This window comes from Arthrobacter nitrophenolicus (assembly GCF_000332815.1).
Taxonomy (GTDB): Bacteria; Actinomycetota; Actinomycetes; order Actinomycetales; family Micrococcaceae; genus Arthrobacter; species Arthrobacter nitrophenolicus.
Genome location: NZ_AOFD01000011.1, coordinates 1 through 57,671, shown reverse-complemented (window position 1 = coordinate 57,671; position 57,671 = coordinate 1). Strand labels below are relative to the sequence as shown.

46 protein-coding genes, 2 tRNA genes and 12 pseudogenes (1 of these 60 running past the window's edge) are annotated in these 57,671 nt (G+C 66.7%); 34 read left to right on the top strand and 26 right to left on the bottom strand.

The annotated features are described in order from the left end of the window. Nucleotides 1-1,948 carry the 3' portion of an Ig-like domain-containing protein gene (locus G205_RS21675; RefSeq protein WP_083875016.1) on the top strand. 503 nt of this gene lie to the left of the window's left edge, so 1,948 of the gene's 2,451 nt are visible here — the last part of the coding sequence; the start codon falls outside the window, past its left edge; the stop codon is at nt 1,946-1,948. A gap of 228 nt (nt 1,949-2,176) precedes the next feature. Then, nucleotides 2,177-2,602, top strand: coding sequence for a CBS domain-containing protein (locus G205_RS05850; RefSeq protein WP_009357167.1), 426 nt, complete (start codon nt 2,177-2,179; stop codon nt 2,600-2,602). A gap of 81 nt (nt 2,603-2,683) precedes the next feature. On the opposite strand, the gene G205_RS05845 is transcribed toward G205_RS05850, so the two are convergent. Together G205_RS05845 and G205_RS05840 are read right to left on the bottom strand one after the other, a co-directional pair. After that, a complete protein-coding gene (locus tag G205_RS05845) occupies nt 2,684-3,664 on the bottom strand; it encodes a LysM peptidoglycan-binding domain-containing protein (protein WP_009357166.1) in 981 nt (326 codons plus the stop codon). A gap of 351 nt (nt 3,665-4,015) precedes the next feature. Continuing rightward, nucleotides 4,016-4,748, bottom strand: a pseudogene (locus G205_RS05840) (potassium channel family protein). A 70-nt stretch (nt 4,749-4,818) separates the two neighbouring features. Here G205_RS05840 and G205_RS05835 point away from each other — a divergent pair. Next, a complete protein-coding gene (locus tag G205_RS05835) occupies nt 4,819-5,370 on the top strand; it encodes an acyl-CoA thioesterase (RefSeq protein WP_009357164.1) in 552 nt (183 codons plus the stop codon). A 31-nt stretch (nt 5,371-5,401) separates the two neighbouring features. Here the strand turns inward: G205_RS05835 and G205_RS05830 are convergent, their stop codons facing one another. Next, nucleotides 5,402-6,202 (bottom strand): ABC transporter permease subunit, encoded by an 801-nt coding sequence (locus tag G205_RS05830; protein WP_009357163.1) that lies wholly within the window; start codon nt 6,200-6,202, stop codon nt 5,402-5,404. Further along, nucleotides 6,199-7,122 carry an ABC transporter ATP-binding protein gene (locus G205_RS05825; RefSeq protein ID WP_009357162.1) on the bottom strand — a complete coding sequence of 308 codons (924 nt, stop codon included), beginning with the start codon at nt 7,120-7,122 and terminating at the stop codon, nt 6,199-6,201. Before G205_RS05825 ends, G205_RS05830 begins: the two co-directional genes overlap by 4 nt. 157 nt (nt 7,123-7,279) lie before the next feature. Between G205_RS05825 and G205_RS05820 the strand changes: the two genes are divergently transcribed. Next, the gene (locus tag G205_RS05820) at nt 7,280-7,705 is read left to right on the top strand and encodes a thioredoxin family protein (protein ID WP_009357161.1); all 426 of its coding nucleotides are present in this window, start codon (nt 7,280-7,282) and stop codon (nt 7,703-7,705) included. Nucleotides 7,706-7,766: 61 nt separating this feature from the next. Here the strand turns inward: G205_RS05820 and G205_RS05815 are convergent, their stop codons facing one another. Next, a complete protein-coding gene (locus G205_RS05815; RefSeq protein WP_009357160.1) occupies nt 7,767-8,045 on the bottom strand; it encodes a putative quinol monooxygenase in 279 nt (92 codons plus the stop codon). Nucleotides 8,046-8,138: 93 nt separating this feature from the next. Here G205_RS05815 and G205_RS05810 point away from each other — a divergent pair, with 93 nt between their 5' ends. Further along, nucleotides 8,139-9,818, top strand: coding sequence for an AMP-binding protein (locus tag G205_RS05810; RefSeq protein ID WP_009357159.1), 1,680 nt, complete (start codon nt 8,139-8,141; stop codon nt 9,816-9,818). Nucleotides 9,819-10,051: 233 nt separating this feature from the next. Here G205_RS05810 and G205_RS05805 read toward each other — a convergent pair. The 3 genes and pseudogenes from G205_RS05805 to G205_RS05795 form a co-directional block, all read right to left on the bottom strand. Further along, nucleotides 10,052-10,830, bottom strand: a pseudogene (locus G205_RS05805) (ABC transporter permease). 41 nt (nt 10,831-10,871) lie between these two features. Continuing rightward, nucleotides 10,872-11,840 (bottom strand): ATP-binding cassette domain-containing protein, encoded by a 969-nt coding sequence (locus tag G205_RS05800; RefSeq protein WP_009357157.1) that lies wholly within the window; start codon nt 11,838-11,840, stop codon nt 10,872-10,874. Nucleotides 11,841-11,955: 115 nt separating this feature from the next. Further along, a pseudogene (locus tag G205_RS05795) lies at nt 11,956-12,962 on the bottom strand (DNA-3-methyladenine glycosylase family protein). Nucleotides 12,963-13,128: 166 nt separating this feature from the next. On the opposite strand from G205_RS05795, the gene G205_RS05790 reads away from it, so the two are divergent. The 7 genes and pseudogenes from G205_RS05790 (at nt 13,129) to G205_RS05760 (ending at nt 19,268) form a co-directional block, all read left to right on the top strand. Further along, a complete protein-coding gene (locus G205_RS05790; RefSeq protein WP_035752183.1) occupies nt 13,129-13,560 on the top strand; it encodes a VOC family protein in 432 nt (143 codons plus the stop codon). A 31-nt stretch (nt 13,561-13,591) separates the two neighbouring features. Continuing rightward, nucleotides 13,592-13,969, top strand: a complete 378-nt coding sequence (locus G205_RS05785) for a DUF1304 family protein (protein WP_009357154.1) — start codon at nt 13,592-13,594, stop codon at nt 13,967-13,969. A gap of 34 nt (nt 13,970-14,003) precedes the next feature. After that, nucleotides 14,004-15,388 (top strand): annotated as a pseudogene (locus tag G205_RS23415) (cystathionine beta-synthase). 9 nt (nt 15,389-15,397) lie between these two features. Then, the gene (locus G205_RS05775; protein ID WP_009357153.1) at nt 15,398-16,561 is read left to right on the top strand and encodes a cystathionine gamma-synthase; all 1,164 of its coding nucleotides are present in this window, start codon (nt 15,398-15,400) and stop codon (nt 16,559-16,561) included. 58 nt (nt 16,562-16,619) lie between these two features. After that, entirely contained in the window at nt 16,620-17,129 is a 510-nt protein-coding gene (locus tag G205_RS05770; protein WP_009357152.1) for a winged helix-turn-helix transcriptional regulator, read from the top strand. Further along, entirely contained in the window at nt 17,126-18,472 is a 1,347-nt protein-coding gene (locus tag G205_RS05765; RefSeq protein WP_009357151.1) for an MFS transporter, read from the top strand. Before G205_RS05770 ends, G205_RS05765 begins: the two co-directional genes overlap by 4 nt. Before the next feature lie 25 nt (nt 18,473-18,497). Next, nucleotides 18,498-19,268 carry an SDR family oxidoreductase gene (locus G205_RS05760; RefSeq protein ID WP_009357150.1) on the top strand — a complete coding sequence of 257 codons (771 nt, stop codon included), beginning with the start codon at nt 18,498-18,500 and terminating at the stop codon, nt 19,266-19,268. Nucleotides 19,269-19,344: 76 nt separating this feature from the next. Here the strand turns inward: G205_RS05760 and G205_RS05755 are convergent, their stop codons facing one another. The 4 genes and pseudogenes from G205_RS05755 to G205_RS05740 form a co-directional block, all read right to left on the bottom strand. Continuing rightward, a complete protein-coding gene (locus G205_RS05755; protein WP_009357149.1) occupies nt 19,345-20,541 on the bottom strand; it encodes an acyl-CoA dehydrogenase family protein in 1,197 nt (398 codons plus the stop codon). 8 nt (nt 20,542-20,549) lie between these two features. Then, nucleotides 20,550-22,070, bottom strand: a pseudogene (locus G205_RS05750) (APC family permease). Nucleotides 22,071-22,083: 13 nt separating this feature from the next. Then, the gene (locus G205_RS05745) at nt 22,084-23,295 is read right to left on the bottom strand and encodes a glutathionylspermidine synthase family protein (RefSeq protein WP_009357148.1); all 1,212 of its coding nucleotides are present in this window, start codon (nt 23,293-23,295) and stop codon (nt 22,084-22,086) included. After that, a pseudogene (locus G205_RS05740) lies at nt 23,296-23,903 on the bottom strand (Tat pathway signal protein). Nucleotides 23,904-24,063: 160 nt separating this feature from the next. On the opposite strand from G205_RS05740, the gene G205_RS05735 reads away from it, so the two are divergent. The 4 genes and pseudogenes from G205_RS05735 to G205_RS05720 all read left to right on the top strand — a co-directional run bounded on the left by G205_RS05735 (nt 24,064) and on the right by G205_RS05720 (nt 27,711). Continuing rightward, nucleotides 24,064-24,720, top strand: a complete 657-nt coding sequence (locus tag G205_RS05735) for an MOSC domain-containing protein (RefSeq protein WP_009357146.1) — start codon at nt 24,064-24,066, stop codon at nt 24,718-24,720. Between the two features lie 406 nt (nt 24,721-25,126). Further along, nucleotides 25,127-27,156, top strand: a pseudogene (locus G205_RS05730) (DEAD/DEAH box helicase). A 348-nt stretch (nt 27,157-27,504) separates the two neighbouring features. Then, nucleotides 27,505-27,576 (top strand) — tRNA-Thr (locus tag G205_RS05725). A 61-nt stretch (nt 27,577-27,637) separates the two neighbouring features. Further along, a tRNA-Met gene (locus G205_RS05720) sits at nt 27,638-27,711 on the top strand. A 63-nt stretch (nt 27,712-27,774) separates the two neighbouring features. On the opposite strand, the gene G205_RS23410 is transcribed toward G205_RS05720, so the two are convergent. Continuing rightward, the gene (locus G205_RS23410; RefSeq protein WP_160166597.1) at nt 27,775-28,650 is read right to left on the bottom strand and encodes an IclR family transcriptional regulator; all 876 of its coding nucleotides are present in this window, start codon (nt 28,648-28,650) and stop codon (nt 27,775-27,777) included. A gap of 69 nt (nt 28,651-28,719) precedes the next feature. On the opposite strand from G205_RS23410, the gene G205_RS05710 reads away from it, so the two are divergent. From G205_RS05710 to G205_RS05700, 4 genes and pseudogenes are all read left to right on the top strand, one after another. After that, the gene (locus G205_RS05710; RefSeq protein WP_009357144.1) at nt 28,720-30,042 is read left to right on the top strand and encodes a YjiH family protein; all 1,323 of its coding nucleotides are present in this window, start codon (nt 28,720-28,722) and stop codon (nt 30,040-30,042) included. Between the two features lie 80 nt (nt 30,043-30,122). After that, nucleotides 30,123-30,914: a membrane protein insertase YidC gene (gene yidC, locus G205_RS05705; protein ID WP_035752198.1), complete on the top strand. Its 792-nt coding sequence runs from the start codon at nt 30,123-30,125 to the stop codon at nt 30,912-30,914. A gap of 52 nt (nt 30,915-30,966) precedes the next feature. Then, a pseudogene (locus G205_RS23710) lies at nt 30,967-31,311 on the top strand (dihydrofolate reductase family protein); the annotation flags it as partial. 228 nt (nt 31,312-31,539) lie between these two features. Further along, entirely contained in the window at nt 31,540-32,193 is a 654-nt protein-coding gene (locus G205_RS05700; RefSeq protein WP_035752195.1) for an SDR family oxidoreductase, read from the top strand. Here G205_RS05700 and G205_RS05695 read toward each other — a convergent pair. After that, nucleotides 32,190-33,392, bottom strand: coding sequence for an ROK family transcriptional regulator (locus G205_RS05695; RefSeq protein ID WP_009357141.1), 1,203 nt, complete (start codon nt 33,390-33,392; stop codon nt 32,190-32,192). The genes G205_RS05700 and G205_RS05695 overlap by 4 nt on opposite strands. Nucleotides 33,393-33,621: 229 nt before the next feature. Between G205_RS05695 and G205_RS05690 the strand changes: the two genes are divergently transcribed. The 11 genes and pseudogenes from G205_RS05690 (at nt 33,622) to G205_RS05640 (ending at nt 44,670) form a co-directional block, all read left to right on the top strand. After that, complete coding sequence (locus G205_RS05690) at nt 33,622-35,334, top strand: glycoside hydrolase family 13 protein (RefSeq protein WP_009357140.1); 1,713 nt, start codon at nt 33,622-33,624, stop codon at nt 35,332-35,334. A 31-nt stretch (nt 35,335-35,365) separates the two neighbouring features. Beyond that, nucleotides 35,366-36,307, top strand: a complete 942-nt coding sequence (locus G205_RS05685; protein ID WP_009357139.1) for an aldo/keto reductase — start codon at nt 35,366-35,368, stop codon at nt 36,305-36,307. Nucleotides 36,308-36,471: 164 nt separating this feature from the next. Beyond that, nucleotides 36,472-37,335, top strand: coding sequence for an HpcH/HpaI aldolase/citrate lyase family protein (locus G205_RS05680; RefSeq protein WP_009357138.1), 864 nt, complete (start codon nt 36,472-36,474; stop codon nt 37,333-37,335). Beyond that, nucleotides 37,335-38,306, top strand: coding sequence for a DUF2797 domain-containing protein (locus G205_RS05675; RefSeq protein WP_009357137.1), 972 nt, complete (start codon nt 37,335-37,337; stop codon nt 38,304-38,306). The genes G205_RS05680 and G205_RS05675 overlap by 1 nt, the downstream gene beginning before the upstream one ends. Nucleotides 38,307-38,338: 32 nt before the next feature. Beyond that, nucleotides 38,339-38,563, top strand: a complete 225-nt coding sequence (locus tag G205_RS05670; protein WP_009357136.1) for a DUF3188 domain-containing protein — start codon at nt 38,339-38,341, stop codon at nt 38,561-38,563. Between the two features lie 63 nt (nt 38,564-38,626). After that, nucleotides 38,627-39,088: an FAS1-like dehydratase domain-containing protein gene (locus tag G205_RS05665; protein ID WP_009357135.1), complete on the top strand. Its 462-nt coding sequence runs from the start codon at nt 38,627-38,629 to the stop codon at nt 39,086-39,088. Nucleotides 39,089-39,090: 2 nt separating this feature from the next. Next, nucleotides 39,091-39,528, top strand: coding sequence for a MaoC family dehydratase (locus tag G205_RS05660; protein ID WP_009357134.1), 438 nt, complete (start codon nt 39,091-39,093; stop codon nt 39,526-39,528). Nucleotides 39,529-39,537: 9 nt separating this feature from the next. After that, a complete protein-coding gene (locus G205_RS05655) occupies nt 39,538-40,821 on the top strand; it encodes an MFS transporter (protein WP_009357133.1) in 1,284 nt (427 codons plus the stop codon). A gap of 22 nt (nt 40,822-40,843) precedes the next feature. Next, nucleotides 40,844-41,910 (top strand): annotated as a pseudogene (locus G205_RS05650) (UDP-N-acetylmuramate dehydrogenase). A gap of 519 nt (nt 41,911-42,429) precedes the next feature. Further along, a complete protein-coding gene (locus tag G205_RS05645) occupies nt 42,430-43,542 on the top strand; it encodes a winged helix DNA-binding domain-containing protein (RefSeq protein WP_009357130.1) in 1,113 nt (370 codons plus the stop codon). 459 nt (nt 43,543-44,001) lie between these two features. Beyond that, nucleotides 44,002-44,670, top strand: a complete 669-nt coding sequence (locus G205_RS05640) for a hypothetical protein (RefSeq protein WP_152419534.1) — start codon at nt 44,002-44,004, stop codon at nt 44,668-44,670. A 59-nt stretch (nt 44,671-44,729) separates the two neighbouring features. Here G205_RS05640 and asd read toward each other — a convergent pair whose 3' ends face one another. The 12 genes and pseudogenes from asd to G205_RS05580 form a co-directional block, all read right to left on the bottom strand. Beyond that, a complete protein-coding gene (asd, locus tag G205_RS05635; protein WP_035752173.1) occupies nt 44,730-45,860 on the bottom strand; it encodes an aspartate-semialdehyde dehydrogenase in 1,131 nt (376 codons plus the stop codon). 98 nt (nt 45,861-45,958) lie between these two features. Continuing rightward, the gene (locus G205_RS05630; RefSeq protein ID WP_009357127.1) at nt 45,959-46,393 is read right to left on the bottom strand and encodes a hypothetical protein; all 435 of its coding nucleotides are present in this window, start codon (nt 46,391-46,393) and stop codon (nt 45,959-45,961) included. A gap of 1 nt (nt 46,394) precedes the next feature. Then, entirely contained in the window at nt 46,395-46,817 is a 423-nt protein-coding gene (locus G205_RS05625; RefSeq protein WP_152419533.1) for a hypothetical protein, read from the bottom strand. Nucleotides 46,818-46,837: 20 nt separating this feature from the next. After that, nucleotides 46,838-47,056, bottom strand: a complete 219-nt coding sequence (locus G205_RS05620; RefSeq protein WP_009357125.1) for a hypothetical protein — start codon at nt 47,054-47,056, stop codon at nt 46,838-46,840. A gap of 19 nt (nt 47,057-47,075) precedes the next feature. Continuing rightward, nucleotides 47,076-48,023, bottom strand: a complete 948-nt coding sequence (locus tag G205_RS05615; protein WP_152419532.1) for a hypothetical protein — start codon at nt 48,021-48,023, stop codon at nt 47,076-47,078. A gap of 116 nt (nt 48,024-48,139) precedes the next feature. Continuing rightward, entirely contained in the window at nt 48,140-48,358 is a 219-nt protein-coding gene (locus G205_RS05610) for an NF038396 family protein (protein ID WP_009357123.1), read from the bottom strand. A 4-nt stretch (nt 48,359-48,362) separates the two neighbouring features. Then, nucleotides 48,363-48,947, bottom strand: coding sequence for a dihydrofolate reductase (locus tag G205_RS05605; RefSeq protein ID WP_009357122.1), 585 nt, complete (start codon nt 48,945-48,947; stop codon nt 48,363-48,365). Further along, the gene (locus G205_RS05600; protein ID WP_009357121.1) at nt 48,944-49,747 is read right to left on the bottom strand and encodes a thymidylate synthase; all 804 of its coding nucleotides are present in this window, start codon (nt 49,745-49,747) and stop codon (nt 48,944-48,946) included. Before G205_RS05600 ends, G205_RS05605 begins: the two co-directional genes overlap by 4 nt. 49 nt (nt 49,748-49,796) lie before the next feature. Further along, nucleotides 49,797-50,764: pseudogene (locus tag G205_RS05595) on the bottom strand (NUDIX hydrolase). A gap of 11 nt (nt 50,765-50,775) precedes the next feature. Beyond that, complete coding sequence (locus G205_RS05590) at nt 50,776-53,025, bottom strand: RNA degradosome polyphosphate kinase (RefSeq protein ID WP_009357119.1); 2,250 nt, start codon at nt 53,023-53,025, stop codon at nt 50,776-50,778. Between the two features lie 130 nt (nt 53,026-53,155). After that, nucleotides 53,156-54,126: pseudogene (gene mshD, locus G205_RS05585) on the bottom strand (mycothiol synthase). Between the two features lie 33 nt (nt 54,127-54,159). Beyond that, nucleotides 54,160-54,856 (bottom strand): annotated as a pseudogene (locus tag G205_RS05580) (winged helix-turn-helix transcriptional regulator). Nucleotides 54,857-55,190: 334 nt separating this feature from the next. On the opposite strand from G205_RS05580, the gene G205_RS05575 reads away from it, so the two are divergent. The 3 genes from G205_RS05575 to G205_RS05565 all read left to right on the top strand — a co-directional run bounded on the left by G205_RS05575 (nt 55,191) and on the right by G205_RS05565 (nt 57,478). After that, nucleotides 55,191-55,958 (top strand): hypothetical protein, encoded by a 768-nt coding sequence (locus G205_RS05575; protein ID WP_009357118.1) that lies wholly within the window; start codon nt 55,191-55,193, stop codon nt 55,956-55,958. 172 nt (nt 55,959-56,130) lie between these two features. Beyond that, nucleotides 56,131-56,739: a nitrobindin family protein gene (locus G205_RS05570; RefSeq protein ID WP_009357116.1), complete on the top strand. Its 609-nt coding sequence runs from the start codon at nt 56,131-56,133 to the stop codon at nt 56,737-56,739. Between the two features lie 16 nt (nt 56,740-56,755). Next, complete coding sequence (locus G205_RS05565) at nt 56,756-57,478, top strand: flavodoxin family protein (protein WP_009357115.1); 723 nt, start codon at nt 56,756-56,758, stop codon at nt 57,476-57,478. Nucleotides 57,479-57,671: the final 193 nt, after the last annotated feature.

The window sequence follows — 57,671 nt, the reverse complement described above, 5'->3', positions numbered from 1 at the left end:
GACCATCGACAAGGAGCAATCGTCTGGCAGGCTCTGGGCCACCTGGCAGCAGGGCAACCGGATCTACATGAACGTCACTGGCACGGATGGAAAGACGTGGGGCACGCCTTTCCCTCATCCTGCGTCACTGAGCAACGTGTCCATCGACGACACCTCGTCGGTCATTGCCTTCGGCGGAAACAAGGTCGGCGTGATGTGGAGCCGCCAGGTTGGTGACGCTACCGACGGTATGTACTGGAGTGTCCACGCCGATGGGGCGGCTAACACGACCTGGTCCAATCCGGTGGCGGCCGTTGACGGGGTACGCAGCGGTGACGACCATATGAACCTTAAATGGCTGGACTCTTCGTCCGATAAAGTCTTCGCCGCCATTAAGACCTCGTTTACATCGTCGTCCCAGCCGCTCATCCAACTCCTGGCCCTGGATCCTGCAACATCAGCCTGGAGCAAGCACACGATCGCGACGGTGGCGGAATGCCCGAACCGGGTGATCGTTCTGATCGACGAGGCCTCGGAGAGAATCCGGACATTTGCCACTTATCCAAAGCCAAGCGGAACCACAAACGCCGGAGTCTGCACGAGTTCCGGTGGCGCGATATATGAGAAGTCCACGCCGTTGAGCGATATCAGCAGCATTGGAACCGCGCAGAAGATTCCCCGCATCGTGGACGCGGACCAGTACGTTCACAACGTAACCTCGACCAAGCAGAACCTCAACAGTTCGGCACGCGGCACGGCCAACAGTGGGGTATTGCTGCTCGCCGATGTGAGTTCCACCAGCCGGTACTGGCACTACTACGACCCTACGGGCGGAAGCGGCGGCAGTGATACCACGGCTCCGACCCTGACGAGTACTTCTCCGGCTGACGGCGCGACCGGTGTAGCAGCGACGGCGAACGTCACGGGAACGTTTTCGGAAGCGATGGATTCATCAACGTTGACGTCCTCCACGTTCACATTGAAAAATGGCACGACCGTGGTGCCGGGCGCTGTATCTTTGGACGGCACAAGCAAAGTTGCCACCCTCGATCCGGCCGGGAACCTGACGGCCGGGACAATCTACACTGCGACAATTTCCACCGGAGCGAAGGATCTTGCCGGCAATGCTTTAGCATCAGCCAAGACCTGGACGTTTACTGCTGATGCGACTCCTCCGACCGTCACGGCTACTACTCCGGGCGATGGTGCGACCGGCGTGGCAGTGGCGACGAACGTGACCGCGACGTTCTCGGAAGCGATGAATGGATCGACGGTTACGCCCTCATTCACGTTGAAGAATGGCACCAATGCGGTGTCGGCCAGTGTGGTTTTGGATAGCACGGGCAACGTTGCAACCCTGAATCCGGCCGCCGATCTGGCAGCCGCCACGACTTACACCGCGACGATCTCCACTGGAGCGAAGGACCTTGCCGGCAACGCGCTGGCATCGGCCAAGACCTGGACCTTCACCACGGCTCCGGCGGGTGGCAGCACATCCCAGACCACCACCCTCACGGCCACGGCTGACACCTACGTTTCCAGCGGGGCGCCGACAACGAACTTCGGCGCGGGCGCGATGCTGGGCTCCGACAACAGCCCCGTGGAGGTTGCGTACTTCAAGTTTGACCTGACAGGGCTTGCCGGGAAGACGTTGGAGAGCGCCACGCTTCAGCTGCGCAGCGCCGGCAGTGGGTCCACGGGTACGCAGAACGTCAAGCTCATCGCTGACGACAGCTGGACGGAAACGGGGATCACGTATAGCGCCCGTCCGACTCTCGGTTCCGGCATTGGCACGCTCGGCCCCACAACAACCAACACGAACTACAGCATTGCCCTGACGGCCAGCGCTATAGCCAGCGAGCTCGGCCAACAGCTTTCGCTAGGGATGGACGCCAACAGCAGTGACGGCCTTGACCTCAACTCGAGGGAAACCGCATATGCACCCAAGCTGGTGCTCACGTACCACTAGCCTAAGTCGCTGTTCCGGAGGCTTCTCCGTGCCCGCGAAATCCCCCGAATGACGGTCAACTCCCCCTGAAACGATGAGGGGAGTGGCCCGTCCGAGGGGGACAACCAAGTGGCTGTCAAGAGACAAAATCCGCCATCGACACCTGCACCGGCCCGGCGTAGGCTGGCGATATCGGCGCTGGTGCCCCGATGCCTTGCGTCGATAAATCCATCGATGAAGGAGGATTCAATGAGTGCTGTACGTGAATTCATGACCACGGATGCACGATGTATTACCGAAAACCAGACCCTGGTGGACGCGGCCCGGATGATGATGGACCTTGACTGCGGCTCGCTGCCGATCTGCGGTGATGACGGCAGGTTGAAGGGCATGATCACCGATCGCGACATTGTGCTAAAGTGCGTCGCCGCCGGGCGCAACCCGGCTGACATGATGGCCCGCGAACTGGAAACCGGAACGCCCTACTGGGTAGATGCCGACGCCAACGTGGACGAAGCCATTGACATGATGGAACGGCACCAGGTCCGGCGCCTGCCGGTGATCTCCGACCACAGGATGGTCGGCATCATCAGCCAGGGCGACATCGCCCGCAATTACTCCGAACAGCGGGTTGGCGAACTGGTGGAGCACATTTCAGAGCGGCATCACGTGTAGCGCCAAACGCTGCAGCAACCTGCCCTTGTCCGCGGATCCAGCCTTTGAAGGCTCGGACCCGCGGACAAGCTTATGAAAAGGTCAGTTCAGCGCGATCAGGAGCATCTGGCTGGTGCCCGGGATACAGGTCTGCAGGATGGCCCGGGGGAAGCCGCCGAAGACGTTCAGCACGTCGTTAGTGGTGCCCGGGTTCGGAACCTGGCCCCTGGCCGTCACCGTGTAGGTGCCGTAGCCGGGGATGCTCACGGTCTCGCCGACCCCGATCCCGGAGAAGCGGGCCCAGCCGCCGCAGAAATCATGCTCTGTGATGAACAGCGAGTACGCATCGCCGGGGGTGTAGTGGATGGGGCCGATGCAGGCATCCACCATGGCCTGGCCACCGGCGCCGGCCACGTAGATGGTCCGGACTGCGGGTGCTGCGGGAACCAGGGCGGGAGCGGGTGCCGCAACCGGAGCGGGTGCAGGAGCCGGTGCCGCGACAGCGACGGCCGCGGGTGCGGCGGCCGCCGGGGCTGCCACTGGCGGGCCGGTCAGCACGAGCGTCTGACCCGGGACGATGATGCTGTAAGGGCCCAGCCCGTTGGCGGCGAGCATGGCATTGGTGTCCACGCCATGCCTGGCTGCGATGCTGCCCACCGTGTCGCCGGCAACCACCGTGTAGAGGTTTTGGTCGGCAGGGGCGGGCGCAGGTTCCGGTGCGGGTGGTGGTGCCGGTTCGGCAGGTGCAGGTTCCACGGGTGCTGGTGCTGAAGCCGCCGGGGCTTCCTCTGCCGGGACGGCAACAGCAGGCTCCTGGCTGGCCGTATCCACTGCCGGGGCAGCAGCCTCGGCAGGTGAGGCCGCGCCGGCAACCTGGCCGGCCGCCGTCGTACTTTGGGTCACGGAGGCGGGCGGCGCTGCCAGGGCTCCGACGCCGACGGCCGCAACCACGGCGGCTGTTGCCATGCCCGCCCACAACCTGTTGCTGATGGCCGGGCGTACGGCAGTGAGGTCGGTTCGGGGTTCGTCAGTGGCGAAGCTTCTGCTCTCGGCTTCGGGGGTGGTGAGGTATGGCTGGTTCATGGGTGGCCCATCCGGGGTCGGTCCCGGCCAGGCACGCAGGAACAGCGGCAGGCGGGACGGATCGAGGTGCAGCGCTCCAACGGCTCCGGCGTGTCACCGGGCCGCAGGCGGCGCAGGATGGAGGCGTCCGCATACCCAGAAAATACGGAGGCTCCGAGAGGAGGCGGACACCCCGGGAAGCCAACCCGGGGGGACCCGCCAGCGCGTGTTCGGTCCTAGGAATCCCGAGTCTAGGAAGTGCGTACAGGGCCGGGCACCAGTAGGAAATACCCGAATTTTCGGTGCTGGTACTTGGCGTTGTCCGAGCTGCTACTCGCAGCAGCGGGTGCCCGCTACTTGCTCCCGAAGCGCCTAGAGCGCGCGGTGCTCCTTGAGTTCCGCAATCTCCCGCCGGAGCGCGGCAATCTCTGCCACCAGCTCCGCCACTTCAATGCGGACCGGCTCCTCCACGGCCTCGGCCACCGTCTCGGCGGTATCCTCCACGCGCTGGACCAGCCACGAGGCGATGGAGGCGGTCACCACGCCAAGGACTGCGATGCCGCTCATCATGAGGGCGGCTGCCACCAGCCGGCCGATCGGGGTGACCGGATACATGTCCCCGTAGCCCACCGTGGTGATGGTGGTGATTCCCCACCACAGCGCATCGCCAAAGGTGACGATCTTGGCGTCCGGAGCGGACTGCTCCACGTCCAGGACCGCGAGTGCACCGACGAAAATCAGCAGGGCGGCAGAACCGGCAACGTACGTGACCACGCGGCCCCGCAGTCTCGCCGATGGTCCGGTGCAGGACGGACAACAGCGTCACCAGCCGCAGCAGGCGCAACGGCCGGAAGATCGGCAGCGCTACGATCAGGAGCTCATGCAGGTTGCGGATGAACCAGTTCCACCGGTCCTTCGCGAGCCACAGGTTCGCCGCATAGTCCACGGCGAAGATGCCCCAGGTCGCCCACATGACCGCCTCCAGCCACATCGCCCCGCTGCCTTCGACCCGCCCGATGACCTGCCAGGCGTAGGCCGCCAGGAACAGGAGTGCGGTTGCCATCAGCGGCCACTCCGCCAGGTCCCGGTAGCGTTGTTGGGTCATGGACGAAATCCTAGCGGGCCTGTGCGGCCCGGTCCCGGCACCCTATGTTACTCACGGGTAGCATAGGGTAATGCACCTGCTCCTGAGAACCCTCCTCCTGCTGTTCACCTCCGCCCGCCGGCAGCCGCTCACCGTGTGGGACAGCGCCTCGCTGCAGCTGCGGGTGCTGCCGACGGACATCGATATCGCCATGCACGTCAACAACGGCATGTACCTGTCACTGATGGACCTGGGCCGGTTCGACCTGATGGTCCGCAGCGGGGTGTGGAGGCATATGCGCCGCCGCGGCTGGGGTCCCGTGGTGGCCGCCGAGACCATCAGCTTCCGGAAGTCGCTGCAGCTGTGGCAGCAGTACACCATCGAGACACGCATCATCGGGCTGGACGCCAAGGCCATCTACTTTGAGCAGCGCATGGTTGCCGACGGCGAGATTTACGCGCGTGCCTACATCGCCACCCGCCTGGTCACCAAGGCCGGGCCGGTGGGACTGGAGGAGATCCTGCGCGAATTCGGCGAACCCCCGGCTGACCTGGTCCTGCCGGACTGGATCCACGACTGGCGTGCGGCCAGCGCGCTGCCGGGGAGCCGCACACCGGCCCCGCATCTCTGGGGCAGGGGCTGATCCCCACAATTTCGAACCGCGCGCGTACGGCCTACGCGCCGACGTCGCGTTGTTCAAGCGCGACGGCGGCCAGCGCCACCAGCGCCGCCGAGAGGCCCCACAGCCAGCCGGCCGCAGCCCAGTCCGCGCCGTTCACCACGGGGGAATTGCCGTACGCCCAGTGGTACGGGCTGAGGTTCAGCAGCCACTCCACGTCCGGGCTTTGCCGTCCGACGGCGTTGAACACGTAACCGAGGACCGCCACTGCAGCGCCCGCGGCGAGGCCGTATGTCTTCCGTCCCGTGACGGCACCGACGCAGAGGGCGGCCGTGCCGCTGAGCAGGGCCAGGCCCGCGAAGAGGACGGCTGCGCCGAACAGGTTGGCCGGTTCGATCCCCAGCTGGGACGGTTCGTTCAGCACCAGCACCAGGACGAAGACCAGCCCGGACAGCAGCACCACCCGCAGGAACAATGCCAATGCCCGTTCCAGGACCACCTGGACCCGCCGGACGCCATGGGCAAGCGTCAGCTCCAGCTGCCCCGACTCCTCGTCCCCGCCAACGGCCGCGGCACCCCACGCCACCGACGCGATGGTCATCAGCAGGAACCCCAGCAGCCCGAACAGGGTGGCCTGGGCGTAACCCGGCCCGGTGGCGATCTGGTCGTAGTTCAGGGCTTTGGTCATCTCGGCCGGCAGGGCGTTGACCATGTCCTGCATCTGGGCGCTGCCGCCGATGGACGGGTACAGCGGAAGGTACAGGAACGCCGCGGCAGCCAGCCCGGCTGCCCAGCCCAGGGTGGAGCGCCAGGTGTCGAAGAATGCCCGCCGGAACAGGGGCAAGGTGGCATTCATCGGGCATCCTCCCGCGGCACGGCGTACATCTTAAGCACTGCTTCCTCCAGGTCCGGCTCGTCGAGGACCAGGTCGGTCAGCTCCAGCGAGCCCAGCATCCTGATCAGCGGCTGGATGGCGCCCTCCAGCACAGCCGAGAGCGTGACGGCACCGTCCGCCTCCAGCACCTGCACCTGCCCGACGCCGGGTATCCCGGACAGCAGCGCAACGGCGTCGTGCGCTGCAATGCCGTGGGTGGTGAGGCGGACGCGGCGGACAGCCCCTTCACGCAGCCCTTCGACCGATTCGACCGTGATGATCCGTCCGTCGCGGAGGATTGCCACGGTGTCTGCAGTCTGCTGGACCTCGCTGAGGACGTGCGAGCTGAGGAAGATGGTCTGCCCGCGGTGTTTCGCCTCGCGGACCATTGCGTGGAACTCCTGCTGGACCAGGGGGTCCAGTCCGCCGGTGGGCTCATCCAGGACCAGGAGTTCAGGCTCATGCATGAAGGCCTGCACCAGCCCCAGTTTCTGCTTGTTGCCCTTGGACAGCTTCCGGGTGTGGCGGTCCAGGTCCAGGCCCAGCCGGTCGGCCAGCTCATTGATCCGGCCACGGGGAACCGGGCCGCTGATGGCCTGGTAGTGGGCCAGCAGTTTGCGCCCGGTCACCCGGCCCTCCAGGAACAGTTCACCCGGAAGATACCCTATCCGGCGGCGCAGCTCCGGCCCGCCCGCGCGGGGATCGGTGCCCAGCACCCGGACCTCGCCCGCCGTGGGCCGGATGATGTCCAGCAGGCAGCGCATGGTGGTGGTCTTGCCGGCCCCATTGGGACCGATCACGCCGAAGACGGTACCGGCCTCCACCTCGAAATCAACGCCGTGCAGCACTTCCCTCCGGCCGAATCTCTTCACGAGTGACCTGGCAGAAACAGCGGTGGCCATGAGCCTCCTGGGTGCCGCGCAGTGGCTGATGACCCCCAGACTAGGTGCCCGCGCGCCGCATGTATATGACGGCCTGCGGGTTATTCCCGATGACGCGGGGAGCGAACAAGGATCTCCGGGCCGCGACTTTGGCGGCCATCCCGCGTAGCGTGGACACATGGCTACCCTTGACATCACAGGTGAACAGTTCGCGTCAACCATTGAGGGCAACGATATTGTCCTGGTCGATTTCTGGGCTGAATGGTGCGGGCCCTGCAAGCAGTTCGGCCCCACGTACTCGGCTGTTTCCGAGAAGCACCCGGATGTCCTCTTCACGAAGGTGGACACGGAGGCCGAGCAGCAGCTGGCCGCCGAGGCCGGCATTACGTCCATCCCCACCCTGATGGCCTTCCGCGAAAAGGTGCTGGTGTTCTCGCAGCCCGGCGCCCTGAACGCCCAGCAGCTCGAACAGGTGGTGGACGCGGTGAAGGCCCTGGACATGGAGGAAGTCCATGCCCACGTGGCACGCCAGCGGGAAGAGGCTTCAGCCGCCGCCAGCAAGCCGGCGGGCCCCCAGGACGGCTCCCAGATCCCGGACCTCTAAGTCTTTTTAACAGCGAAGCGGGACCCTCCGGAGGGGTCCCGCTTCGCTGTTTAAGGCTGCGCTAGATGCGCTCCACCTTGACGGGTTCGGCGAGCAGTGCGCTCAACGATTCGTTCAGGTCCTGCACGGCGATGCCCTTGGAGTGCTTCTCCAGGTCCTCCTCAGAGGCCCACTGTTCGGTCAGGACCAGCTTCTCCTCGGTGGCTTCCGTCAGTTCGTAGCGGATGCAGCCCGGCTCGTTCACCACCTCGTCGATGGCGATTTCCAGCGCGAGCTTGACGCGGAAGAATTCGCCTTCATTGGGGATGAACGTTGCCTGCAGGTCGATCGGTGCACTCATGGATTTCACAATACCGGCCCGCGCCCCAGCTCCCGTTCTGTTGCGCGGGCGGGGATGCTTCATTTGCACCGAACCTGTTGGTAGCGTGCCAGCATGCGTGCTTATACAGCCGGGGACACTGACGTTCCGCTGCTCGGGGAGACCATCGGCGCCAACTTCGAGCGGGTGGTGGCGAGGTTTCCCTACCACGACGCCCTGATCGAGGCGGGCCCGGTTCCCGGCGCGGACGCCCGGCGGTGGAGCTACACGAAGCTCAACGACGACGTCGACCGGCTGGCCCGGGGTCTCCTCGCCCTGGGCATAGGCAAGGGCGAGCGGGTGGGGATCTGGAGCCCCAACTGCGCGGAGTGGACGCTGCTGCAGTATGCCACCGCCAAGGCGGGTGCCATCCTGGTCAACGTCAATCCGGCGTACCGCAGCCACGAACTGGAATTCGTGGTGAAGCAGAGCGGAATGCGGATGCTGGTGACGGCACCGTCGGACCGGAACAGCGACTACGTGGGCATGGCGCGCCAGGCGCTCGCCGGATGTCCGGACCTGCGTGAACTGGTCTTCCTTCCCGCGCCCGGCGGTGAGGGGCCCGACGGCGGCGTGGCCCCGCTGGGTGCGGCGGAACTGACGTACGCCGAGCTGCTGAAGGGGGCGGACGCCGTCGCGCATTCCGCCCTGACGGCCCGGATGGCGGAACTGGACCCGCACGATCCCATCAACCTGCAGTACACGTCCGGCACCACCGGCTTCCCCAAGGGTGCCACCCTGACGCACCACAACATCCTGAACAACGGCTATGCCATCGGGGAACTGCTGGGTTACACCGAGCACGACCGGGTGGTGATTCCGGTGCCGTTCTACCACTGCTTCGGCATGGTCATCGGGAACCTGAACGCCCTCAGCCACGGCGCCGCCACCATCATCCCGGGCCGCGGATTCTCGCCGGCGGCAGCCCTGGAGGCCGTGCAGGATTTCGGCGGGACTTCGCTGTACGGCGTCCCCACCATGTTCATCGCCGAGCTGGCCCTGCCGGACTTCGCCACCTATGACCTGTCCACGCTGCGCACCGGCGTCATGGCCGGTTCGCCGTGCCCGGTGGAGGTCATGAAACGGGTCATCTCGGACATGCACATGAAGGATGTGGCCATCTGCTACGGCATGACCGAAACCTCGCCGGTGTCCACCATGACCCGGCAGGGGGACACGCTGCAGCACCGGACGGAGACGGTGGGTAGGACCATGCCGCGGCTGGAAAGCCAGGTGATCGATCCTGCCTCGGGCGATGTGCTGGAGCGGGGTGAAATCGGGGAGCTGTGCACGCGCGGCTATGCGGTGATGGCGGGGTACTGGAACCAGCCGGAGAAGACAGCGGAGGTCATCGACGCGGACGGCTGGATGCACACCGGGGACCTGGCGCTGATGGACGACGACGGGTATGTGGTCATCGAGGGGCGGATCAAGGACATGGTGATCCGCGGGGGCGAGAACATCTACCCCCGCGAGATCGAGGAGTTCCTCTACACCCACCCCGCGATCCAGGATGTCCAGGTGATCGGGGTGCCGGACGAAAAGTACGGCGAGGAACTCATGGCCTGCATCATTCTCAAACCCGGCGAGGAACCGCTCGACGCGGATGCCGTCGCCGGATTCTGCCGCGGGAACCTGGCCCACTACAAGATCCCGCGCTACGTGGAGGTGCGGGACAGCTTCCCCATGACGGTTTCCGGGAAGATCCGGAAGGTCCAGATGCGGAAGGAGGCCGTGGAGCGGCTGGGACTCTGACGGCCACACGGGGTCACTTTCGGCCGCAAATGACCCCGCGTACGGGCCTCGTCCATTACGCCTGTGGGATAACTCCTCGGCCCGCCGATTAGGGGCGCAGACTTGATGCCATGGCTCGTGCCCAGCCGCTCCCCGAGAGCCTCCTTAAGCTGCCCTTTACCGTCTACGAGGCCTGGGTCACTTCCTGCCCAATAGCAGCGGTTTTTGGGCAGAATGTGACCCCGCGTTGGGGCCTAGCGGATGTCGCGGCTGATGGTCCTGATTCCCACGGCCAGGCCGACGGCGGCTGTCACCGCCGCTGCCACGAGTCCCCACAGCGTATGCCCGCCGATGGTCCCGGCGAACAGTTCCCGCTCGGCGTTCACCAGGTAGGTCAGCGGGTTGAAAAGGCTGGCGGTCTTCATCCAGGCGGGACCGGCTTCGATGGGCAGCATGATGCCGGACAGGATCATCAGCGGGAAGAGCAGGGTCTGCTGCACGCCCCAGAAGATCCATTCCTTGTTCTGCGACACCAGCGCCAGCGAGTAGGAGAGCGCGCCCAGGCCGATGCCGAAAATCCCCAGGATCACCAGGCCCAGCAGCACGTGCAGGGGGTGGAACACGAACCCGAACGGGATGCAGACCAGGGCGATGAGCAGACCCTGGAGCACCAGCGGAGCCCACTCCTTCAACGCCCGGCCGATCATCAGCGATGAGCGGGACAGGGGAGTGGCGAGGATCCGCTCGTAGGAACCGGTCATCAGCTCATACTGCAGGTTGGAGCCGGTCATCGAGGTGCCGAACAGGGCGATCATCACCACCACGCCGGGCAGGAACCACTGCAGGGTGGATTGGCCGCCGAAGGCCGGGGCTCCCACGGAAGCACCGAGCAGCGGGCCGAACAGGCCGAGGAACACCAGCGCTGGATCAGGGAGAAGATCAGGGAAAACGGGTCGCGAAGCGGCAGCAGCATCTCCCGCCAGAAGACGTACCTGGTATCCCGCAGGACCCGCCCCAGGCCCGGCGTCCTCATGGCGTCGCCGGCGCCGACGGTGCCCCGGAGTGATTGGGTGCTCACTGGTTGGCTCCTTCCCTGAGGTTGCGGCCGGTCAGTTCAAGGAAAACGTCGTCCAGGGTGGGCGGCTTCAGCTCGATCGACTGGGCGGGAGCGCCGGCGTCGTTCATGTCCTTCAGGAGGGACGGCGCGATCCGCGCACCTTCCGGCAGGCGCAGCCGGAACGTCACCACACCGTCGAGCCGATTTTCCTGCACTTCGCCGCCCGCCGCCGCCCGGCCCAGGAGCCCCCGCACGCCCGGGGCGGATTCGGCCGCCACTTCGACGGCCAGCAGGTCACCGGCGAGGTTGGCCTTCAGGCGCGCCGCCGTGTCGTCGGCGATGATCCGGCCGTGGTCGATGACAATCACCCGTTCCGACATCGAGTCCGCCTCGTCCATGTAGTGCGTGGTGAGGACGATCGTGGTGCCGTGTTCCTGGCGCAACCGCATGATGTGGTCCCAGAGGTTGGCCCGGTTCTGCGGATCCATCCCGGTGGACGGTTCGTCCAGGAACAGCAGCCTGGGGGAATGCATCAGGCCGAGTGCCACGTCCATCCGGCGGCGCTGGCCTCCGGAGAGCTTGATGACCGTGCGTTTGGCCAGGTCTGCGAGGTCCAGGGAGTGCAGCAGTTCCTGTGCGCGGGCGGTGGCGTCACTGGTGTTCATGCCGTAAAAGCGGCCCTGCATCACCAGTTCGTCGATCACGCGGAAGCTGTGCCCGCCGCCGTTGCCCTGGCCGATGTAGCCGATCCGTGCCCGCACGCCGGCGGGATCGGCGGCCACGTCCACGCCGGCGACGGTGGCGGAGCCGGAAGTGGGCCGGAGCAGGGTGGTGAGCATCCGCAGCGTGGTGGACTTGCCCGCGCCGTTCGGACCCAGGAATGCTACCAGCTCGCCGGGCGCAACATCGATGTCCACGCCCTTGACGGCTTCGACAGTTTCCTTTTTGACCTGGAAGGTCTTGGTGAGTTTTTCCGTATGGATCATCGCCGGCTCCAAAGGATGCATGCGGGGCTCAGGTACGGGTCCCTTGCGCCACGCTATACCCGCCGGACGTGCCAGTCCACGGGCCTTTCGCCCGGGGGCAGGCCCAACTTCCGGGTCAGTGCCGGCGGTGGTCCTGGATGGTCATGCGAGGGCCGAAGGTGGGTTTGCGGAAGCCGCTGCTTTGGATCATGCGGACCACCCGCTGCCGGTGCCCGGTCCATGGTTCCAGCAGCCGGAGCATCCCGCGTCGTCGGTGCGCCGGCCGGTCAGCGCAGCACCAACGTATGCCGCCAGGTGGTAGTCGCCCACTGCGATGGAATCGGGGCACCCGTGGGTCCGCTGTACCACCTCGGCTGCGGACCAGATGCCGATACCCGGGATGGTCTGCAGCTTCGCCCCGGCTTCGGCGGCCGGCAGGGCTGCCAGCCGTTCCAGCGCCACGGCGGACCGCAGCGCGCGCATGACAGTCGCCGAACGTTGCGGCCCCACGCCCGCCCTGTGCCACTCCCAGCTGGGAACCTGCAGCCATTGGGAAGCGGTGGGCCCTACCACCAGGCCCGCCGGTGTGGAGGAGCCAGCCGCCGGCGCCGGCGTTCCGTACCGGTGCACCAGGTACCGGTACGCCCGCCGCGCCTCGATCACCGTCACCTTCTGCTCCAGGATGATGGGCACCAACTGGTCCACCATCCGGCCACTGGCGGGAAGGCGCAGCCCCAGGCTCCGGCGCCGTGCTTCACGGACCATGCGCGGCAGGGTGGCGGCGAATCCGGCCTCGTCAAAGCCCTGCCAGTCGTCGTCGGCCCCCAGGAGCCGGGGCGCCGCCTTCACGGCAGCGGCGGCACCGGGACCCCAGGCCTGGACATCCACGAAGGGGTCCACACCGTTGGCCGCGCCGGGTCTGCCTGCCGTACCCTCCACGGAGGTGAGCCGCAGCGTCACGGGGCCCTCCGGCGTCGTGAACGCATTCCAGACGGCACCGCCCTGGACGCTGAAGGACGGATCGCTGTTGCCGCGCAGGAGCGGCCCGAGCGTCCTGGCCATGCTGTAAGGACCGCCCGGATACCACCGGAGTGAGGCGTCCGCGGCGGCTGCCAGCCGGGGAGGTGCCTCTGCAATGGTCATGTCCTCATCGTCCCACGCCCCTGCGACATCCGCCTGCCTCCAGCCCGCGGGGAGGCATCACAGGGGCAGGAAATTGGCCCTTAACCAGTACTGACACCAGGACTAGACTCCAGCGTGTGGTGCGGAAGACACCGCCCACGGAAGCCCGAAAGACCAGGAGGAAACAATGGGTGGAGTAGTGCATTTCGAAATCCCCGCGGACGACCAGGAACGGGCCAAGAAGTTCTACCAGGAGGCCCTTGGCTGGCGGATCGACCCCGTCCCGGGCATGGACTACAACATGGTGCTCACAACGCCGATGGACGAATCAACCGGCGCGCCCCTGGAACCCGGTGCCATCAACGGCGGCATGTTCGCCAGGGATCCTGACCTGAAGACGCCGGTGATCACCGTGGACGTGGCGGACATCAACGCCACCCTGAAGACCGTGGAGTCGCTGGGCGGTGCCGTTGTGAAGCCGCGGGAGACCATCCCCGGGATGGGTTCCTTCGCCTACTTCAAGGACACCGAGGGCAATGTGATGGGCCTTTGGGAGAACCTTCCGGCCGACGGGGCGGGCCAGGCGCCGGACGCCACTGGCGACGCCGCTCCCGCCTAGCTGCACGGCACGCAGCAGGAAAGGCGTCGCCATGAGTATCCCCGTGCAGGTGCTGGCTGTCATTACCGGGCTGGTCCTGATCACCGTCGGACTGCTGGAAGCCTTCCGGTACAAGGACCAGCGCCTCCACCCCATCTTCCTGATCAAGCCGGAGGACACCGCCGCCGTCCGGCTCTGGACGGTCAACGTCGGGTTCTACAACATCGTCTGGGGCCTGTTCGGCATTGCCGGCGTGGTGCTCGCCAACCTCGGCGAGGTGACCGCGGGCCGTACCACGGTGACCCTGATGTGCATCGCGCACTTCATTCTGGGCATCGTGCTGATCGTCAGCGAACCCCGGCTGTGGATCAGCGGCATCGGACAGTCGCTTTTTCCCGCGGTGATCCTCGTGCTGATGTTCGCGGCCTGAAAGCGGCCGGGCAGGAAGCGGTAGCTTTGTACCTATGAAGTACGCCCAGTCCATCCTGGACCTCATCGGCAATACCCCGCTCATCAAACTCAACCACGTGACCGAGGGCATCAAAGCCACAGTCCTGGTGAAGCTGGAGTACCTGAACCCGGGCGGATCCATCAAGGACCGCATCGCCGCCCAGATGGTGGAGGACGCCGAGCGGGACGGCAAGATCCAGCCCGGCGGGACCATCGTGGAGCCCACCTCGGGAAACACCGGCGTCGGCCTGGCGCTGGTGGCCCAGCAGAAGGGCTACAAGTGCGTATTCGTGGTGCCGGACAAGGTGGGGGAGGACAAACGCGCAGTGCTCCAGGCCTACGGCGCTGAGGTCGTGGTGACGCCCACCGCCGTGCCCCCGGACAGTCCGCAAAGCTATTACGGTGTCTCGGACCGGATCGTCCGGGAAACCCCCGGGGCGTACAAGCCGGACCAGTTCTCGAATCCCGCAGCCCCCGAAAGCCACTACCGGACCACCGGCCCGGAAATCTGGCGGGACACCGACGGCAGGGTCACGCACTGCGTTATCGGTGCCGGCACCGGCGGGACCATCACCGGCACCGGCCGCTACCTGAAGGAGGTTTCGGCCAGCCGGCCGGAGTCCGACGGCGGCGTCGTCCGGATCATCGGCGCGACCCGGAAGGCTCGGTCTACTCGGGCGGCACCGGACGCCCGTACTTCGTCGAGGGCGTTGGCGAGGACATGTGGCCGGCGAACTACGACAAGTCCGTCCCTGACCAGGTAATCGCCGTCAGCGACGCCGATTCCTTCGCCATGACCCGGCGCCTGGCCCGCGAGGAAGGCCTCCTGGTGGGCGGATCCTCGGGCATGGCCGTGGTGGCCGCGCTGCAGGCGGCGCGGGACCTGCCCGAAAGCGCGGTCGTCGTCGTAATCCTGCCGGACTCGGGCCGCGGCTACCTTGCCAAGATCTTCAACGACCAATGGATGCGCTCCTACGGCTTCCTGTCCGGCGGCGAGGAGACGTCCGTGGGCGAGGTCATCAAGTCCAAGAACGGCGAACTGCCGGACCTGGTGCACATCCACCCGAACGAGTCCGTGCGAGACGTCATCAACATCATGAACGAGTTCGGCGTCAGCCACATCCCGGTCCTGTCACAGGAACCGCCGGTGGTCATGGGCGAGGTCCTGGGCGCCGTGGACGAGCGAACCCTGACCGCCAAGCTCTTCCGCGGCGAAGCCAGGCTGACGGACAAGATCTCCGAGCACATGGGCCCCAAGCTCCCCGTGATCGGCTCGCTGGAAACCATCAGCGCCGCCCGCGAGCTGCTGTCGGATGTGGACACCGTCATGGTCACGTTCGTCGGCGCCCCGATCGGCATCCTGACCCGCCACGACCTCCTCGCCTACCTCAGCAACTAAAGGAGCACCATGTCAGCCTCTGCAAACCAAGGTTTCAACACCCGCGCCGTCCACGCCGGGCAGGATTTCGAGCCCCGCACCGGTGCCGTGGTGCCGCCCGTGCACTTCGCCACTACGTATGCCCAGGACGGCATCGGCGGCCTCCGCGACGGCTACGAGTACGGCCGCGGCGGCAATCCCACCCGCGACTCCCTGCAGGAGCAGCTGGCCGCACTGGAGCTCGGCACCCACGCCTACAGCTTCGGGTCCGGCCTCGCCGCGGAGGACGCTCTGATCCGTGCGCTGACCCGCCCGGGGGACCACATCGTGCTCGGCAACGACGCCTACGGCGGGACCTACCGGCTCATCAGCCGCGTGCTGGGTGAGTGGGGGATCGGCAACACCCCCGTGGATATGGCCAACCTGGACACCGTCCGGCAGGCCGTCGCCGCGAACAAGACCCGCCTGCTGTGGGTGGAGACGCCGTCTAACCCGCTGATGAAAATCACGGACATCGCCGCGCTCGCTGGGATAGCGCACGACGCCGGCGCCCTCCTCGTCGTCGACAACACCTTCGCGTCCCCGTACCTGCAGACCCCGCTCGCCCTGGGCGCTGATATCGTGATCCACTCCACCACCAAGTACATCGGCGGGCACTCGGACGTGGTGGGTGGCGCCGTCGTCGTCAAGGACGCGGAGCTGGCCGAAAAGATCGGCTTCATCCAGTTCGCCGTCGGAGCGGTGTCCGGGCCCATGGACGCCTTCCTCACCACGCGCGGCCTGAAGACCCTGGGCGTGCGGATGGACCGGCACAGCCTCAACGGCCAGGCCGTCGCCGAGTGGCTGCTGGAACGCCCTGAGGTGGAGGCCGTTCTGTACCCGGGCCTGCCCACACACCCCGGCCACGAGCTGGCCAAACGGCAGATGCGCAGCTTTGGCGGCATGGTGTCCGTCCAGTTCAAGGGCGGTGAGGCCGCGGCCCGGAAGGTGGCAGAGTCCACCAAGGTCTTCATACTGGCGGAGTCGCTGGGCGGCATCGAGTCGCTGATGAACTACCCGTCGGAGATGACCCATGCCTCGGTCAAGGGCACCGAACTCGCCGTCCCGGTGAACCTGCTCCGGCTCTCCTGCGGCATCGAGGACGTGGAGGACCTGATCGCGGACCTGGAGCAGGCGTTCGCCTCCATCCCCTAGCGGTTTGCAACGAGGCAAGTATCTGGCTTTCTTCAAGAAAGCCAGCTACGCTCCTTCCATGGCACTCCGATCCGACTGGTCCGGCCACAACTGCAGCATTGCGCGCGGCGTGGACATCCTGGGCGACCCCTGGACCATCCTCGTCCTCCGCGAGCTCTTCTTCGGCAACGGCCGCTTTGACGCCATCCGTGCGCGCCTGAAGGTGGCGGACTCGGTGCTCACCAAGCGCCTGGCCGGCCTGGTGGAGGCCGGGCTGCTGAAGAAAAGGGCCTACGACGACGGCGGCCGCACCCGCCAGGAGTATGTCCTCACCGCCATGGGCGAGGACGTCCTGCCGGTCCTGAACGCGGTGACGCTGTGGTCGGAGAAACACCTTGCGGCCCCGTCCGAGCAGGCCCACCTCCACGTCATCCACTCCGGCTGCGGCCAGCCCACCACGTCCGCCGATACCTGCACCGGCTGCGGGGAGCGGCTGACTGCCGCAAACACCAGCTGGCACAGCGAGGCCAGGTCCGGGCACCCCATCAAACTCGCCACCGCAATGCCCGGTGCTGGAGCCGCCGCGTGAGCACACGATCCGATGAAGCCGCAGTTCCTGGTGAACGCGAAGCGGCGGCTGTTCCGCGGCCCGCGCCCCGGCGCCGGCTGCACCCCGCCTGGATCGTTGCCGCCGTAGCATTCCTGGCCCTGGTGGGGGCGGCAGGATTCCGGGCTGCCCCGGGCGTGCTGATGGTGCCGCTGCAACAGGAATTCGGCTGGTCCACTACGGTGTTGTCGGCGGCCGTCAGCATCAACCTGGTCCTGTTTGGCCTGACCGCACCGTTCGCCGCCGCCCTGATGGAACGCTTCGGCATCCGGAAGGTCACTGCCCTGGCACTGGTCCTGATCGGCATGGGCAGCGCCCTGACCGTCCTGGTCAACCAGTCCTGGCAGATCCTGCTGACCTGGGGCCTGCTCATCGGGCTGGGCACGGGATCCATGGCCCTGGTGTTCGCCGCCACCATCGCCAACACCTGGTTCGTCAAGAGCCGGGGCCTGGTCATCGGCATCCTGACCGCCGGCAGCGCTGCCGGACAGCTGGTCTTCCTGCCGTTCATCGCCGTGCTCGCGCAGGATCCCGGCTGGCGGCAGGCCTCGCTCCTGATCGCGGCCGGCGCCCTGGCGGTGGTCCCGCTCGTGCTGAAGTTCCTCAAGAACTCCCCGGCCGACGCCGGGGTCCTGCCGTACGGTGCGGAAGCCGGCAGCGCCGCCCAGGCCCCTGCAGCCACGGGCCCGCGGGCGAATGCCGCCGTCCGGGCACTCCAGGTGCTCCGCCGGGCGAGCCGGGTCAGGACGTTCTGGGCCCTAGTGGCCGGATTCGCTATCTGCGGTGCCACCACCAACGGGCTCATCGGCACCCACTTCATTCCCTCCGCCCATGACCACGGCATGCCGGAAACCACCGCCGCGGGCCTGCTCGCCGTCGTCGGCATCTTCGACATCGTGGGGACCATCGCCTCCGGCTGGCTCACGGACCGCTTCAACCCGCGCATCCTGCTGGCCGTCTACTACCAGTTCCGGGGCATCGGCCTGCTGGTGCTGCCCCTTCTCCTGAGCGCCGAGGTGCAGCCGAGCATGATCGTGTTCGTGGTGATCTACGGCCTGGACTGGGTGGCCACCGTTCCGCCCACCGCCGCCATCTGCCGGGAAACCTTCGGCGCGGACGGCAGCGTGGTGTTCGGCTGGGTCTTTGCGGCGCACCAGCTGGGCGCTGCCGCTGCAGCCCTCGCCGCCGGCGCCGTGCGCGACGCCACCGGCCATTACACCTACGCCTGGCTGGGGGCTGCCGCAATGTGCACTGTTGCCGCGGTCATCAGCGCAACCATCCGCCGGAACAGCGGGGCGCGGGATGCGGCGCCGTCCGCCGCCTAGCAGGGCCGCCTACTAGGCTGGCTGCATGCAGACCCCACAGCAAAGCGCCGCCCGCAGCACTGCCCTGGTCACGGGTGCCGGCCGGCTGGCCTCAATTGGTGCCGGCATCGCCCGCCAGCTCGCCGCCGACGGCTGGGACCTGGTCCTGTCCTACTGGCAGGACTACGACGAGCGGATGCCGTGGGGGAGTGAGCCCGAGGACGTCGTCCGCCTGACCGCCGAACTCGAGGCCATCGGCGCGCGCGTCCACGTCCTGTCCGCCGACCTGCAGGATCCGGGCGTGCCGAACCGGCTCATGGCCGAGGCCGTGCAGCTGGCGGGGCCCTTGCAGGGGCTCGTGCTCAGCCACGCGGAGTCCGTCGACTCCGGAATCCTGGACACCAGCCTGGAATCCTTCGAACGGCACTTCGCCGTTAACACGCGGGCCAGCTGGCAGCTGATTGCCGCGTTCGCCCGGCAGGCCACGGACGACGGCGGCGCGATCGTTGCGCTGACCAGCGATCACACAGCGTTCAACCTGCCTTACGGTGCCTCGAAGGGGGCGCTGGACCGGATCGTCATTGCCGCCGCCCGCGAGCTGGGCCCCCGGAACATCTCCGCGAACGTCCTCAACCCCGGGCCTGTGGACACAGGCTGGATGGATGATGCCATCCGGGAAGAGGTTCTCCAGCGCCAGCCCACCGGCCGGCTCGGGACCCCGGCGGACGTCGCGGGGACCGTGGCGTTCCTGCTCTCGCCCGCAGGCCGCTGGGTGTCCGGCCAGCTCATCAAGGCCGACGGCGGCTTCTCGGCCTAGCTGCCCAACTGGGTAGCAGTTCTTGCCGTTTTGGGCCCCCAAAACGGCATCTACTGCCAGCCAGTTGGGGGAGGAGTTAGCGGAAGGCGCCGAGACCGGTGATGTGCTGGCCAAGGATCAGGGTGTGGACTTCGTCGGTGCCCTCGTAGGTGCGGACGGACTCCAGGTTCGCGGCATGCCGCAGCGGCGGGTAGTCCAGGGTGATCCCGTTGCCGCCCAGCACGGAGCGGGCCTCCCGGGCGATGGCCAGTGCTTCCCGGACGTTGTTCAGTTTCCCCAGCGAAACCTGCTCGGGCTTCAGCATCCCCGCATCCTTGAGCCGGCCCAGGTGCAGGGCCAGCATGGTGCCCTTCTGGATCTCCACCAGCATGTTCACCAGCTTCTCCTGCGTGAGCTGGTATCCGGCCAGCGGCTTCCCGAACTGCAGCCGCTCCTGCGAGTACGCCAGGGCCGCCTGGTACGAATCCCGGGCAGCCCCCATCGCGCCCCAGGCGATGCCGTACCGCGCCTCGTTCAGGCAGGTGAGCGGGGCGCGCAGCCCGCGCGCAGCCGGCAGCAGGGCCTCCGGTCCCAGCCTGACGCCGTCGAACACCACATCGCACTGGACGGAGGCCCGCATGGACAATTTCTGCGTAATGGGGGTGGCCGTCACGCCCGGGGTGCCGGCAGGCACCAGGAAACCGTGGACGCCGTCGTCGGTCATGGCCCACACCACCATGACGTCCGCCACCGAGGCCAGCCCGATCCAGCGCTTCGTGCCGTCCAGCACCCAGCCCGCCTGGTCGCCGGTGCCGTCACGGCGGGCGGAGGTGGTCATGGACGAAGGATCCGAACCCGCCGCCGGTTCGGTCAGGGCGAAGCACCCGATCACCTCGCCTGCCGCCATCCGGGGCAGCCATTCCTGTTTCTGTTCCTCGGAACCCCATTTATGGATGGCCGTCATGGCCAGCGACCCCTGCACCGACACGAACGTCCGGATCCCGGAATCGCCGGCCTCCAGCTCCATCGCCGCCAGGCCATACTCGACGGCGGACCGGCCGGGGCAGCCATAGCCCTCCAGGTGCATCCCCAGGACGCCCAGCTCGCCGAGTTCGGGGGCAAGCTCCAGCGGGAACACGGCCGCGTCGTACCAGGCGGCGATCCCAGGCCTGATCCGCTGGTCCGTGAAGTCCCGGATCCGCTGGCGAAGGGCAAGCTCGTCCGGGGAAAGGAGCCCGTCGAGGGCCAGCACATCGGAGGGATCGGGGCCCGGCACCTCTGCAGCGTCGCTCATCGCAGGGCCTACCCCTGGTTCCGTGCGGCGGCCACGGCAGACGGATTGCCGGTGAAGTAGCCGCGGGTCGAGGGCAGGAAACGGCACACGACGGCCAGGACCACGCCCAGGGCGAGCAGCACCACGCCGCTGATGAAAGCGCCGCCGACGCCGAAGATCTCCGTATCGCCGTAGGCCGGGTCCCACATCTGCACCGCTGAGATGAAGAACGCGGCGGTCAGGAGCAGTGCCCCGGTCAGGGGCAGCATCCCGCGGAACCACAGGTTGCGGGCGGATGTCCGCAGCGTGCCCCGGAAGTACCAGAAGCAGGCGAATCCGGTAAGGGCGTAGTAAAAGGCGATGAACAGGCTGATGGCGCTGATGGAGTCCGAGAGGAGGTTCTCGCTGAGGAAGCTCATCGCCACGTAGTAGGCGATCGCTGCCGCGCCCATCACCTGCGTGGAGAACCCGGGGGTCTGGTTCCGCGGGTGCACCTCGCCGAACTTCGCCGGCAGGGCCCCGTGGACACCCATGGACAGCGTTCCCCGGGCGGTGGGCAGGATGGTGGTCTGCGTGGAGGACAGCACCGAGGCAAGGACCGCGACGACGATCAGCCAGCCCCATGGCCCCAGCACCACGTCCTTCATGGCCACGAACACGTCGTCCTGGTTGGCCTCGTTCCCCAGGCCGATGCCCTCGCTGCCCACGGTGGCGTACATCATCACGAGCAGCGCGACGGAGACATAGATCGCCACCAGGACGAACGCGGAGATGACGGCGCCGCGGCCCGGTGTGGTCCTCGGGTTTTCGGTTTCCTCGTTCACCGCCAGGCAGGTGTCCCAGCCCCAGTAGATGAACAGCGCGAGGAGCACGCCGTGGACCACGGCCCCGGGATCGGCGAAGGCGCCCACCGGTTGAACCACTCGAAATCAAACGCCTGGCCCTCCGGCGGACCCCCGACAATCCGGACAATGATCGCCAGCGCGAAGATGCCCAGCGCAATGTACTGCACATAGGTCAGGACCCGCTGGACGTGTTCGCCCAGCCGGATGCCGCGGTAGTTGACCAGGGTCATCACGGCGATGAACAGCACCCCGGTAGCGGTGACCAACACCTTGTTCTCCGCCAGCGAGCCGTCACCGGCCAGCAGCCACAGGTACTGGCCGGCCACCTGCGCCAGGTTGGCCAGGACCACGATGCCGGCGAGCGCCACGCCCCAGCCGCCCAGCCAGCCCGCCCAGGGTCCGAAGGCGCGGCGGGACCAGGTGAACGTGGTGCCGCAGTCCGGGATGGCACTGTTGAGCTCGCGGAAGGCGTAGGCGATGAACAGGACCGGGATGAAACCCAACAACAGGATCAGGGGAGTGTAGTTCCCGTTCACTGCCACGATCAGCGAGTGTTGCCGCCAGCGAATATACCGGCGCCGTCGAGGCCAGGCCGAGCATCACGGAGTCGCCAAGGTCGAGGATCCCGGCGCGGAGGCCCTTGGCCGGGACCGGGGTGCCGGGCGCGCCCGCCGGGCCTCCCGCCGTCGTCATGTCTGTGCTCATGCTGTCACCGGATTCATAGTGCGATACCTGCTTTGCTGGAGGAGGCCACGGCCGAAAGCGGCGCCGGCGCGTCGATGGTGTTGGGCACGAAGCGGCAGAAGTAGTCCGTGACGGGGCCGTCCGATTCGCGGATGCCGCAGCCCACGGACTCGCCGTCCACCACCCACAGGCCGAGGACCGGGTGGTTGCCGTCGAGGTCGGGCAGCTGGTGGTACTGCTGGTAGCACCAGCCCTCACGGCCGTACCCGCCGGGCTGTTCCAGGCTGACGCCGTCGGCATGGATCCGGATATTGTCTCCTTCACGCCCGTGCAGCGGCTTGGCCACCCATTCCTTCAGCGGCCCCGGCCCGTCCAGGTAGGCCGGGAGCAGGTTGGGATGCTCCGGGTACAGGTGCCAGAGCGCGGCGAGCAGGGCCTTGTTGGAGAGCAGCATCTTCCAGGCCGGCTCCACCCAGCGCGGATTGTGGGCGCGTTCCAGCAGGCGGGGACCGAACGGCTCCTTCATCATCAGCTCCCAGGGGTAGAGCTTGAAGATGGTGCTGATCATGAAGTTGTCCAGGTCCACGAAGCGGTTGAGGTTGGGGTCCCAGCCGATATCGGACATGTTGATGCCGATGGTGGTCCACCCGGCCTGGGCGGCCACGTCCCGCATGTAGGCGGCGGTCATCCAGTCCTCGCCGGACTCCTCCACCTCAGAGTGGGCCACGTGCAGGGTGCTCATACCGGTGCGGTACTGGAACTTCTTCCACTGCCGGATCAGCGCCTCGTGGATGCCGTTCCACTGGTCCTTCCCCGGGAAGACGTCCTGCAGCCAGAACCACTGGGCCACGGCTGCCTCGATCAGCCCGGTTGGGGTGTCGGCGTTGTATTCGAGCATCTTGGCCGGGCCGCCCTGCCCGTCATAGATGAAGTCGAACCGGCCGTAGACGTCCACGTCGCCCGCCTGCAGGGATTCGGCGGCGAGTTCCAGCGCCTGCGGTCCGATCCCGATGGTGCCCATGGCCCCGGTGGCAAGGAACTTGGCCGCCTCCAGGCACATGCGGTGCATTTCCTCTGCGGTCTCCTCGAGGGTTTCCACTTCGTCCATGCTGAACTCGTAGTAGGCGGACTCGTTCCAGTATTCGATCGTCCGGCCGTCATCCATGGTGGTGGTGGAAAAGACCAGGCCCTGTTCCTCGATCTTCTGCTTCCAGCCGGGACGGGGTTCACTCAACAGCCGCTTCACTTAGCCCCCCGAAACCTTGCCGCCGCCACCGCTCGTTCCGCTCTTGGCGCTGGTACCGAAGCCGCCGCGGCTGACGGTGCCGCCCTGGGTGCTGTACCCGGTGGAGGCCTTCGCGCCGCTGGGCACCGTCCGGGTGTAGTTGGGGGCGGTGGACCGGTTCTGCCCCAAGGGCGGCACATAGGCTCCGCGGGAAAAGAAGTACCAGGCGTAGACCCCGCCGGCCCGCCCGGCAGAGCTGTCGCAGTTGCGGTCCTCCACGCGCTCGCCGGTTTCGTCGTTGAAGCACACCTGGCGTATTCGGGCTCGTCCTGGTTGCTGGCCACCACGGCGGTGATGGTGCCGGCCAGCAGCGCTGTCACGCCCAGTCCGACGACGACGGTGCGCCGCTGTGAGCGCTTCTTCCGGGCGGCTGCCTCGTCCAGCTGCCTTTCCCGGTCGCGGGCAAACGGATCCACCGGCGTGACGGGTTCATTGAGCAGCTCGGGGCGGAGCTCAGGCTTGGGCACCTGCCAGGGCGGCGGCTTCGGACTGTCCCCGCCTGGCTCGGCGCCGCCGCTGGGCCGGCGCTCCGGATCCGGCCTGTTCGGGTCCTGCTTGTCTGGGTCCACGGCGTCCCCCTCAGTTATCCACGTGAATTGGGCACAGCGCTGCACCCCCAATATGCAATCCTCGAATCAGCGTAGTCCCTGCCGGCCCGGGCGGCGAGCATGCCGCAGGGGAGAACTGCCCATCCCTTCCACGCGCGGAACGTGACCCTACACTGGAGCCATGGAAACCGCGTCCCTGCTGGCTGTCTGCCGTGTTCACCAATTGCTTCCGGATGCCTCGAGCGTGGGAGTGACCGCCATTGACAAGCGCCCGGTGGAGGGTCCGGTCAAGGTGCACCGGCTGGGCCTGCAGGGCGACATCCAGGCGAACCGGGTCCACCATGGCGGCCCGGACCAGGCCGTCTACGCGTACTCGCAGGCTGACGCCGACTACTGGGCCGCTCAGCTGCAGCAGGACCTGCCGCCCGGCTCGTTCGGCGAAAACCTCCGCGTGGCCGGGATCGATGCCACGGCCGCCGTGATCGGGGAGCGCTGGAAGATCGGGCTCGACGTCGAACTCGAAGTCACGTCGCCGCGGACACCGTGTGCCACGTTCCAGCGGCGGCTGGGGGAGCGCCAGTGGGTTAAGCGCTTCACGGAAGAGGGCCGGGTGGGGGCGTACCTGAGGGTCATCAAGACGGGCAGCATCCAGGCCGGAGACCACATCCACCGGACCTACGTTCCAACGCACGGCATCACGGTGGGCCAGTGGTTCAGCGAGCCCAGTGTTGAGCTGATGGAGGCGCTTAAGGATGCGGATGCCGATGGCGAGATCCGGTTGCAGCAGCCCGAATTCAACAACAAGTTCGAGGCCCTGCAGCGCCAGCTGCGCGGCTGACTGACGGGAAATTACGACGGCGGAGGTGCCGCATGTGCCCAAGCTCACCGCCGCCGTCGGGCACCTGATTTCGGGGACACCGCCCCGGTGCCGTACACTTGAAACATCCCCCACTCCGGAAATCCCTTATTCCTGCCCAATTTTTGAGGCAGGACTGGCAAGTGTTGGGGCCCGCAACTGTGATGCGGGCAGTTTCATAGGGAGAGCCGGCTGAAGAAAACGCTGTACAGACTGCTGGGATAGCAGCCAAGAGATGCAGCGCGAAGTCCTGCCATGGGATTGCGAAAGCGCCGGACTTCTGTGACCGGCCGGTCAATGTTTGCCCGGCATCCACGGCACATGTACTGCGGCTCCGCTCACCCTGGGTAGTGCCGCCTGGCCCCCTATGGATGAGGAATCTTTCCCTATGCCCGAAAACCAGAACGACACCATTGAAACTGCCGCCGCCGTGATCGACGCGGAGGCAGCTGCCGCCGCCGAAGCCCCGGCCGCAAGCCCTGAAGCCGAGTCCGAGGACAACAGCGTCAAGTTCGCCGACCTCGGCATCGACGGCCGCGTCCTCGCCGCGCTGCAGGATGTCGGCTACGAAAAGCCGTCCCCCATCCAGGCAGCCACCATCCCGCTGCTGCTCGAAGGCCGCGACGTCGTCGGCCTGGCGCAGACCGGTACCGGCAAGACTGCAGCATTCGCAGTGCCGGCACTGTCCCGCCTGGCCGAACTCCACGACCTGAACGGCCCGTCCCGCAAGACGCAGGCCCTGGTCCTCGCCCCGACCCGTGAGCTGGCGCTCCAGGTTGCAGAGGCCTTCACCTCCTACGCCAAGCACATCGACGATTTCACCGTCCTCCCGGTCTACGGCGGCTCCGCCTACGGACCCCAGCTCGCCGGCCTGCGCCGCGGTGCCCAGGTCGTCGTCGGAACCCCCGGCCGTGTGATCGACCACATCTCCAAGGGCTCGCTGGACCTCTCCGAACTCCAGTACCTGGTGCTGGACGAGGCTGACGAGATGCTGCGCATGGGCTTCGCCGAGGACGTGGAGCAGATCTTCCAGCAGACCCCGTCGGACCGCCAGGTGGCCCTGTTCTCGGCAACCATGCCCAGCCAGATCCGCCGCATGTCCAAGCAGTACCTGAACGACCCCGCCGAGATCTCGGTCAAGACCAAGACCTCCACGGGCACCAACATCCGCCAGCGCTACCTGCAGGTCATGGGCCCGCACAAGCTGGACGCGATGACCCGCATCCTCGAGGTTGAAGAGTTCGACGGCGTCATCGCCTTCGTGCGCACCAAGATGGCCACCGAGGACCTGGCGGACAAGCTGAAGTCCCGCGGCTTCCAGCTGCCGCCATCAACGGTGACATCCCGCAGCAGCAGCGCGAGCGCACTGTTGACGCGCTGAAGGAAGGCCGCATCGACATCCTGGTGGCCACCGACGTCGCCGCCCGTGGCCTGGACGTGGAGCGCATCAGCCACGTCATCAACTACGACATCCCGCACGACACCGAGTCCTACGTGCACCGCATCGGCCGCACGGGCCGTGCAGGCCGCAACGGCGACGCGATCCTCTTCATGACGCCGCGGGAGAAGTACCTGCTGCGCGCCATCGAGAAGGCCACCCGCCAGCCGGTGGAGCAGATGCACCTGCCCACCGCCGAGACCGTGAACTCGCTGCGCCTGGGCAAGTTCGCCGAGCGCATCACCGAGACCCTGGAGTCCGAGGACGTTGCGGTGTTCCGCGACCTCATCGCTTCCTACGAGGAAGAGCACAAGGTCCCGGCGGCCGAGATCGCTGCTGCACTGGCAGTCATGGCCCAGGGCGGTCAGCCGCTGCTGGTCAAGGAGCTGCCTGCAGCCCCTGAGTTCCAGAAGCGCGAGCGCTCCAAGGACGGTTTCGGCTCCCGTGGGCCGACCCGCGCCCTGACCGAGGGCAACGCCACCTACCGGATCGCGGTGGGGCGCCGCCAGCGCGTCATGCCCGGCTCCATCGTGGGCGCCATCGCCAACGAGGGCGGCATCTCCTCCTCGCAGATCGGCGGCATCGACATCCGTTCGGACCACTCCCTGGTGGAGCTGCCCGCGGACCTGAGCGCCGAGCAGCTGCGTGCCCTGTCCCGCACCCGGATCGGCGGCGAGCTGATCCACCTGGAGCTGGACAACGGCCGCCGGCCCTCCGGTGACCGCCCCAGCTACCAGGGCAACCGTGGCGGCAACTTCAAGGGCAACGGCGGGTTCAAAAAGGAGTTCCGGAAGAACGACGGCGAGCGCAGCTCCGCCGACCGCGGCGGCCGCTCCTACAGCGAGCGCTCGGAGCGCAGCTTCAGCGACCGCGGACAGGCCAGCGACTCCCGCTTCGGCGGCCACGGCGACGGCTCCCGCAAGCCCCGCCACGGCACCGACGGCGGACACCGCGACTTCAACCGCAAGGGCAAGTGGTAAACCCTTCGGGTAGACACGCATCCCTCCGATGGGCCGGCTTTCGAGCCGGCCCATCGGCATTTAACCCCCCGATTTTTGTCCACATATGGCGACTTCCGGGCCGTCCAGGCCGCCATATCTGGACAAAAACTTCTACTGGTGTGGGGCTTGCCACATTTCCACGCCGCTGCGGTGGCGGAGCGGGTCTGAAGCTCCCGGTTTTGCGTCGTGCGGGTGCCCGCGGATCCATGTATTGGCGCGGGAACCGGAGGTAAAGGGGCGGCGAATTGCAAGTGTTTCACGGCTTCCTGAGCCCTCCTCGCGCCGATTTGTTGGGAGCAAAATCTTCCGGTAGAGTATTTACTCGTTGCCCCCCTAGCTCAGTGGTAGAGCGCGTTCTTGGTAAGAACGAGGTCACCGGATCGATTCCGGTGGGGGGCTCTGAATGAGGGCCTGTGTCAAGGCGGTTTTGACCGGCTTGACACAGGTTTTTCTCATTCGTGGCGGTGTAGCTCAGTTGGTTAGAGCGCACGACTCATAATCGTGAGGTCGGGAGATCGAGCCTCCCCACCGCTACAGGACAAGCCCCCGGAATCCATGGGATTCCGGGGGCTCTTTGTTGTCTGCGGGGATACGTCCTCACGCCCTGCGTTCCGGATCCCACCCCAGCCTGCGGCTGAGCTCCAGAGCTGCGCGCTCCAGGGCTGTAAGGATCACGTCTTCCGGAATGCCTGCAGTAGCGGCCGGAACGCGGGCGGACTGCGTGTCGTAGGGGCGGGTCACGGCAATAGACGCCACCACCCGCCCATTCCTATCGCGGACAGCTTTGGCGACTGACGTCAGCCCTTCTGTCACCTCCCCAAACTCGCGCGCAAACCCCTGCCTGCGTGTGGCTGCCAGCTGCTGGGTGAGTTCGGCGTATGTCCGCGGGCCCCGCCCGGTCCGTTGGATGAAAGCAAAATTGGGCGGGAACAGGGCCCTCAGCTGGTCATGATTCATGCCGGCAAGAATTGCTCGTCCAGACGCCGTTAAGTGCGCTGGCAGGCGGACGTCCTTAGCGGTGACCAACGGCGCCCGCAGGGGCGCGGTCTCTTCGTGGATATAGAGCGTTTCATTGCCATGGAGGACAGCCAGGTGGGCCGTTTCACCTACGCTGGCAACTAGGCGGGCCACGACTGGACGGCCGTAACGTGCCAACGGCGCCTGGATGGCAAAGGCCTGGCCAATTTCCAGGGCAGCGACGCCCAAGGCATATGCATGCTCTTCAGGAATGTGGGCTACGTAGCCGAGCGTTTGCATTCCGCGGAGAAGCCGGAAGGTGGATGACCTCGGCGACCCCACTGCCTCAGCAATTCTGGCCGCGGGAACAGGGTTTGCCTGCGTAGCAAGGTAACTCAGGATCTGGAGCGATCTCAGGGTATTGTCCTGTTCACCCCTCAAAACGCCTCCCGTGACCTGAATCTCATATGTGAGACTGCTTTGCCGTCTATTCCATTGTCCTTGCCCTGGATTCACGGTGCGATGGTTCCAGTCAGAAAAATGACCCGCCCGCACAGGCTGGCAAGAATGTCAGGAGACAGACCCATGGCCATCACCTCTCAGGCCCCGCGCACTGCATCGCGCCATATCTGGAAGCTATTCGTATACAGCGGCATAGGTGCGTTCATGTTTTTCGTGCCAGTAACTATTGCCGGAAAAAACACGATCATGCTGGACCACATCGTTTCCTTTCTCCAGGCGAGTATCGGCCCGGTTCTTCCCTTCTATGCGCTGGCCGTCATCGTTGCCGGCGCGGGCTATCCGTTTATTGCCGGAACGTGGAAGAGGTCCCCGGTGGAGGTGGTCTTCTCGCTGCTGAAAGTGGTGGGGATGGTAGTGGGTTTCATGATGGTCTTCCGGGTGGGGCCGGCGTGGCTTTTCGAACCCGGCATGGGGCCCTTCCTGTTCGAAAAGCTCGTGATTCCGGTCGGGCTCCTTGTCCCGATCGGCGCCGTGTTCCTTGCATTGCTGGTTAGCTATGGCCTGCTGGAGTTCATCGGTGTCCTTGTCCAGCGCGTCATGCGCCCTATCTGGCGGACGCCGGGGCGGTCCGCCATCGATGCTGTTGCATCCTTCGTGGGCAGCTATTCGCTCGGACTCCTGATCACCAACCGGGTCTACAAAGAGGGCAAGTACACGGCCCGTGAGTCTGCGATCATCGCCACAGGGTTCTCCACGGTTTCAGCAACGTTTATGGTGATTGTGGCCAAGACACTGGACCTGATGGGCCAGTGGACGGCCTACTTCTGGATCACTTTCCTGGTCACCTTTGCGGTTACCGCCATCACCGTCAGGATCTGGCCGCTTAACAGCATCCCGGACGAATACCACCCTGATGCAGTGCCGCAGCCTGAGGAGGAAGTTTCCGGGCGCCGCCTCTCGGTCGCTTGGCATGAGGCCCGCCAAACGGTGGAAGCAGCACCCTCGCTCGCGGTCAACGTCTGGACCAACGTCAGGGACGGCCTGCTAATGGCGATGGCCATACTCCCTTCAATCCTTTCCATCGGCCTGCTGGGACTGGTCCTTGCGACCTACACTCCTGTCTTCGATTGGCTGGGCTTCCTGTTTTATCCCTTCACGTGGGCGCTCCAGCTGCCCGAACCCATGCTGGTGGCAAAAGCCAGCGCTGTTGGTGTTGCAGAGATGTTCCTTCCCGCACTCCTTGCAGCGGAAGCGGTTCCGGTGGTCAAGTTCGTGGTGGGTGTTGTGTCCGTGTCCGGAATCATCTTCTTCTCCGCCCTGGTCCCCTGCATCATGGCTACGGATATTCCCGTCCCGGTCTGGAAGCTGGTGGTGATCTGGTTCCAGCGGGTGGCGCTGACGCTGATCCTTGTGACCCCCATAGCGTTCCTGATGTTTCCGTCCTAGAACACGACCCCCGCGACCAACCGTGACAACTTCCCCGTTTCGCCGTAAGTTGTGCAGCAGGCGGCGGACGGGGGAATGTGGTGGACTTCTTCAATGAGGTGATGGCGCCCTTCCAGTGGCTCGTCTCCGTCATCATGCTGGCGTTCCATGGCGGCCTGACCGCCATCGGAATGCCGGCCGGGAGCGGCTGGACGTGGACGCTGTCCATCATCGGTCTGGTACTGGTCATCCGCGCGGCCCTGATCCCGGTGTTCCTGGCGCAGGTCCGGGCCCAGCGCCGCATGCGGCTCCTGCAGCCGGACCTGAAGGAACTCCAGGAGAAGTACAAGGGTAAAACGGACCAGCTGTCCCGGCAGGCGATGGCCCAGGAACAGATGGCCCTCTACAAGAAGCACGGCACCAACCCCTTCTCTGCATGCCTTCCGCTGCTGATCCAGGCGCCGTTCTTCCTCGCCCTGTTCCAGGTCCTCTCCGGCATTTCCGGCGCTGCGGCACGGGGCGAGGGCATCGGAACCCTCACCTCCGCCCAGGCGGCCCAGTTTGACGCCTCCAGCATCTTCGGCGCACCGTTGTCAGCGTCCCTGCTGCACGGCGGCGGCGGCAACCAGGCCGCCGTGGCCATCCTCGCCGTCGTCATGATCCTGGCCATGACGGCCTGCCAGTTCGTCACGCAGAAGCTCGTCATGGCGCGCAGCCTCGTCGGCGAGGACCCGGAGAACCCACTCCTCCGCCAGCAAAAAATCCTCCTCTACATCCTGCCGGTCATCTTTGGCGCCGGCGGGATCATCTTCCCCATTGGTGTCCTCATCTACTGGACCGTCTCCAACCTGTGGACCCTGGTGCAGCAGTACCTGGTGACCCGCAAAGCGTGACCGGGCCGCCCGAGTCCTGTCTTCTGCCGGGTATCGCGGGCAGAATGACCCCATGGCCAAGCTGATCTATTCCGGCATCACCTCCCTGGACGGCTACGTCGCTGACCGGAACGGCAGGTTTGACTGGAGCGCACCCGACGAGGAGGTCCACGCCTTCGTGAACGACCTCGAGCGCGACGTCGGAACATACCTCCTCGGCCGCAGGATCTACGAGGTCATGTCCGTCTGGGAAACCATGGGCACCGCCGGCGACCCGCCGGTGATCCAGGATTACGCCCGTATCTGGCAGGGGGCAGACAAGGTTGTCTACTCCACCTCCCTGGCCGGGGTGTCCGCGGCCCGGACCCGGGTGGAACGGGCGTTCAGCCCCGACGCCGTCCGTATCCTGAAAGCAAACACGGACCGGAACATTGGCATCGGCGGCCCCACCCTGGCGGCCCAGGCACTGGAAGCCGGCTGGTGGACGAGTGCCAGCTCTTCCTCAACCCCATTGCCGTGGGCGGCGGCCTCGGTTTCTTTCCGGACGGCCTGGAGACAAGCCTCGAGCTCCTGGATGAGCGGCGGTTCGGCAACGGCGTGGTCTATTTGCGCTACCGCTGCCTGGCCTGAGGGGCAGAATGGGTCCATGACCCGAATCGCAATCATCGGCGGCCACGGCAAAGTGGCCCTCCGCCTGTCAGCCCTCCTCACGGACGAGGGGCACAGCGTCACCTCGTTCATCCGCAACCCGGACCACGCCGCGGACGTGGCGGAGACGGGGGCTACGCCGTCGGTCCTGGACGTGGAAAATGCGACGACGGCGGAACTCGCCGGGGCGCTGCAGGGCCATGACGCTGTGGTCTGGTCCGCCGGTGCCGGCGGCGGCAACCCGGTGCGCACCTATGCGGTGGACCGGGACGCCGCCATCCGTTCCATGGATGCCGCGGCCCAGGCCGGTGTGGACCGGTACGTCATGGTGTCCTACCTGGGGGCCGGCAAGGACCATGGAGTGCCCGAAAGCAACAGCTTCTTCGCCTACGCGGAAGCCAAGGCGGCAGCTGACGACTACCTCCGGGGCACGGGGCTGGCGTGGACCATCCTTGGACCGGGCTCGCTGACGGACAAGCCGGGCACCGGCCGTATCGACGTGGATCCGCCCCGGGACGGGAATGGGGCGACGTCCCGTGACAACACGGCCAGCGTGGCCGCAGCCGTGATTGAAATGCCGGAAACGGCCGGCCGCACCATCGAGTTCCGCGACGGCTCGCTTCCGGTTGCCGCCGCCCTGGGTTCTTCCTAACCGGCGGCCGTGAGCTCCAAATCCAGGGAATTCTGCTCCACGTAGTCGAGGGCCCGCCGCACGGCGCCGGCCGTGACGATGGAGTCGCCCAGGGGTGACACGGCCACCCGCGGGGGAGTGGCGGTGAACTGGGCCAGGCGTTCGGTGATGGCCCCGAGCAGCATGTCCGCCGAATTGGCCACGGCGCCGCCGATCACCACCAACTCCGGGTTCAACAGCGTGGCCACGGCACCCACCACGCGGGCCATCCGGACGGCGACGCGGTCGAGGATCTGCCGCGCAACGGCGTCGCCGGCAGCGGCTGCGGCGAATACGTGCTCCGCCTCTACGCCGTCCGCGGCGTACTTCCGCAGTGTTGTCCCCGCTGTGCCCGCAAGCGCCTCCGCGGCCCAGTTCCGGGCGAGGAAGGCGATGCCGTAGGTGTCGCCCACGCCTTCCACCCACTCCAGGAAGGCAAGTTCGCCGGCGCCCCCGTCGCGCCCGTGCAGCAGCCGCCCGTTGTCGATGAGGCCCGCACCCAGGCGCTCGCTGGCCAGGATCACCACCACGTCATCCACTCCGGCTGCCGCTCCCTGCCAGCGGTCGCCAAGTGCGGCCAGGTTGGCGTCGTTTTCCAGCAGCACGGTCCAGCCCCGCATCTCCAGCAGCGCTGTCTTCAGGCCGACGTCGAACAGTTCCCAGAAGTGCTGCCTCACCAGGACGTCCCCGTGGCGGTCCACCGGCGCGGCGATGCCGGCGCAGACGGCAAGGACTGCATCCGGGGAGGCGCCGCTGCCCGCCAGTGCCAGCAGGGCGGTCCGGTCGACGACGGCGACGCGTTCTTCGGCGGGGATGTCCGCCCGGGCAAATGCCTGCGTTGACCTGCCCAGCGTCCTGCCCCGTAGATCCGCGACCACCACCGTGGCCTTGGAGACCCCCACATCCATGCCCAGCACATAGCCCGCGCGCTCGTTGAGCTCGAAGCGTCGGGCGGGGCGGCCCTTCTGGTATCCGCCGAAGGCCCGCTGGTTCTCCAGCTCGCGGATCCAGCCCCGTGCCATCAGATCCTCGCAGACGGAGATGGCGGTGGCCCGCGTCAGTCCGGTGGCCTCCATGACCTCCGTCACGGTCACTGCCTGGGACGCGCGCAGGAATTCGAGGACTGCTCCGGCGCTGACCCGACGGAGCAGCTGGGGCGTGGCCGGCGGGGATTCCGTCACTGGTGTTGACCTCTCTCTGCGCTGCCCTCCATAATACTTGAGGCACTAAATTTAGAATCAATATAAAGATGCCCCCTGAAGGGGTGCCTTCTGGCCCTTGGCACCCGAATTGGTGGTTTACATCCTGGCGCGACGGTGGGTACTGTCCGAAGTAATGCGCGGGGCCGCCAAGTAGACCCACATGACCTTGACCAGCAACAAACCCAACGCACAGAAAAGGAAGATCCCTTTGTCCACCACCGCCACGCTGGCAACCCTCTCCGATTCCGACCGCCTCGCTGATCCCAACTGGTGGCGCCAGGCAGCGGTTTACCAGATCTATCCGCGCAGCTTCGCCGATTCCAACGGCGACGGCATCGGTGACCTGAAGGGCATCACCGCCAAGGTCTCCTACCTGAAGGCGCTGGGCATCGACGCCGTGTGGCTGAGCCCCTTCTACCCGTCGGCACTCGCCGACGGCGGCTACGACGTGGATGACTACCGCGACGTCGACCCCAAGCTGGGCACGCTGGCGGACTTTGACGAGATGGCCAAGGCCCTGCACGGCGCCGGGATCAAGCTGATTGCGGACATCGTCCCCAACCACTCCTCCGACCGGCACGAATGGTTCAAGGAGGCCCTGGCATCGCCCAAGGGTTCACCCGCCCGGGACCGGTACATCTTCCGTGACGGCAAGGGCCCCAACGGCGAGTTCCCGCCGTCGGACTGGGACTCTGTGTTCGGCGGCCCTGCATGGGAGCGCATCACCGAGCCGGACGGCACCCCCGGCCAGTGGTACATGCACATCTTCGCCAAGGAACAGCCGGACCTGAACTGGTCCAACCGGGAAATCCGCGAGGACTTCCTCAAGACCCTGCGCTTCTGGTCCGACCGCGGCGTGGACGGCTTCCGCGTGGACGTGGCGCACGCGCTCACCAAGGACCTCACCGAGCCGCTGCTGTCCAAGCTGGAACTGAGCGCGGCCAACACTGGCGTGGACGGGTTCGACGACGGCACGCACCCCTTCTGGGACCGCGACGAAGTGCATGAGATCTACGCCGAATGGCGCGAGGTGTTCAACGAATACAACCCGCCGCGCACCGCCGTCGCCGAAGCTTGGGTGCACGCCACCCGCCGCGCCCGGTACGCCAGCCCGCAGGGCCTGGGCCAGGCCTTCAACTTCGACCTGCTGCAGGCCGATTTCGATGCCGCCGAGTACAAGGAGATCATCACCCGCAACCTGGCAGAGGCAGCCGCCACCGGAGCCTCCTCCACCTGGGTGTTCTCCAACCACGACGTGGTCCGGCACGCCACCCGCTACGGCCTGCCCCAGGTGTCCAAGGACAAAGCCGGCACTAAGGGCCAGGACGGCAAGGACTGGCTGCTCGCCGGCGGTCCCAAGGAACAGCTGGATGTGGAGCTCGGTCAGCGCCGCGCCCGCGCAGCCACACTGCTGATGCTCGCAGTTCCCGGGTCCGCCTACCTGTACCAGGGTGAGGAACTGGGGCTCCAGGAAGTGGCAGAGATCCCCGAATCCGAACGCCAGGACCCGTCCTTCTTCCGCAACAAGGGCGTGGAGATCGGCCGTGACGGCTGCCGCGTGCCCCTGCCGTGGAAGGTGGAGGGAACGTCCTTCGGCTTCGGCGAGGGCGGCTCGCACCTGCCGCAGCCGGACTGGTTCAGCAAGTACGCCGTGGAAGCCCAGGACGGGACCGAAGGCTCCACCCTGGAGCTGTACCGTGCAGCCTTGAAGCTGCGCCACGAGCTGCAGACGGACGAGGAACTCGAGTGGGTGGAGTCCGGCAACCCTGAGATCCTGCACTTCCGCCGCCCCAACGGGTGGCAGTCGGTGACCAACTTCGGCGGCACCGCCGTCGAGCTGCCCGCGGGGAAGGTGCTGCTCACCAGCGCGCCGCTGGAAGACGGCAAGCTGCCCGCCAACACCACCGCATGGCTGCGCTGATGCCCGCACCCGGCGGAAGCCAGGAATCCTGATGCAGGAGCTCATCTACGGCTGCATGGGACTCGGCGGCAGCTGGTCCGACGAACCGCATGGCAGCGCCCATGTGGACGAGGCCGCTGCCGCCGTCCAGGCTGCCCTGGACGCCGGCATCACCCTGTTCGACCACGCGGACATCTACCGCCGCGGCAAGTCCGAGGCCGTCTTCGGCGAGGTCCTGGCCGCCACGCCGGGGCTGCGTGACCGCATCCGGCTGCAGACCAAGTGCGGGATCAGGCTGAACGAACGCGGCCTGCAGACACATTACGACCTGAGTCGGGACGCCATCCTGGAACGGGTCAACGGGAGCCTGAAACGGCTGCGCACCGACTACGTGGACATCCTCCTGCTGCACCGCCCGGACCCGCTGGCAGACCCGGCAGAGGTGGCGTCCGCCGTCGGGCAGCTGATGGCGGAAGGAAAGGTCCGGCAGCTGGGTGTGTCCAACATGTCCGGGGCGCAGATCGAGGTGCTGCAGGACCGGCTGGAAACCCCCGTGGTGGCCAACCAGCTGGAAATGAGCCTGCTGAAGCGGGCGTGGCTGGAAAGCCAGGTACTGGTGAACCATCCGGAGCACCTGGACTATAGCTTTCCGCACGGCACCGTGGAGTACTGCACCCGCCACTCCATCACCCTGCAGGCCTACGGCTCCCTGGCCCGGGGCGTCTACACCGGCGCGGAATTGGAAAGCCCCACCTCCGCGGATGATTCCACCGCGGAGCTCGTGGCGCAGCTGGCGGGGGACTACGGGGCATCCGGGGAGGCCGTCCTGCTCGGCTGGCTGATGAAGCACCCGGCCGGCATCGCGCCGGTGATCGGCACGGTGAATACCGGCCGGATCCGCGCCTGCGCCGACGCCGCGAAGGTTGCCGCCGCGATGTCCCGTGCCGACTGGTACAGGCTCTGGGTGACAGCGCGCGGCAGCAACATTCCCTGACCGCCAAGCGCACTGCAGCACGTGCCGTCCCGGCCGCCGGAACGGCACGTGCTGCTGCGTCTTTTCCACCCGCCGCGGGTCACATCCCGTTTAGTTCGTATTGATCCTCACAAGCTGGCCATTTTCGTCGCCGCGCCGCTTGCAGGGCGGATACTGTAGAAAGCATGACGTCTACCATCGCCACCGAGACCGTAAGGCCGGAACGCAATATCCCCGCAGAGATCGCCCGCTCCTGGCTGCTGGTCAATGCCATGAAGACCGAGCTTTTTGACCAGTCGGCCGTGTCCCGCGCCGACTCGATCATCCTGGATATTGAAGATGCAGTGGACCCCTCGCAAAAGGACCAGGCGCGCGGCAACGTCATTGACTGGCTGACCGCCGGCGGCAAGGCATGGGTCCGCATCAATGACGCCACCAGCCCCTTCTGGGCCGACGACCTCGCCGGCCTCCGCGGCACCCCGGGCCTCCTGGGCGTCATGCTCGCCAAGACCGAATCCGCGGACCAGGTCACCGAGAGCTTCCACCGAATGGACGGCAAGACGCCCGTCATCCCGCTCGTGGAATCCGCCGTCGGCATTGAGGAAGCCAACAACATTGCCAAGGCCCAGGGCGCGTTCCGCCTGGCCTTCGGTTCCGGCGACTTCCGCCGCGACACGGGCATGGCCGCCACCCCGGAGGCCATGGCCTACCCCCGGGCCAAGCTCGTGGTCGCCAGCCGCGTGGGCAACCTCCCGGGCCCCATCGACGGCCCCACGGTGGGCACCAACCACCCCATCCTGCGCGAGCAGACCGGCATCACGGTGATGATGGGCATGACCGGCAAGCTGTGCCTGGCCATCGACCAGACTCCGGTCATCAACGAGGTCATCAGCCCCACGCCGTCCGACGTCGCGTGGGCCACCGACTTCATGACCGATTTCGAAGCCAACGGCCGCGTCATCCGCGACGGCTCCGATCTTCCCCGCCTGGGCCGCGCCGAAAAGATCATGAAGCTCGCAGTGGCCTTCGGAGTCCAGCCGGCGCTCTGATGCCCCACCCGCTTTCCTCCGGGACCCCGTTGGCCGATACCCGTTATCTGGTCCACGGGGTCTCTTGGGATGGGCCGCCGGCCATCACGGCAGCGGACGACGGCGGCGCGCCGGTCCTGCGCCTCCAGGCACCGTCCGGGGACTTCCGGCACGTCAGCCTCCACCCGGGTGCCAGGCTCGGCTTTCGCGTCGCGGACCCGGCAAAATCCTGCCTGGGGCACCTTCTCGTCCACTCATCCACCAGGCGCGACCACATCCTGTGCGCAGCCGGCGCCCGGGCGGTGCGGGGCAAGCAGTGCGAGCGCTGCTTCATGCTGGACGAGTCGCGGCTTATCCACGACTTCCACCGCGGCGGCCGCGTCACCCCCGGCCTGCGCGAGTACCTGATGCAGGAACACTGGCTGTATGTGGCCACCTTCGCGGGCGGGGCCAGCAAGGTGGGAACAGCCTCGGGACCGCGGAAGTGGAACCGGCTGGCGGAGCAGGGGGCTGCGGCGGCCCGGTATGTGGCCCGCGCCCGGGACGGCCGGGTGGTCCGCATCCTTGAGGACCTTGTCACGGCCGAAGCCGGGCTGCCCCAGCAGGTCAGGTCGGCCGCCAAGGCCGAGGCGCTGCTCCGCCCGCTGCCCGCCCCCGAACTGGATGCCATCAACGCCCGCCTCGCCGCGGAAGCCCGTGCGCTGCTGGCAGATACCGCCGTCGAAGGGTTCACCGTGGTGGACGAACCCTGGATCCGGCCCCGGCAGGCGTCCCTCCTGCACGGCCCGGGCGCCCGCCACCCCTACCCGCATCCCCTGGACAGCGACGGGCACGGCTTCACTGTCACGGGTCTGGGCGGGCACAATGCCCTGGCACGGCTGGACGGCGCGGACGCCGCGTTCGTGGTGAACCTTGGCCAGCTGGCAGCCCGCACCGTCATCCTGGGCGACTTCGCGTCAGAGGTCCCGGCCCTGCAGGAAGCCCTGTTCTGAACCGCAGCACCGAGGCCCGGTAAACTGGCTGGGTGCTGAACGAATTCTGGGCCACCGCGCCAACCCGCTACAAAGTCCTGGTCTTCGGCGCGATGGGGCTCATCGCCGTCGGCATCATCCTGAACCTGGTGGGCAACACCAGCGGCAACCAGGGGCTGGCCATGGCCTCCCTCCCGCTGATCGGGCTGGGCCTGGTCCTGCACGTCGCCGGAATGGTGGTCCGCGGCCAGGCCATCCGCAAGCGGTTGCGCCGGTAACCCTGCCGCCCTGGCCGGAGCCGCTTTTCTGCCCTCCAGCAGGCGGGCGATAGGCTGGAGGCCATGACTATCAATCCGGACCTGCAGGGCCGCAGCTACCCTGCCGCAGAGGTGTACGACGTCGGCCGCGAGAAAATCCGCGAGTTCGCCCGCGCCGTGAAGGCCACCCATCCTGCGCACTTCGACGTCGACGCAGCCAAGGCCCTGGGCCACAATGACCTGGTGGCCCCGCCCACCTTCGCGATCATCATCGCCCAGCGCGCCGACGCCCAGCTCATCGAGGATCCGGAAGCCGGCATCGACTTCTCCCGCGTGGTCCACGCCGACCAGCGCTTCACCCACCACCGCCCCATCTTCGCCGGCGACCGGCTGGTGGCCGAGCTCCACGTTGACGGCGTGCGTGCGATGGGCGGCGGCGCCATGATCACCACCCGCTCCGAGATCTTCGCCCTCGGGTCCGGCGATTCACGGGAGCCCGTCACCACCACCACGTCATCCATCCTGGTCCGCGGAGAGGGACAGTAGCCATGAGCCCCAGCATCCACGAACTCAGCGCCGGCCAGGAAATCGGCAGCCGCACCGTCGAGGTCACCCGCACCGACCTGGTCAAGTACGCCGGCGCCTCCGGCGACTTCAATCCCATCCACTGGAACGAGGCTTTCGCCACCGGGGTGGAACTGCCCGGCGTCATCGCCCACGGCATGTTCACCATGGGCTCGGCCGTCCAGCTGGTGACCGACTGGGCCGGCGACCCGGCCGCCGTCGTCGACTTCCAGACCCGCTTCACCAAGCCGGTCCTGGTCACGGACACCACCGGCACGGACCAGCCCGGCGCCACCATCGAGGTGAGCGGCACCATTGGAAAGCTCGACGCCGAGGCCGGCACCGCACGCGTCGACCTCACTGTTGTCTCGGCCGGCCAAAAAGTCCTGATGAAGGCCCAGGCCGTCGTCAAGCTTTCCTGAGCGGGCACGTTGACACCCAGCGCAGGCACGGGGGCATCCGTCACCGCCGGTGAAGTCACCCGCTGGCGCAACGCCGTGGTGGTGGCCTACGCCGCCAGCGGGCTGGCCTTCGCCTCCTGGGTGTCCCGGCTCCCTGCCATCAGGGATGCGCTGGACCTCACCCCGGGCAACGTGGGGGTACTCCTGCTCTGCATGACCCTTGGTTCCTTCGCCTCCGTTTCCGCCTCCGGGCTGATCGTGCTCCGGCTGGGATCGAAGCGGACTATCCGGACCGGCAGCATCATGGTGGGCGCAGGCCTGCTGCTGACCGGTTTCGGCACCTCGGTCCTGTCCAGTCCTGTCGCCACCGCGCTCGGCCTGGCCGTCATCGGCCTTGGCACCGGCAGCTGGAACACCGCCTCCAACGTTGAGGGCGCGGCGGTTGAACGGGCTGTTGGGCGGCACATCATGCCGCGGCTTCATGGCGCGTTTAGTCTGGGGACCGTGGCCGGCGCGGGGCTGGGTGCGGCAGCGGCCGCCGTGTCCCTGCCGGTGGCGTGGCATCTGGCCGCGGCCGGCGCGGTGGTGGCCGTCTCCGTGGCGACGGCGGCGTCCTGGTTCCGGGCGGACACCACCCCGGTTGCCGGGGAGCGCACCTACACGCCGGACAACTTCGAGGACCCCAGCACAGGTCCCATTCCCGTCATCCCCGCGGGGACGCCGTCCGCCTCCGAGCCCCTGGACAACAAGCGCAAGATCGCGCAGGCCTGGCGGGACCGGCGCACCCTCCTCCTGGGGGTGCTGGTGCTGGGGCTCGCCCTGGCCGAAGGCGCGGCGGGGGACTGGGTGGCGCTGGCGCTGGCGGACGGCCACGGCCAGACGGACGCTGCAGGTGCTGCCGGCTACGGGCTTTTTGTCACCTTCATGACCATTGGCCGGTTCGCCGGAACCCTTGTCCTGGACCGGTTCGGCCGGGTGCCGGTGATGCGCTGGTGCGCGGCGATGGCGGTTGCCGGACTGGGGCTGTTTGTCTTCGCACCGGCGCCGTGGCTGGCGTTCGCCGGCCTGGCGGTCTGGGGCCTGGGCGCCTCCCTGGGGTTCCCGGTAGGTATGTCCGCCGCGGCCGACGACCCCGCCAAGGCCGCCGCCAGGGTTTCCGTGGTGTCCACCATCGGGTACGGGGCCTTCCTCTGCGGGCCGCCCCTGCTGGGCCTGCTGGCCGAGTACGTGGGCATCCTGCACTCGCTGCTCGCCGTCATGGTGATGCTGGCGGTGAGCTTCCTGCTCTCGCCGGTGGCCAGGAAGCTTGCCTGACTTTCCCTAGTATTGTGGACGGGTGACTTCCACGCTGCTTTCCTCCTTGACCACCTCAGCCGTCGGCGGCCCTGCGGGCACCTTCATCGAGGCGCGGACCGAGGCCGATATCATCGACGCCATCCGCACAGCGGACGCGGCCGGCGAGCAGGTACTGATCATCAGCGGCGGGTCCAACCTCCTGATCTCCGACGACGGGTTCCCCGGCACGGTGGTCAGGATCGCCTCCGAGGGATTCACCGTGAATGCCGAGGATTCCTGCGGCGGCGTGGCCGTGGTGGTGCAGGCAGGCCACAACTGGGACCAGCTGGTGGAGCACGCCGTCCGGCACGCCTGGTCCGGCATCGAAGCACTCTCCGGCATCCCCGGGTCCACAGGGGCCACTCCCGTCCAGAACGTGGGTGCCTATGGTGCCGACGTCTCCCAGACCATCGCCGCGGTCCGGACGTGGGACCGCGAACGGAATGCCGTCAGGACCTTCACCAACTCCGAGCTGCAGTTCGGCTACCGGGACTCCATCCTCAAGCGGACAACCGTCAACGGTTCGCCCCGCTACATCGTGCTCACCGTCGAATTCCAGCTTCCGATCGGCCGGATGAGCGCACCCATCCGCTACGCCGAACTGGCCCGCGCCCTGGGAGTCGAGCCCGGCAAGCGCGCCTACGCCACGGATGTGCGCCGAGAGGTGCTCCGGCTGCGGGCATCCAAAGGCATGGTGTGGGACGCCGCCGACCGGGACACCTATTCCACGGGCTCCTTCTTCACCAATCCCATTGTTCCCGCGGAGGTGGCAGAGGCGTTGCCGGAGTCCGCGCCGCGGTACCCGGCGGGTGCCGACGGGCTGGTGAAACTGTCTGCAGCATGGCTCATCGACCAGGCAGGTTTCGGGAAAGGCTTCGGCCTGGAGCAGGACAGTGTGTCAGGCGGCCGGGCGTCGCTGTCCACCAAGCACACATTGGCCATCACCAACCGCGGCGCAGCCGGGCGGCAGACGTGGTGGCCGTGGCCCGCGAGGTGCGGGCCGGCGTCGAACGCCGCTTCGGCATTGAACTGCACCCGGAGCCGCTGCTCATCGGGCTGGAGCTGTAGCCCGCCCAGCGTCCGGCGCGCCCTGCCGGAGCACTTCCGCGGCGCCCATGAGGCTGATGCCCAGCCGGTGAGGGTCAGGTAGATGCCCATGAACAGCCAGACCAGCAGGCCCGGTGCCTGCGGATTTGCCGCCCCTGCCGCGATGCAGGTGGCCAGTCCGGCGCCCGCCACCCCGAGTGACAGGATCCAGAGGAGCCGGGCTGCCCTGGGGTGCTGCCTCCAGTCCCGGCAGATGCGGACGCCGTTGCGGCTGACAGCGATTGCGGGGAACAGGACGGCGTAGCCGCCGCCCAGGCTCAGGGCGAGGGAGGGGAGGAGCAACAGGGGGTTTGACCGGCCCGCGCTGAGGAACGCGGAGAGGGAAATGAGTCCCAGCGCCGTTCCTGCCATAACGCCCAGCGTCCCGCCGATCATCCATCTCCTGGTTTTACGCGCAGGCAACCGCCACAAACTCCCCAAAGTCATGGTCCTACCCTAGCCGCCGTGTTGCGGGTTCCGCCGCGACCGTAGGATGAGGGCATGGCTGCGCTGGTGCGAAACCGTGGTGACCGCAGGGTGCTGGGCCGGCTGCGGCTGGTGTCCCAGGGGCTGCTTGACGTGGGGGAGCGGCCGGATTCACCGGCGGACGTGGTCCGCCGCATGACGGCCATGCAGGCGCAGGATTTGCAGGCGGCGCTGTGGGCGGTGGGCGTCCGGCTTCCCGGTTCCGGCGTCAGCAGCGTGCGGGCAGCCCTCGACGCGGGAACCATAGTGCGGTCCTGGCCGATGCGGGGAACGCTGCACCTGGTGGCGCCGGAGGACCTGGGCTGGATGCTGGAGCTCACCGCGGACCGGCTGACCAAGGGCATCGCCGCCCGGCACCGGGAACTGGGCATCACGTGGGCCGACGTGGAAAAGTGCCGGGATCTCGCCCTTGACCATCTTTCATCCGCCGGGCCGGCCAGCCGCACTGACCTGTTCGGCGTTTTCGATGCCGCAGGGCAGCCCACGCAGGGGCAGCGAGGCGTCCACATCCTCGGGACGCTGTGCCGGCACGGCTGGCTGGTGCAGGGGCCGCTGGCCGGGAACCAGCAGCTGCTGGTGGCGTTTGATCAGTGGATCCCCGAGTCCCGCCGCCTGGACCGTAAGGAGGCGGTTGCCGAGTGGCTGCTCCGCTACTTCCGCAGCCATGGCCCCGCCACCGTCCGCGACTTTGCCTGGTGGACCCAGATTCCCCTGACCGAGGTCCGGTCCGCCCTGGCGGAGATCCGGACCGAGCTGGTGGAGCTCGAGGTTGACGGCACAGGCTACTGGATGTCCCCGGAGACGGCGGCGCTCCTGGACGGCAGGGTCCCGGGCGGCCGGTCCGTCCTGCTGCTGCCCGGCTTCGACGAGTTTCTGCTCGGCTACACGGACCGGAGCCTTGTTCTTCCGCCAGAGCATGCCAGCCTGGTTGTTCCCGGCGGCAACGGGGTCTTCAAGAAGACAGTTGTTGCGGCGGGCGAGGTGATCGGCACCTGGGCTGTTGCGGGCAAAGGCCAGCGCGCCGCCGTCGTACCCGAACTCTTTGACGATGACCGCCCGCTCGGTCCCGGAGCTCATGCAGCCTTCGATAAGGCCTCCCGGCGGTACCTGGAGTTCCTCGCCACCTGACCTGGCCCGAAACCCAAAAGCGGCCCTTGCCTGCATAACCGGTGTGGGGCAGCAACGGTTATGCAGGCCAGGGCCGGTCAAGCCGCTGCAGTGTCCACATAGAGGAGGAGCCGGCTGCCAGCCAGCCCGCGGATTCGGCATGCTGGCACGATGAAGTCCAGCAAAATCCGTGACCTGGTGGAGCAACGTTGGCCGCAATACCCCGTGGCTTCTGCTGGGCAATTAGGCGGCGCCGGCCTGGAAAGCCGTGTGGTTGGGGCAGCTGTACAGCAGGGGATACTTCTCCGGCTTCGCCGCGGTGCATATGTCCGGCGAACCTACTGGAATACTCTAAAACCCTGGGATCAAGACCGGCTCCTTGTCATCGCGCACTATGAATCCACCGGCGGTTCAGCCCGCTACACGCATGTAAGCGCAGCCATGCTGCACGGCTGCGATGTATGGGATGCCGGACCCTTGGTGCACGTCACAACGCAGTATTCCAATTCGCGGACCAGTGCGGGCAAGGACGTCCGGACCCATCGGCTTCCGCTCCCCGACAATGACCTGGCGTCCTTGTGGACTCCGGACGGCCGCGAGATCCAAACCACCACAATCGAGAGAACGGTTCTGGACTGCGCACGGATCCTGCCCGTCGACAAGGCTGCCGTCATCGGCGACCATGCACTCCGCAAAGGCGCGTCCATGGACACCATGTGGCAGTTGTTGGCTGAAAGCCCTGTGAAGCGTGGGAGCCGGCGGGCATCGGACCTGCTCAACGTTCTGGACGGGCGTTCGGAGTCAGCAGGGGAGACGCGGACCAGGCTGCTGCTCTCCTTATTCGGCGTGAACACTTTTACACCGCAGGTCGAAATCCAGACTGCCGAAGGCCTGTTCCGCGCTGACTTCGCCGATACTGCGGCCCGGGTGATCATCGAGTTCGACGGCACTGCCAAGTACGTGGACTACAAACCCACGGAGGCAGTGCTGATCGCGGAGCGCCTGCGGGAAACTTCCCTGATGGAAACCGGATGGCGAGTCTTCAGGGTCCGCTGGAAGCATCTGGACCGTCCGACCGAGCTCCACCGGCGGCTGATGGCGTTCCTCGGACGGCATCCCGGAACGCAAAAGCGGCCCTGGCCCGCATAACCGGTGCTGGGCAGCAACGGTTATGCGCGTCAGGGCCGCCTATGAAGCAGCTGTAGGGTCTACAGGTTGCCCGTGGCGATGTTAAGCATGCGGCGCAGCGGCTCGGCGGCGCCCCAGAGGAGCTGGTCGCCCACGGTGAAGGCGCTGATGTACTGCGGTCCCATCTCCATCTTGCGGATGCGGCCCACCGGGATGTCCAGGGTGCCGGAAGCTGCCACGGGGGTGAGCTCGGCCATGGAGGCTTCCTTGGTGTTCGGGACCACCTTGGCCCACTCGTTGTCCTCGGCCAGGAGCTTCTCGATCTCGGCGACGGACAGGTCCTCGCGGAGCTTGAGGGTCAGGGCCTGCGAGTGGGAGCGCATGGCGCCGATCCGGACGCACAGGCCGTCCATGATGACGCGATTTTCCTCGGAGGTGCCCAGGATCTTGTTGGTTTCGACCCCGGCCTTCCACTCTTCCTTGGACTGCCCGTTGCCCAGGTCGGCGTCGATCCAAGGGATCAGGGAGCCGGCCAGCGGCACCCCGAACTGGGTGGCGTCGATGTCGGTGCGCTGGTGGGCCAGGACCTTGCGGTCAATGTCCAGGATGGCCGACGCCGGGTCGTCCAGTTCCGTGCTGACCTCGGCGTTGAGCGTGCCGAACTGGCTGAGGAGCTCGCGCATGTGCCGGGCGCCGCCGCCGGAGGCTGCCTGGTAGGTCATGGAGGTGCCCCACTCGACCAGCCCGTTCTTGAACAGGCCACCGAGGCCCATCAGCATGCAGGAGACGGTGCAGTTGCCGCCGATGAAGTCCTTGGTACCGTTGACCAGGCCCTTGTCGATGACGTCGCGGTTGATGGGGTCCAGCACGATGATGGAATCGTCGTTCATCCGCAGGGTGGAGGCGGCGTCGATCCAGAGGCCGTCCCAGCCGCGGCTGCGCAGTTCGCCGTGGACCTGCTTGGTGTAGTCCCCGCCCTGCGCGGTGACAATAATGGGCAGCTTCGCCAGGGTGTCGAGATCAAACGCGTTCTCGAGCTTGCCGGCGCCCTCAGCGAACGACGGGGCGGCACCTCCCGCGTTGGAGGTGGAGAAGAACACCGGGTTGATGTTGGCGAAGTCGCCCTCGTCCTGCATGCGCTGCATGAGGACGGAACCGACCATGCCGCGCCATCCGACCAGGCCGACGGAAGGGGTAGCTGCTGTAGTCATTCGTCCAGTTTAGACTTCGGAGCCGGCGGGGCGCAGTCGGTTACGTCACGTCGGCGCGCGGCTAACAAGGCAGGCCCCTTTAGTAGGAGGGGTGCCCCTTACCGGTCAAACTGCCTGGCTGTCGGTTCCGGGATGCCCCGTTCCGCCCTCAGCCGTTTGGCCTTGGCGGCGACGCCCGCCATCCGTGCTGCGTAGAGGACGCCGGAGGCCCCGGCGACAGTGAGTATCAGGGCTCCCCACATCGGATCCTGGCCCCTGCTGGTGGGCCCGGCCACCAACATGATCGAGAAAACCGCCAAGGCAGCAAAGAACACAGCCATCGTGAGGAACCCTCCGGCGGAGCGCACCTGCGGGTGCGAACTGGCGGTGACCACACCGAGTTCGTCCTTCTGATAGCTGTGGAGCGCGCCCTCGACTGTGCGGAGCAGGACGCGCTTTTCCCCGCGTGCCAGGGCCTGCTCGTGAAACGTACGGACCTGGTCGTCGGGTGTGGGTGCGCTGCCGGGAGTATTGCCCGGATTGCCGTTCTGCATGCTAGTCCTGTCGGATCGATCGGATGTGGTCCAACACCTGGCCCTCGCTGAGGCCCGAGATTTCCCGGATCGGTTCGGAAGGGGCATCAAGATGGCCGTAGCCCACCGTCCAGCCCTCCCCGCTGCGTTTGACCAGCAGTTGCTTGCCGTCGGAACCGTCGAGCAGGCGGACGGTGGCTCCGCCGTCGGGGTTGTCTTCAAGATGCTTGCGCACGATAAAGAAGTTGGCTTCTGCCGGCGTGGTATCCGGCCGCTGCGCCATCGCGAACCAGCTGAGGTAGGCCCGGGGCTGCAGCAGGATCCGGTATTCGGGTGACTCGACGGACAGGACGTTGTCCACGGAGCCGGCCGTAAGGAGGTTGATCTGCACCAGCTTCCCGGTCTCCGTCAGGGCATGGGTAACGGCTGCCACCGGACCCTCCACGGAAAGCTCCTTGTCCGCACCTACAGTGGCTGCACCGCGGGCCACCAGGGAGGATGCTCCCGCCGAGAGCAGGGAGCGTCGTCGAGTTCGCCTTCCAGCCGGAGCGCCCTGGCGGAGGCTTCGGCGGCCGGTCCGCGCCGCAGGTTCAGGAGCACCAGGAGCTCGGCGAAGCCAAAACCGATCGCGTCCGGAAACCCTTGGCCGGCGCTCGAGGACCTGGCTGTGGTTGTTTCAGTCACTGGTTGTTCTCCTCAGTTCTCAGAAGCCAAAAAAGTCGCCGACGGCGTCCACGCCATCACTGATAGCGCCGCCAACGGCCTCGGCCCCATCGGCGATCTTATCCCCGACGTAGTTCACGGAATCATGGATGACGGGGACGTTGTCGTAGAGGGCAAGGGCCCCGCTGGCCACCATGCACGCAGTGCCGGCCGGCGGCGGAAGGAACGAGCCGGCGCCCAACAGGGCCTTGGTGGTGGAGTAGGCGGCGGAGCCGTAATCGCCCTCCTGGAAGTTGTTGAAGGCGTCCAGGCTGTCCAGGCCAACGCCCACAACGCCCAAACCCTTGCTGAAGCCGTCGAGGTACTTGAAGGCGTTGGATCCCTCGGCGAGGTTGAGGACCTCGTGGAACTTGCCCTCGAACAGGCTGTTGGACATGTTGAAGAACTTGCTGAACTCGTTGGAGTTCTGGAAGGCCCGCCAGGCTGCCGGATCCAGGAAATCAGAGATGCGGGACTTGTGCAGCATGGCGGCGATGTCGAACAGGCCCGCCCGAAGATTCGGGAAGGCCTTGGTGAGGCCGTAGATGTCCCAGCCGTCACGGAACGGAGAATCCGGGTCTGCCAGCCAGTCCGGCCCCCAGGGGTTGTCGCTGTCCCGTCCGGGGACGTTTCCGCCCGGTGTCCCGGTGCCGGGCCCGGAATTGCCGGCACCCCCCGTGGCAGACGCCTTCTCCTGCTCGTCCGCGTGCGTGAGGAGCAGCTTCGACTCCTGCTGGAGCCGCGCCGCCGTCTTCTGCAGCAGCGCACGGTGGTTGCCGTTCCAGTCGGACCGGAAGCGGGACGCGTCCTGGCCTTTCCACGCGGGGCTGTTGTTGATATGGCCGCTCAGCTGCTGCGACTGCTGCTGCAGCATGTCGGCCGTCTTGCTGAACTGCCGCGCCAAGGTGCGCAGCTGCTCGACGTCGGCGCCCCACAAAGTTCCTGCCACCCGGTATCCCCCCAATAGTGTCCAAACCAGCAGTCCGTCAGGCTGCAGGCTTCAGCTTAGGCGAGCCCCCGCCAAGTCGCGATGGGGTGAGCTCCCCATGCAGCTGCCCACAGCGACTAGCTCCGCCTGGACTCCTCGGCCACGGCTGCCTTCCGGGCCCGCAGCGCAAAGAAGGCGCCGAACGCGAAGACCTGCGTAACAACCACCAGCACGATAGCCCCGGCGATCTTGTTGCTGCCCAGGATCATGGTCAGCCCCACGATGGCGGACAGCAGCGCAAGCAGCGGCAGCAGCATGTACCCCAGGACAAAGAGGGTTTCCGGTTTCTTCAGCATGTTCCTAGCCCTCGGTCCTTGACCATTTGGTGAATCGGTAGCGTGTGCCGTTGGCACCGGTCAGCCAGCCGTCCGGAGGAACGGACGCGGTGGCCTCCCAACTGGTGCCGAGTTCGGGGGCAAACGTGTCGCCGTCGGCCTTCACATCGATGGTGGTGATCACCGCAACATTGGCCAGGTCCGTGGATTGGCGGAAGATCTCGCCGCCGCCCAGGATCCAGACGGTGTCGCCGCCGTCGACGAACTGCGACTCCAGCAGCGCGTCATCCAGCGAAGGAACCACAATGGCGCCCTTCGCCTCAGGCGTGTCTGCCCAGTCCTTCTGCCGGGTGATGACGATGTTGGTCCGCCCGGGCAGGGGACGGTACTTGTCCGGGAAGGACAGCCAGGTCTTGCGCCCCATGATGACCGGGTGCCCGGTGGTCAGGCGGGTGAAATGCTTGAGGTCCTCGGGCAGGTGCCAGGGCATGTCCCCGTCCTTGCCGATGACGCCGTCGGGGGTCTGCGCCCAGACCAGTCCGACGCCGGTGATCGAGGCGGCCAGCTCCTCCGTAAAGGACTGCGGATCGGTGAAGTTCTCGGTGCTCATACGGCGATCGGTGCCTTAATCGTCGGGTGGTGCTTGTAACCCACCACTTCGAAATCCTCCAGCGTGTAGTCGAAGATCGACGCCGGCTTCCGGTTGATCTTCAGCTGCGGGTACTCGTACGGCTCCCGCTCCAGCTGCTTGAGGACCTGGTCCATGTGGTTCTCGTAAATATGCACGTCGCCGCCGGTCCAGATGAACTCGCCGGGCTCAAGCCCCACCTGCTGGGCAAGCATGCACGTCAGCAGGGCGTAGGAGGCGATGTTGAACGGCACGCCCAGGAACATGTCCGCCGAGCGCTGGTACAACTGGCAGGACAACCTGCCGTTGGCTACGTAGAACTGGAAGAACGCGTGGCACGGCGGCAGGGCCATGTCGCTCAGCTCGGAGACATTCCACGCCGAGACGATGTGCCGGCGCGAGTCCGGGTTGGACTTCAGGCCCTCCACGAGCTCGGCGATCTGGTCGATGTGGCCGCCGTCCGGGGTGGGCCAGCTGCGCCACTGGACACCGTAGACCGGCCCCAGGTCGCCATCTGCGTCTGCCCATTCGTCCCAGATGGTGACGCCCTGGTCCTGCATCCACTTCACGTTGGTTTCACCGCGCAGGAACCACAGCAGCTCCACGGCGACGGACTTGAAGTGCACCCGCTTGGTGGTGATCAGCGGGAAGCTCTTCGACAGGTCGAAACGCAGCTGCCGCCCGAAAACGCTGGTGGTTCCGGTTCCGGTCCGGTCGGATTTGTGCGTGCCGGAAGCCAGGACATCGCGCAGGAGGTCTTCATAAGGCGTTGGGATGCTCACGCACCAAGTCTATCGGGGTTGCTTGTCCGCTTCCTGAATCCCGGCCGGGTCAGTCGTCGAACGGCTTGAACTGCTCGACGGCGACCACCCGGTTCTTTGCCCCGGGCGCCACATGGCAGACCACCAGTTCGCCGGGGGAGAGATATGGCTCCTCCGAGGGCAGCAGGCTGCCCAGCCGGCCGGGCATGTGCTTCGCCAGCTGCGCGAAGACCGTCGGCAGCGCGGGGCGGTGGGTGCAGACCACCACCGGCCGCTGCTTATCGAAGAGGGCCTCGACGACGGCCGCGGTCTTCTTCGGGCTGCGGTGGTGGCGGTGTTCCGTGAGGGCTTCCGCCATCCGAACCTTTGCGCCTGCCACTTTCGCATAGGGTGCAACAGTCGCCACGCACCTGAGCCAGGGACTGGTGACCACGCGCGGGGGCTGCCATACCTGCAGCAGCCGTCCCACCGCCTGTGCCTGCCGGGTGCCGGTGGCGGCCAGCGGGCGTTCACCTTCGGCTTTGGTCCAGGACGAGCGTGGCTTCGCTTTGGCATGCCTGAGGACACGAGCGGCCAGGTGTTCAGCTCGCCTTCCTCGTGGGCTTTGCGCAGGTACTCCAGCGGTACGACGTCGGTGGGGTTGGACAGCAGCTTGGCCGCCTTCTCCGGGGCGCACCACATGACGCTGTCCACCTCCTTGCCGTCCGGGACCAGCCTGGTCCCGTTGGCCTTGACCGCCCAGTAGAAAACCACCTTGAGGCCGGAAGCGACGCGGTAGTGGATGGCGGGCAGCGGCCGGCCCAGGGGCGCGTCCAGCCCGATCTCCTCCCGCACCTCACGGAGGGCGCATTCAGGGATGGTCTCGCCGTCGTCGATCTTCCCTTTGGGCCATGACCAGTCGTCATAGCGGGGCCGGTGGATCAGCAGGACTTCAAGCCTGTCATTGGTGACCCGCCACGGGAGGGCGCCGGCAGCGGTTACTGCAACTGGTTCCCCCGGATGGTCTGTCTGGTCAGCTACGAGTGCATCGCTCGACAAAACGGCTGCCCTTACCGCCGGCTCAGGCTGCGCTGGCGGGGCCGAGAGGCGAGCAGCCAGGACTGCACGTCCTCAAGCGGCTTTCCGTCCTCAGCCAGGTGGTGCCGGGTCCAGTCGCCCTCGTTGTCCAGGTGCCAGCTGGCGGTTTCGGGTGCCATGTACCGCTTGAGCAGGTCCAGGACGTAGTTGATGTCGTCGGCGCTTGCCAGCTGGACCAGGGCCTCCACGCGGCGGTCCAGGTTGCGGTGCATCATGTCTGCGGAGCCGATGTACACCACGGGGTCGCCGCCATTGGCAAACGCGAACACCCGGGAGTGCTCAAGGAACCTGCCCAGGATGGACCGGACGGTGATGTTCTCGCTCAGGCCCGGAACCCCCGGCCGGAGCGAGCAGATGCCGCGGACCACCACGTCCACCTTCACACCGGCCTGGGAAGCCCGGTACAGGGAATCGATGATGGCCTCGTCCACCATTGAGTTCACCTTGATCTGGACCCGGCCGGGTACCCCGGCGCGGGCATTGCGGATCTCGGTTTCGATCCGGTCGATGAGCCCTGACCGCACCGAGCGCGGCGCAACGAGCAGGCGCTTGAAGGTGGACTTCGGGGCGTAGCCGGAGAGCTGGTTGAACAGCTTGGACAGGTCCTCGCCCACCTGCTCGTTGGCGGTCAGAAGGCCCAGGTCCTCGTAGTACCGTGCGGTCCGCGGGTGGTAGTTGCCGGTGCCGATGTGGCAGTACCGGCGCAGCCCGTCCACTTCCTGCCGTACCACCAGGGACAGCTTGCAGTGCGTCTTCAGGCCCACGATGCCGTAGACCACGTGAACGCCGGCCTGCTCGAGCTTGCGGGCCCATGAGATGTTGGCCTGCTCGTCGAAGCGGGCCTTGATTTCCACCAGTGCCAGGACCTGCTTGCCGGCCTCGGCAGCGTCGATCAGGGCGTCCACGATGGGGGAGTCGCCCGAGGTGCGGTAGAGGGTTTGCTTGATGGCCTGGACCTTGGGGTCCGCAGCCGCCTGCTCCAGGAACGCCTGGACGGAGGTGGAGAACGAGTCGTACGGGTGGTGCAGCAGGATGTCCCGGCGGCGCATGGCCGCGAACACGTTCGCCGCTTTTGAGGTCTCGGACTCGTTCAGGTACCGGGACGTGTGCGGAACGTGCTTGGGGTAGTGGAGATCGGCGCGGTCAATGCCTGCAATGACGGACAGGCCACGGAGGTCCAGCGGAGCCGGCACCGAGTACACCTCGGATTCCTCCACCCCCAGTTCGCGGATCAGCAGAGCGCGGATGTTGGGGTTGATGTCGTTGGTGACTTCCAGCCGCACGGGAGGGCCGAAGCGGCGGCGCAGCAGTTCCTTCTCCAGCGCCTGCAGGAGGTTTTCGGCGTCGTCCTCCTCCACCTCCACGTCCTCGTTGCGGGTGACCCGGAAGGTGTGGTGTTCCAGGACCTCCATGCCGGGGAAGAGCTTGTCCAGGTGGACGGCGATGACTTCTTCCAGGGCGATGAACCGGGCCACCCGGCCGGCGACTGCGCCGGCACGGGGACCGTCGATGGAGATCAGGCGCGGCAGCTGGTCCGGCACCTTCACGCGGGCGAACAGCTCCTTGTCGCTGACCGGGTTCCGCACCACCACGGCCAGGTTCAGGGAAAGCCCGGAAATGTACGGGAACGGGTGGGCCGGATCAACCGCCAGGGGGGTGAGGATGGGGAAGACCTTCTCGGCGAACATCACGCTCAGCTGCTGCTTGGCGGCGTCGTCCAGTTCGTCCCAGTGCATCAGGTGGATGTGCTCATAGGCCAGGGCCGGGCGGATCTGGTCCGCGTACACCTGCGCGTGCCGCTGCTGCAGCCGGTGCGCTTCCTCGCTGATCCGTTCCAGGACCTCTACCGGGCTCAGCCCGGCAGGGGACGGGACGGCCAGGCCGGTGGCGATGCGGCGCTTCAGGCCGGCCACCCGGACCATGAAGAACTCATCCAGGTTCGACGCGAAAATCGAGAGGAAGCTGACGCGTTCCAGCAGGTGCAGCGAGGGATCCTCGGCAAGTTCCAGGACCCTGGAGTTGAAGGCCAGCCAGCTCAGTTCACGGTCCAGGAAGCGGTCCGGGCGGATGTCGCCTTCGGGCTGCAGGTTCGGCGCAAATTCCGGAATGTCGATGCGGTCCTGGGTGGCGCGGGAAGCCGGTACTTCGGAGGAACCGAAGCGGGCGCGTACAGGAACCGCAACATCCTGGGACGTGGCTGTTCCGGAAGGTTCCGGGTTCATGGCATCTCCTTTACCTGGCGCTTGGTGCTGGTGCTTCCGGCCCGCGCGGTCTTGTTTCAACCTTACAAGCATTCATTGCCGCGAAACCCTAGATTTCCGGGTACTCCGGCGGACATGTCAGTCGACTGGACTAACCGGCCGCCACCGGCCCGTACATCACGTCCATGTCCCAGCGGGTGAACCCCAGCCGGCGGTACAGGGAAACGGCGGGGGCGTTCTCCGCATCGGTGTACAGCATCACGCGTGCAGGCCCTGTTCCTGCAGGTGCCGGATCCCCGCGACGGTGAGTGCCTTGCCGAGCCCCATGCCCTGCGCTTCCGGCGCCACGCCCACCACATAGACCTCGCCGATGGCAGGGTGTGGTCCGTGCTGCGGGTGCACCTTGGTCCAGTGGAAGCCCAGCAACCGCCCGCCGGCATCCTCGGCCAGCAGGAAACCTGCGGGGTCGAACCAGTCCTCGGCCATGCGCGCCTCAAGGTCCGCCCGTGTGAGGTTGCCCTGCTCGGGATGGTCAGCGAAGGCCGCCCTGTTGACCGCCAGCCACGCCTCCTCATCCTGCCCCGGAACGAAAGCGCGGAGCGTAACCCCGTCCGGGAGGCCGGCGTCGGGCAGGTCGGCGCCCGCCGTCGTCATCCGCATCTTCCACAGTTCCCGCACCGGGGCGTACCCGTACCGGGCCGCAAGATCCGCGGCGGCCTCGTGGTTGCCGTGGGACCAGGCCTTCAACCCGTCCAGCCCGCGGGTTTCCACCAGGGCACCCACCAGGCGGTCGGCCACGCCCTGGTTGCGGTAGGAGGGGTGGACGGCGATCTCCAGGATGCCGCTGCCGTCCGGTTCCTCGACCACGACGGCGAACCCCGCCAGGTCCTGCCCCGTGGCGGGATCCGAATCCTCGTCAGGGGCGTACAGCGCCAGGGTAAGCAGCGAGTGCGCGGCGGAATCGCCGGCGCGCAGGGTCACCAGGGTCTGCTCCGAGATGGAGGGATTGCCGTCGGACTCTTCGGCCGCGGCAAGCAGGTCGCGGCAGTCTTTCAGGAGCTGCTGGTCAACGCCGCCTCGGACAACATGGACGGGCCACTTCTCAGGGTGCGCAGGAGTCATGAAGCAAGGCTATACGGGTTGGCGCCCGGCCACTCAGGCCTCGGTGAGCTCGTCTTCCTGCTGCCGCACCAGTGTGAGGCGGTACCCCACATTGCGGACGGTGCTGATCAGGTTCTCGTGGTCGGCGCCCAGCTTGGCGCGCAGCCGCCGGACATGGACGTCCACGGTGCGGGTGCCGCCGTAGTAGTCATAGCCCCACACCTCGGTGAGGAGCTGCTGGCGGGTAAATACTGCCGGGGTGCTGGGCGAGGTATTTCAGGAGCTCGAACTCCTTGAAGGTCAGGTTCAGCGGTGCGCCGTTCACGCGGGCCGTGTAGCTGGCTTCGTCGATGACCACGCCGGCGGCGCGGATTTCGCTGGGCGCGTCTTCCTGCTCAGGAACGGCCCGGGCCACCGACAGCCTGATGCGCGCTTCCACTTCGGCCGGCCCTGCCGAGTCCAGGACGATATCGTCCACAGCCCAGGCTGAGGAAACGGCGGCCATGCCGCCTTCGGTGAGGATCAGCACCAGCGGGGCACTGAGTCCGGTGGCTTTAAGGAGCTGGGTGAGCGAGCGGGCGCCCACCAGGTCCTTCCGCGCGTCCAGCAGGACAATGTCGCAGGGGTCTGTTTCGAGCAGGGCCGTGGGCTCGGCGGGGAGGATGTGGACGCGGTGGTTCAGCAATTCAAGGGCAGGCAGGATGTCGACTGAAGAGCCGGTGCTGTTCGTCAGTAACAGGATGTGCGACATTGTTCCTCCAAGGGCCGTCCGCGCATCATTGGGCGACTGAACCGGATTTCCACCGGCCGGTACTGGCTCCCGCAAGGGTTTCCGGCCGGCGCCACAGGGGGCCGGCCAGCCACCCCGGCTGGGAGCTTAGCTGAACCTTGAGTATACCCGGCACCCCCTGCGGAGCCAGAGATCCACGCGCTGCAACAGGACGTTTTGCGACATAACCCGTTCACATAAGGCAGGATTGAGCCAGGGCGGCACGCCCTGCCAGGAAGGGGCTTTGTCCCCGGTCGACGCCAGGATGGGATTGCAGCGCAGTGAGTGCAGACGCTAAGCAGAGGCAGGGTCCCGCATGACGGCGGATCTGCAGGCACCCGTTCGTTCCCTCGGCTCCTGGACCATCGGCCTGGTGGGAATCGCGGGCCTCGCGGCGATCATCGCCGGCGTCTACACCACCCGGGAAGCCCTGGTGGTGGTGGCCGTCCTGATCGCCGCCGCGGTGGGCATCGGCTGGCCCCACTTCCTGCGGATACCGGCAAAGAAAACTCTCGCCGCGGTCATCGCCCTGCCGGGCGCGGCTGCCGCGATCGCCGCCGCCACGGTACCCGGGCCCGGTTTCCTCGACTGGACCCCGGCGTTTATCGCCCTGGGAATGATGGCGGTCTTCGTGGTGCAGCTCATCAGGGGAACCGGGCAGGCGCAGCGGCTTGAATCAACGCTCGGCTGCTGTGTGGGTGTCCTGCTGTCCTGCCTCGGCTCGGGATGGGTTGCCGGGGCCAGGTTCAACGGCGTGCGCGAGATGCTCCTGGTGGCGGCCATCAGTGCCGCAGTGGCGTTGCTCACAGGACTCATCCGCTGGCCCGACAGTGTGGTCGCGCCGCTCGGCATGGTGCTGGCCGGGCTCGCCGGGCCGCTCGCCGGACTGGTCTTCTCCGACATAGCGGTCCTTCCTGCCGCCATTTTCGGCGTCGTGGTGGGTGCCGTGCTGGCCAGTTTCCGCCGGATGGCCACCCTTCGCGGCGCGCCCCTGAACGTTCCCGCGGCCCTCAGCATGGGGCTGGCGCCCGTCTCCGCGGTGGGTTCACTCGCCTACTTCATAGACAAACTACTCATCTACTAACGCGTTAGGATGGCATCATGTCCGTACTTGCTTTTGAAATCTTCTTCCTTGTCCTGCTCGGCATCGCCAGCATTTCCATGGCCTGGTTCGCCGGTTTTGTGGTCTACCGCCTCTTCAAGGGCCAGAAGTAGACCACACTTTTCGGAGCTAGCTGTATCTCGAGGTAATTGCCGTGCCCATTGAGATTCCTACAGATCTGACCCCTGAACTCGTTCCACTTTCCTGGCTCATTGGTGAGTGGGAAGGCCGCGGCCGGCTTGGCAGCGGGGACGAGGACTCGGAGCATTTCCTGCAGCACGTTTCCTTCACCCACAACGGCCTGCCGTACCTCCAGTACCGCGCGGAGAGCTGGCTGACCGACGACGACGGCACGCGCCTGCGGCCGCTCACGGTCGAGACCGGCTTCTGGGCGCTGGAGCGCAAGCAGCTGGATGCCGATGGCGGTCCGGGCCTGATCCCGGCGGACATCGTGCCCGCCCTGAAGAGCGCCGATGAGGTGGAGGCCCTGCGCAACAGTGAGGGCGGCTTCGACATCTCGGTGTCCATCTCCCATCCCGGCGGCATTTCGGAGCTGTACTACGGGCAGATCAAGGGCCCCCAGATCCAGCTGACCACCGACATGGTGATGCGGGGCAGCCATTCCAAGGACTACAGCGCCGCCACCCGCATCTTCGGCCTGGTGGACGGCAACCTGCTGTGGCGCTGGGACGTGGCAACCGGGGGAGAAGGCGGCAAGGGCCTGGAAGCCCACGCCTCGGCTTTCCTGAAACGGGTTTCATAACCAAAGGAGCGGTGCCGTGGGAACAGTTGAAAGCCCGAAGGACTACAGCGACCTGAAGGCCGTCTTCTTCAACGGCACGCTCAAGAAATCCCCGCAAACGTCCAACACTGACGGTCTGATCACCATCAGCCGGCGGATCATGGAAAAGCAGGGTGTCACCACCCGGGTGATCCGCACGGTGGACCACGATATTGCCAGCGGCGTCTACCCGGACATGAGGCAGTACGGCTGGCAGGCCGACGAGTGGCCTGAGCTCTACCCCGCGGTCCAGGCGGCGGACATCGTGATCGTGGCCGGCCCCATCTGGCTTGGGGACAACTCCTCGCAGACCAAGAAGCTGATTGAGCGCCTCTACGCCCATTCCGGCGAACTCAACAGCAAGGGCCAGTGGGCGTTCTACCCGAAGGTGGGCGGCTGCCTGATCACCGGCAACGAGGACGGCATCAAGCACTGCTCCATGAACATCCTCTACAGCATGCAGCACATCGGCTTCAGCATCCCGCCGCAGGCCGACGCCGGCTGGATCGGGCCCGTGGGGCCGGGCCCCAGCTACCTGGATGAGGGTTCGGGCGGCCCCGAAAGCGACTTCACCAACCGGAACACGACGTTCATGACCTGGAACCTCCTGCACCTGGCCCGGATCCTCAAGGACGCCGGCGGCCTGCCCGCCTACGGCAACCTGCCGCAGGAATGGTCCGCCGGAACCCGGTTCGATTTTGAAAACCCGGAATACCGTTGACTGCTGCCCGGTGGTTGAGCCTGTCGAAACTGGAATATCGATAGAACCCTTGCCGGTGGTTGAGCCTGTCGAAACCGGAATACCTGCTGACATAAGGACGTTGCCCCAAGTATGACTATTCCCAGCCCTCTGTTGTCGCGCCCTGCCGCCGTCGAGGCGGCCGGCGCGGACGCCGGCGTCGCGGCCCACTACG

Coding starts and splice junctions, on each gene's coding strand:
- asd (WP_035752173.1), bottom strand. CDS start 45,860: ATGACTACAGCAGCTACCCCTTCCGTCGGCCTGGTCGGATGGCGCGGC.
- G205_RS05790 (WP_035752183.1), top strand. CDS start 13,129: ATGGGTGGAGTAGTGCATTTCGAAATCCCCGCGGACGACCAGGAACGG.
- G205_RS05660 (WP_009357134.1), top strand. CDS start 39,091: ATGAGCCCCAGCATCCACGAACTCAGCGCCGGCCAGGAAATCGGCAGC.
- G205_RS05815 (WP_009357160.1), bottom strand. CDS start 8,045: ATGAGTGCACCGATCGACCTGCAGGCAACGTTCATCCCCAATGAAGGC.
- G205_RS05830 (WP_009357163.1), bottom strand. CDS start 6,202: ATGAATGCCACCTTGCCCCTGTTCCGGCGGGCATTCTTCGACACCTGG.
- G205_RS05665 (WP_009357135.1), top strand. CDS start 38,627: ATGACTATCAATCCGGACCTGCAGGGCCGCAGCTACCCTGCCGCAGAG.
- G205_RS05710 (WP_009357144.1), top strand. CDS start 28,720: ATGGCCATCACCTCTCAGGCCCCGCGCACTGCATCGCGCCATATCTGG.
- G205_RS05800 (WP_009357157.1), bottom strand. CDS start 11,840: ATGATCCATACGGAAAAACTCACCAAGACCTTCCAGGTCAAAAAGGAA.
- G205_RS05605 (WP_009357122.1), bottom strand. CDS start 48,947: ATGAGCACCGAGAACTTCACCGATCCGCAGTCCTTTACGGAGGAGCTG.
- G205_RS05820 (WP_009357161.1), top strand. CDS start 7,280: ATGGCTACCCTTGACATCACAGGTGAACAGTTCGCGTCAACCATTGAG.
- G205_RS05700 (WP_035752195.1), top strand. CDS start 31,540: ATGACCCGAATCGCAATCATCGGCGGCCACGGCAAAGTGGCCCTCCGC.
- G205_RS05755 (WP_009357149.1), bottom strand. CDS start 20,541: ATGAGCGACGCTGCAGAGGTGCCGGGCCCCGATCCCTCCGATGTGCTG.
- G205_RS05760 (WP_009357150.1), top strand. CDS start 18,498: ATGCAGACCCCACAGCAAAGCGCCGCCCGCAGCACTGCCCTGGTCACG.
- G205_RS05785 (WP_009357154.1), top strand. CDS start 13,592: ATGAGTATCCCCGTGCAGGTGCTGGCTGTCATTACCGGGCTGGTCCTG.
- G205_RS05770 (WP_009357152.1), top strand. CDS start 16,620: ATGGCACTCCGATCCGACTGGTCCGGCCACAACTGCAGCATTGCGCGC.
- G205_RS05630 (WP_009357127.1), bottom strand. CDS start 46,393: ATGCAGAACGGCAATCCGGGCAATACTCCCGGCAGCGCACCCACACCC.
- G205_RS05735 (WP_009357146.1), top strand. CDS start 24,064: ATGGAAACCGCGTCCCTGCTGGCTGTCTGCCGTGTTCACCAATTGCTT.
- G205_RS05680 (WP_009357138.1), top strand. CDS start 36,472: ATGACGTCTACCATCGCCACCGAGACCGTAAGGCCGGAACGCAATATC.
- G205_RS05610 (WP_009357123.1), bottom strand. CDS start 48,358: ATGCTGAAGAAACCGGAAACCCTCTTTGTCCTGGGGTACATGCTGCTG.
- G205_RS05810 (WP_009357159.1), top strand. CDS start 8,139: ATGCGTGCTTATACAGCCGGGGACACTGACGTTCCGCTGCTCGGGGAG.
- G205_RS05685 (WP_009357139.1), top strand. CDS start 35,366: ATGCAGGAGCTCATCTACGGCTGCATGGGACTCGGCGGCAGCTGGTCC.
- G205_RS05675 (WP_009357137.1), top strand. CDS start 37,335: ATGCCCCACCCGCTTTCCTCCGGGACCCCGTTGGCCGATACCCGTTAT.
- G205_RS05575 (WP_009357118.1), top strand. CDS start 55,191: ATGACGGCGGATCTGCAGGCACCCGTTCGTTCCCTCGGCTCCTGGACC.
- G205_RS05825 (WP_009357162.1), bottom strand. CDS start 7,122: ATGGCCACCGCTGTTTCTGCCAGGTCACTCGTGAAGAGATTCGGCCGG.
- G205_RS05850 (WP_009357167.1), top strand. CDS start 2,177: ATGAGTGCTGTACGTGAATTCATGACCACGGATGCACGATGTATTACC.
- G205_RS05590 (WP_009357119.1), bottom strand. CDS start 53,025: ATGAACCCGGAACCTTCCGGAACAGCCACGTCCCAGGATGTTGCGGTT.
- G205_RS05835 (WP_009357164.1), top strand. CDS start 4,819: ATGCACCTGCTCCTGAGAACCCTCCTCCTGCTGTTCACCTCCGCCCGC.
- G205_RS05845 (WP_009357166.1), bottom strand. CDS start 3,664: ATGAACCAGCCATACCTCACCACCCCCGAAGCCGAGAGCAGAAGCTTC.
- G205_RS05775 (WP_009357153.1), top strand. CDS start 15,398: ATGTCAGCCTCTGCAAACCAAGGTTTCAACACCCGCGCCGTCCACGCC.
- G205_RS05645 (WP_009357130.1), top strand. CDS start 42,430: ATGGCTGCGCTGGTGCGAAACCGTGGTGACCGCAGGGTGCTGGGCCGG.